This is a genomic window from Nocardioides sp., assembly GCF_030149505.1.
Classification (GTDB): Bacteria; Actinomycetota; Actinomycetes; order Propionibacteriales; family Nocardioidaceae; genus Nocardioides.
This window is the reverse complement of the sequence record NZ_JASBRN010000033.1, coordinates 1-53730: the sequence shown is the minus strand read 5'-3', so window position 1 is coordinate 53730 and position 53730 is coordinate 1. Positions and strand designations below refer to the sequence as shown.

Annotated in this window: 55 protein-coding genes; 20 read left to right on the top strand and 35 right to left on the bottom strand. The window is 72.0% G+C overall.

The genetic code is table 11. The features are described from left to right. The 3 genes from lepB to Q1V71_RS06270 form a co-directional block, all read right to left on the bottom strand. Positions 1–416 (bottom strand): signal peptidase I (gene lepB, locus Q1V71_RS06280; RefSeq protein ID WP_300641821.1); only part of this gene is annotated, 416 nt, incomplete at its 3' end. Between the two features lie 92 nt (positions 417–508). Then, entirely contained in the window at positions 509–856 is a 348-nt protein-coding gene (gene rplS / locus Q1V71_RS06275) for a 50S ribosomal protein L19 (protein WP_189084790.1), read from the bottom strand. A 197-nt stretch (positions 857–1053) separates the two neighbouring features. Then, a complete protein-coding gene (locus Q1V71_RS06270) occupies positions 1054–1554 on the bottom strand; it encodes a hypothetical protein (RefSeq protein ID WP_300641814.1) in 501 nt (166 codons plus the stop codon). A 122-nt stretch (positions 1555–1676) separates the two neighbouring features. On the opposite strand from Q1V71_RS06270, the gene map reads away from it, so the two are divergent. Further along, on the top strand, positions 1677–2444 hold the full coding sequence (gene map / locus Q1V71_RS06265) for a type I methionyl aminopeptidase (protein ID WP_300641811.1): 768 nt from the start codon (positions 1677–1679) through the stop codon (positions 2442–2444). A 7-nt stretch (positions 2445–2451) separates the two neighbouring features. Here map and Q1V71_RS06260 read toward each other — a convergent pair whose 3' ends face one another. The 3 genes from Q1V71_RS06260 to Q1V71_RS06250 all read right to left on the bottom strand — a co-directional run bounded on the left by Q1V71_RS06260 (position 2452) and on the right by Q1V71_RS06250 (position 6271). Continuing rightward, on the bottom strand, positions 2452–3699 hold the full coding sequence (locus tag Q1V71_RS06260; RefSeq protein ID WP_300641808.1) for a SpoIID/LytB domain-containing protein: 1248 nt from the start codon (positions 3697–3699) through the stop codon (positions 2452–2454). A gap of 25 nt (positions 3700–3724) precedes the next feature. After that, positions 3725–4969: a cytochrome P450 gene (locus tag Q1V71_RS06255; protein ID WP_300641805.1), complete on the bottom strand. Its 1245-nt coding sequence runs from the start codon at positions 4967–4969 to the stop codon at positions 3725–3727. Between the two features lie 63 nt (positions 4970–5032). After that, positions 5033–6271 (bottom strand): cytochrome P450, encoded by a 1239-nt coding sequence (locus tag Q1V71_RS06250; protein WP_300641802.1) that lies wholly within the window; start codon positions 6269–6271, stop codon positions 5033–5035. A 176-nt stretch (positions 6272–6447) separates the two neighbouring features. Here Q1V71_RS06250 and Q1V71_RS06245 point away from each other — a divergent pair, with 176 nt between their 5' ends. Beyond that, positions 6448–7611 (top strand): steroid 3-ketoacyl-CoA thiolase, encoded by a 1164-nt coding sequence (locus tag Q1V71_RS06245; RefSeq protein ID WP_300641799.1) that lies wholly within the window; start codon positions 6448–6450, stop codon positions 7609–7611. 191 nt (positions 7612–7802) lie between these two features. Next, the gene (locus Q1V71_RS06240) at positions 7803–8738 is read left to right on the top strand and encodes a type IV toxin-antitoxin system AbiEi family antitoxin domain-containing protein (protein ID WP_300641796.1); all 936 of its coding nucleotides are present in this window, start codon (positions 7803–7805) and stop codon (positions 8736–8738) included. A 175-nt stretch (positions 8739–8913) separates the two neighbouring features. Here the strand turns inward: Q1V71_RS06240 and Q1V71_RS06235 are convergent, their stop codons facing one another. After that, positions 8914–9795: an SDR family oxidoreductase gene (locus Q1V71_RS06235; protein WP_300641793.1), complete on the bottom strand. Its 882-nt coding sequence runs from the start codon at positions 9793–9795 to the stop codon at positions 8914–8916. Between the two features lie 48 nt (positions 9796–9843). Then, on the bottom strand, positions 9844–10590 hold the full coding sequence (locus tag Q1V71_RS06230) for an SDR family oxidoreductase (protein ID WP_300641790.1): 747 nt from the start codon (positions 10588–10590) through the stop codon (positions 9844–9846). Positions 10591–10679: 89 nt separating this feature from the next. Here Q1V71_RS06230 and Q1V71_RS06225 point away from each other — a divergent pair, with 89 nt between their 5' ends. The 4 genes from Q1V71_RS06225 to Q1V71_RS06210 are packed head-to-tail and all read left to right on the top strand — an operon-like array spanning position 10680 to position 14216. Further along, positions 10680–11441, top strand: a complete 762-nt coding sequence (locus Q1V71_RS06225) for an enoyl-CoA hydratase family protein (RefSeq protein WP_300641787.1) — start codon at positions 10680–10682, stop codon at positions 11439–11441. After that, positions 11438–12346 (top strand): CoA transferase subunit A, encoded by a 909-nt coding sequence (locus Q1V71_RS06220; RefSeq protein WP_300641784.1) that lies wholly within the window; start codon positions 11438–11440, stop codon positions 12344–12346. Before Q1V71_RS06225 ends, Q1V71_RS06220 begins: the two co-directional genes overlap by 4 nt. Continuing rightward, positions 12343–13137: a CoA-transferase subunit beta gene (locus Q1V71_RS06215; RefSeq protein ID WP_300641781.1), complete on the top strand. Its 795-nt coding sequence runs from the start codon at positions 12343–12345 to the stop codon at positions 13135–13137. Before Q1V71_RS06220 ends, Q1V71_RS06215 begins: the two co-directional genes overlap by 4 nt. Further along, positions 13134–14216: a nitronate monooxygenase gene (locus Q1V71_RS06210; protein WP_300641778.1), complete on the top strand. Its 1083-nt coding sequence runs from the start codon at positions 13134–13136 to the stop codon at positions 14214–14216. Before Q1V71_RS06215 ends, Q1V71_RS06210 begins: the two co-directional genes overlap by 4 nt. 13 nt (positions 14217–14229) lie before the next feature. On the opposite strand, the gene Q1V71_RS06205 is transcribed toward Q1V71_RS06210, so the two are convergent. Further along, positions 14230–14883, bottom strand: a complete 654-nt coding sequence (locus tag Q1V71_RS06205; protein ID WP_300641775.1) for a hypothetical protein — start codon at positions 14881–14883, stop codon at positions 14230–14232. Between the two features lie 109 nt (positions 14884–14992). Here Q1V71_RS06205 and Q1V71_RS06200 point away from each other — a divergent pair, with 109 nt between their 5' ends. After that, positions 14993–16327, top strand: coding sequence for a CehA/McbA family metallohydrolase (locus tag Q1V71_RS06200; protein ID WP_300641772.1), 1335 nt, complete (start codon positions 14993–14995; stop codon positions 16325–16327). Between the two features lie 163 nt (positions 16328–16490). Beyond that, positions 16491–18092, top strand: a complete 1602-nt coding sequence (locus tag Q1V71_RS06195) for a right-handed parallel beta-helix repeat-containing protein (RefSeq protein WP_300641769.1) — start codon at positions 16491–16493, stop codon at positions 18090–18092. Positions 18093–18119: 27 nt separating this feature from the next. On the opposite strand, the gene Q1V71_RS06190 is transcribed toward Q1V71_RS06195, so the two are convergent. The 4 genes from Q1V71_RS06190 to Q1V71_RS06175 are packed head-to-tail and all read right to left on the bottom strand — an operon-like array spanning position 18120 to position 21901. Next, on the bottom strand, positions 18120–19283 hold the full coding sequence (locus Q1V71_RS06190; protein WP_300641766.1) for an acetyl-CoA C-acetyltransferase: 1164 nt from the start codon (positions 19281–19283) through the stop codon (positions 18120–18122). Continuing rightward, positions 19276–19893 carry a TetR/AcrR family transcriptional regulator gene (locus Q1V71_RS06185; RefSeq protein WP_300641764.1) on the bottom strand — a complete coding sequence of 206 codons (618 nt, stop codon included), beginning with the start codon at positions 19891–19893 and terminating at the stop codon, positions 19276–19278. Before Q1V71_RS06185 ends, Q1V71_RS06190 begins: the two co-directional genes overlap by 8 nt. Beyond that, positions 19886–20689 carry an SDR family oxidoreductase gene (locus Q1V71_RS06180; protein ID WP_300641761.1) on the bottom strand — a complete coding sequence of 268 codons (804 nt, stop codon included), beginning with the start codon at positions 20687–20689 and terminating at the stop codon, positions 19886–19888. Before Q1V71_RS06180 ends, Q1V71_RS06185 begins: the two co-directional genes overlap by 8 nt. Before the next feature lie 3 nt (positions 20690–20692). Continuing rightward, positions 20693–21901: an acyl-CoA dehydrogenase family protein gene (locus tag Q1V71_RS06175; protein ID WP_300641824.1), complete on the bottom strand. Its 1209-nt coding sequence runs from the start codon at positions 21899–21901 to the stop codon at positions 20693–20695. A gap of 61 nt (positions 21902–21962) precedes the next feature. On the opposite strand from Q1V71_RS06175, the gene Q1V71_RS06170 reads away from it, so the two are divergent. From Q1V71_RS06170 to Q1V71_RS06155, 4 genes are read left to right on the top strand one after another with little or no spacing between them, the layout of a single operon-like run. Beyond that, a complete protein-coding gene (locus tag Q1V71_RS06170) occupies positions 21963–23468 on the top strand; it encodes a FadD3 family acyl-CoA ligase (protein WP_300641759.1) in 1506 nt (501 codons plus the stop codon). Then, positions 23465–24646, top strand: a complete 1182-nt coding sequence (locus tag Q1V71_RS06165; RefSeq protein WP_300641757.1) for an acyl-CoA dehydrogenase family protein — start codon at positions 23465–23467, stop codon at positions 24644–24646. The genes Q1V71_RS06170 and Q1V71_RS06165 overlap by 4 nt, the downstream gene beginning before the upstream one ends. After that, positions 24643–25551, top strand: a complete 909-nt coding sequence (locus Q1V71_RS06160) for an acyl-CoA dehydrogenase family protein (RefSeq protein WP_300641754.1) — start codon at positions 24643–24645, stop codon at positions 25549–25551. Before Q1V71_RS06165 ends, Q1V71_RS06160 begins: the two co-directional genes overlap by 4 nt. Further along, positions 25551–26549 (top strand): acyl-CoA dehydrogenase family protein, encoded by a 999-nt coding sequence (locus tag Q1V71_RS06155; RefSeq protein ID WP_300641751.1) that lies wholly within the window; start codon positions 25551–25553, stop codon positions 26547–26549. The genes Q1V71_RS06160 and Q1V71_RS06155 overlap by 1 nt, the downstream gene beginning before the upstream one ends. A gap of 278 nt (positions 26550–26827) precedes the next feature. Here Q1V71_RS06155 and Q1V71_RS06150 read toward each other — a convergent pair whose 3' ends face one another. The 7 genes from Q1V71_RS06150 to Q1V71_RS06120 all read right to left on the bottom strand — a co-directional run bounded on the left by Q1V71_RS06150 (position 26828) and on the right by Q1V71_RS06120 (position 33470). After that, positions 26828–27469, bottom strand: a complete 642-nt coding sequence (locus Q1V71_RS06150) for a flavin reductase family protein (RefSeq protein WP_300641748.1) — start codon at positions 27467–27469, stop codon at positions 26828–26830. Positions 27470–27513: 44 nt separating this feature from the next. Next, entirely contained in the window at positions 27514–28410 is an 897-nt protein-coding gene (gene hsaC, locus Q1V71_RS06145) for an iron-dependent extradiol dioxygenase HsaC (RefSeq protein WP_300641746.1), read from the bottom strand. A gap of 31 nt (positions 28411–28441) precedes the next feature. After that, complete coding sequence (gene hsaD, locus Q1V71_RS06140; protein ID WP_300641744.1) at positions 28442–29347, bottom strand: 4,5:9,10-diseco-3-hydroxy-5,9,17-trioxoandrosta-1(10),2-diene-4-oate hydrolase; 906 nt, start codon at positions 29345–29347, stop codon at positions 28442–28444. Positions 29348–29351: 4 nt separating this feature from the next. Beyond that, entirely contained in the window at positions 29352–30518 is a 1167-nt protein-coding gene (gene hsaA / locus Q1V71_RS06135; RefSeq protein WP_300641742.1) for a 3-hydroxy-9,10-secoandrosta-1,3,5(10)-triene-9,17-dione monooxygenase oxygenase subunit, read from the bottom strand. 88 nt (positions 30519–30606) lie between these two features. Further along, a complete protein-coding gene (gene dmpG / locus Q1V71_RS06130) occupies positions 30607–31698 on the bottom strand; it encodes a 4-hydroxy-2-oxovalerate aldolase (protein WP_300641741.1) in 1092 nt (363 codons plus the stop codon). Then, a complete protein-coding gene (locus Q1V71_RS06125; protein ID WP_300641739.1) occupies positions 31695–32606 on the bottom strand; it encodes an acetaldehyde dehydrogenase (acetylating) in 912 nt (303 codons plus the stop codon). The genes dmpG and Q1V71_RS06125 overlap by 4 nt, the downstream gene beginning before the upstream one ends. Before the next feature lie 54 nt (positions 32607–32660). Beyond that, the gene (locus Q1V71_RS06120; RefSeq protein WP_300641737.1) at positions 32661–33470 is read right to left on the bottom strand and encodes a fumarylacetoacetate hydrolase family protein; all 810 of its coding nucleotides are present in this window, start codon (positions 33468–33470) and stop codon (positions 32661–32663) included. A gap of 34 nt (positions 33471–33504) precedes the next feature. Here Q1V71_RS06120 and kstD point away from each other — a divergent pair, with 34 nt between their 5' ends. Then, complete coding sequence (kstD, locus tag Q1V71_RS06115) at positions 33505–35220, top strand: 3-oxosteroid 1-dehydrogenase (RefSeq protein WP_300641735.1); 1716 nt, start codon at positions 33505–33507, stop codon at positions 35218–35220. Beyond that, positions 35220–36098, top strand: a complete 879-nt coding sequence (locus tag Q1V71_RS06110) for a MaoC/PaaZ C-terminal domain-containing protein (protein WP_300641733.1) — start codon at positions 35220–35222, stop codon at positions 36096–36098. Before kstD ends, Q1V71_RS06110 begins: the two co-directional genes overlap by 1 nt. Before the next feature lie 132 nt (positions 36099–36230). On the opposite strand, the gene Q1V71_RS06105 is transcribed toward Q1V71_RS06110, so the two are convergent. Beyond that, entirely contained in the window at positions 36231–37439 is a 1209-nt protein-coding gene (locus Q1V71_RS06105) for a DUF480 domain-containing protein (RefSeq protein WP_300641731.1), read from the bottom strand. Between the two features lie 44 nt (positions 37440–37483). Between Q1V71_RS06105 and Q1V71_RS06100 the strand changes: the two genes are divergently transcribed. Then, the gene (locus Q1V71_RS06100; RefSeq protein ID WP_300641729.1) at positions 37484–37915 is read left to right on the top strand and encodes a GNAT family N-acetyltransferase; all 432 of its coding nucleotides are present in this window, start codon (positions 37484–37486) and stop codon (positions 37913–37915) included. On the opposite strand, the gene Q1V71_RS06095 is transcribed toward Q1V71_RS06100, so the two are convergent. From Q1V71_RS06095 to Q1V71_RS06080, 4 genes are read right to left on the bottom strand one after another with little or no spacing between them, the layout of a single operon-like run. After that, positions 37912–38409 carry a 2'-5' RNA ligase family protein gene (locus Q1V71_RS06095; RefSeq protein WP_300641727.1) on the bottom strand — a complete coding sequence of 166 codons (498 nt, stop codon included), beginning with the start codon at positions 38407–38409 and terminating at the stop codon, positions 37912–37914. The genes Q1V71_RS06100 and Q1V71_RS06095 overlap by 4 nt on opposite strands. A gap of 29 nt (positions 38410–38438) precedes the next feature. After that, entirely contained in the window at positions 38439–38789 is a 351-nt protein-coding gene (locus tag Q1V71_RS06090; protein WP_300641726.1) for a hypothetical protein, read from the bottom strand. After that, the gene (locus Q1V71_RS06085) at positions 38782–40191 is read right to left on the bottom strand and encodes an AAA family ATPase (RefSeq protein ID WP_300641724.1); all 1410 of its coding nucleotides are present in this window, start codon (positions 40189–40191) and stop codon (positions 38782–38784) included. The genes Q1V71_RS06090 and Q1V71_RS06085 overlap by 8 nt, the downstream gene beginning before the upstream one ends. Before the next feature lie 29 nt (positions 40192–40220). Continuing rightward, entirely contained in the window at positions 40221–41708 is a 1488-nt protein-coding gene (locus Q1V71_RS06080; protein WP_300641722.1) for a cryptochrome/photolyase family protein, read from the bottom strand. A 69-nt stretch (positions 41709–41777) separates the two neighbouring features. Between Q1V71_RS06080 and Q1V71_RS06075 the strand changes: the two genes are divergently transcribed. Together Q1V71_RS06075 and Q1V71_RS06070 are read left to right on the top strand one after the other, a co-directional pair. Continuing rightward, positions 41778–42509, top strand: a complete 732-nt coding sequence (locus Q1V71_RS06075; RefSeq protein WP_300641720.1) for a dienelactone hydrolase family protein — start codon at positions 41778–41780, stop codon at positions 42507–42509. A 37-nt stretch (positions 42510–42546) separates the two neighbouring features. Continuing rightward, entirely contained in the window at positions 42547–42852 is a 306-nt protein-coding gene (locus Q1V71_RS06070; protein WP_300641718.1) for a hypothetical protein, read from the top strand. On the opposite strand, the gene Q1V71_RS06065 is transcribed toward Q1V71_RS06070, so the two are convergent. After that, the gene (locus tag Q1V71_RS06065) at positions 42846–43295 is read right to left on the bottom strand and encodes an MOSC domain-containing protein (protein ID WP_300641716.1); all 450 of its coding nucleotides are present in this window, start codon (positions 43293–43295) and stop codon (positions 42846–42848) included. The two genes, Q1V71_RS06070 and Q1V71_RS06065, sit on opposite strands and share 7 nt — an antisense overlap. A 34-nt stretch (positions 43296–43329) precedes the next feature. Then, entirely contained in the window at positions 43330–43773 is a 444-nt protein-coding gene (locus Q1V71_RS06060; RefSeq protein ID WP_300641714.1) for an HNH endonuclease, read from the bottom strand. A gap of 637 nt (positions 43774–44410) precedes the next feature. Here Q1V71_RS06060 and Q1V71_RS06055 point away from each other — a divergent pair. Next, a complete protein-coding gene (locus Q1V71_RS06055) occupies positions 44411–44536 on the top strand; it encodes a hypothetical protein (protein ID WP_300641712.1) in 126 nt (41 codons plus the stop codon). Between the two features lie 12 nt (positions 44537–44548). Here the strand turns inward: Q1V71_RS06055 and Q1V71_RS06050 are convergent, their stop codons facing one another. The 8 genes from Q1V71_RS06050 to Q1V71_RS06015 all read right to left on the bottom strand — a co-directional run bounded on the left by Q1V71_RS06050 (position 44549) and on the right by Q1V71_RS06015 (position 52186). Further along, positions 44549–44980 (bottom strand): VOC family protein, encoded by a 432-nt coding sequence (locus tag Q1V71_RS06050; RefSeq protein WP_300641710.1) that lies wholly within the window; start codon positions 44978–44980, stop codon positions 44549–44551. A 19-nt stretch (positions 44981–44999) separates the two neighbouring features. Then, positions 45000–45956, bottom strand: coding sequence for a haloalkane dehalogenase (locus Q1V71_RS06045; RefSeq protein ID WP_300641708.1), 957 nt, complete (start codon positions 45954–45956; stop codon positions 45000–45002). 34 nt (positions 45957–45990) lie between these two features. Then, positions 45991–47169 (bottom strand): lipid-transfer protein, encoded by a 1179-nt coding sequence (locus tag Q1V71_RS06040; RefSeq protein WP_300641706.1) that lies wholly within the window; start codon positions 47167–47169, stop codon positions 45991–45993. Further along, on the bottom strand, positions 47169–47573 hold the full coding sequence (locus tag Q1V71_RS06035; RefSeq protein WP_300641704.1) for a MaoC family dehydratase: 405 nt from the start codon (positions 47571–47573) through the stop codon (positions 47169–47171). The genes Q1V71_RS06040 and Q1V71_RS06035 overlap by 1 nt, the downstream gene beginning before the upstream one ends. Beyond that, a complete protein-coding gene (locus tag Q1V71_RS06030) occupies positions 47570–47971 on the bottom strand; it encodes a Zn-ribbon domain-containing OB-fold protein (RefSeq protein ID WP_300641703.1) in 402 nt (133 codons plus the stop codon). Before Q1V71_RS06030 ends, Q1V71_RS06035 begins: the two co-directional genes overlap by 4 nt. Then, the gene (locus Q1V71_RS06025; protein ID WP_300641701.1) at positions 47968–48501 is read right to left on the bottom strand and encodes a MaoC family dehydratase N-terminal domain-containing protein; all 534 of its coding nucleotides are present in this window, start codon (positions 48499–48501) and stop codon (positions 47968–47970) included. Before Q1V71_RS06025 ends, Q1V71_RS06030 begins: the two co-directional genes overlap by 4 nt. Then, positions 48498–50693: an acyl-CoA dehydrogenase gene (locus Q1V71_RS06020; protein WP_300641699.1), complete on the bottom strand. Its 2196-nt coding sequence runs from the start codon at positions 50691–50693 to the stop codon at positions 48498–48500. The genes Q1V71_RS06025 and Q1V71_RS06020 overlap by 4 nt, the downstream gene beginning before the upstream one ends. A gap of 83 nt (positions 50694–50776) precedes the next feature. Then, positions 50777–52186 carry a wax ester/triacylglycerol synthase family O-acyltransferase gene (locus Q1V71_RS06015; RefSeq protein WP_300641697.1) on the bottom strand — a complete coding sequence of 470 codons (1410 nt, stop codon included), beginning with the start codon at positions 52184–52186 and terminating at the stop codon, positions 50777–50779. A gap of 127 nt (positions 52187–52313) precedes the next feature. On the opposite strand from Q1V71_RS06015, the gene Q1V71_RS06010 reads away from it, so the two are divergent. After that, on the top strand, positions 52314–53537 hold the full coding sequence (locus Q1V71_RS06010) for an alpha/beta hydrolase (RefSeq protein WP_300641695.1): 1224 nt from the start codon (positions 52314–52316) through the stop codon (positions 53535–53537). Positions 53538–53730: the final 193 nt, after the last annotated feature.

Below are 53730 nucleotides of genomic sequence, written 5' to 3'. Positions count from 1 at the left end.
GGCAGCCCGATGATGCGCTTCACCAAGTGGTCGTTGGAGTCGGGCGCCGAGAGGCCCACGAAGGCGAGGACCCAGTCGACCGCCGCGACGAGCGGCGGCTGCTGCGGCTCTTCGCGCACGGGCAACCAGCCGCCCGGATCGCGGAACACCACGACGTCGCCGCGCTCGAGCGGGACGACGTCGGGGACGAGCTCGTTGACGATGATGCGGTCGTCGACCTCGAGCGTCTGCTCCATCGACTGCGACGGGATGAAGAACGAGCGGATCAGGAACGTCTTGATCAGGAAGGACACCAGCACCGCGACCACGAAGATGATCAGCAGATCGCGGAGGAACAGCAGCACTCCGCGCTTCCTGCCCTGCTTCTGCTGCCCGCGGTCGTCGGTGGTCGCGGTGGACTGCGTCTCGTCTGTCATGGAACCCCGTGTCATTCGCTCGGAAAAAACGCCGAGCTCCCCGTCCCAGTGTAGGGGCGGGGAGCTCGGACAGGCGCTTCGACGCGAGCGGTTCAGCTCTCGCGCTTCTCCTTGATCTTGGCCTTCTTGCCGCGGAGCTCGCGCAGGTAGTAGAGCTTCGCGCGACGCACGTCACCGCGGGTGACGACCTCGATCTTGTCGATGATCGGCGAGTGCACCGGGAACTTGCGCTCGACGCCGACCTGGAAGCTGATCTTGCGGACCGTGAAGGTCTCGCGGACGCCCTCGCCCGAGCGGCCGATGACGACGCCCTGGAAGACCTGGACGCGCGAGCGCGTGCCTTCGACGATGTTGACGTGCACCTTGACGGTGTCGCCCGGGCGGAAGTCAGGGATATCCGACTTCAGGCTCGCGGCGTCGACGTGGTCGAGGATGTGCATGATGGTTCGCTCTCTGCGCCCGCCACCGGTCGAACGCGGATCAGAATTGGAAAGAGTGCGGTGCCGCCTCGCGCGTGAGCGCGTCGCAGGCTCCCCGGAGGCAGGGCCGAGCAGCGGCACAAGCGTCTATTCTGCCAGATCGCGGCGCCACCCGCCAACACGGCGCGGCGGCGGATGATTCGGACGCGCGTCCGGTCTCAGTCGCGGACCTCGTGCACGATGATGACGTCGCCGTCGCCGTCGTCGGACGGCGGCTTCGGCGGGCCGGGCACCGGCTGCCCGCTCTGCGCGGCGGCCTGCCGCTCGAACTCCGCCATCGTGGCGCGCATCCGCCGGGAGCCGTCGGCGACGAGCTGCGACAGCGCGACCCAGAACGCGGCGACGGCGCCGACGATGGCGAGCACACTGAACAGCGTGGCCGTGGCGCCGTAGAACCCGGTGCCGACGATGGCGAGCTGCCAGGCGCCGAGGACGCCGACGTCGAGCCAGGATGCGGCCCGCTCGGAGCGGGCGGTCGGGCGGGCGTTCACGAGCAGCGCCACGACGAGCAGCGTGAGGAACGCGGCGGGCACCGTGATCACGAGCCCGAGCGTGCCCCAGCCGCCGGCGCCGAAGAACGCCCAGCCGATCACCAGCCAGAGCGGCAGGGCGATCACCGCGACGAACTGCCAGCGGTAGAAGAGGCGCCTGAGGAGCATGCCGACAGGCTAACCTCGGCGCGCTGTGAGCGCACCGGGTGTTCACTCAGGGCGGAGCCTGGAGACTGGACGGCGAGGCCGCGCCCGCGGCATCCGCCAGAATGGTCTCGGAGAGGATGATCGTGATCGAACTGAGGACCCCCGCCGAGATCGAGGAGATGCGGCCCGCCGGCCGCTTCGTGGCCAGCGTGCTGCAGGCCACCTCCGCCGCGGCGAAGCCGGGCATGAACCTGCTGGAGCTCGACGCCCTCGCGCACGAGATGATCCGCAAGGCCGGCGCCGAGAGCTGCTACATCGACTACCACCCCTCTTTCGGCGCGAGCCCCTTCGGCAAGGTCATCTGCACCTCCGTGAACGACGCGGTGCTGCACGGCCTCCCCCACGACTATGTGCTGCGCGACGGCGACCTGCTGAGCCTCGACTTCGCGGCCTCGGTGAACGGCTGGGTCTCCGACTCCGCGATCTCGGTGGTCGTCGGCACGCCCCGCGAAGCTGACCTCCGACTCATCTCCACCACTGAGGAGGCGCTCGCGGCGGGCATCGACGCGGCGCGCGTCGGCAACCGGATCGGCGACATCTCACGGGCGATCGGCGACGTCGCGAAGGCGTCGGGCTATCTCGTGAACACCGACTTCGGCGGCCACGGCGTCGGCCGCACCATGCACGGCGACCCGCACGTGCCGAACTCGGGGCGACCGGGACGGGGCATGCCACTGAAGGCGGGGCTCGTGCTCGCGATCGAGCCGTGGTGGCTCGAGACGACCGATCGGATCTTCACCGACCCCGACGGCTGGACGCTGCGCAGCGCCGACGGCAGCCGCGGCGCCCACATGGAGCACACGGTTGCGATCACCGAGGACGGTCCGCTGGTCCTCACGGCCCGGGACTGACGCGAACTCAGCGCCTGCGGGCGCCGACCAGGGTGAACCACCGCTCCTTGAGCCCGAGGCGGGCCTTGACCTCGTCGCCGGGCACGGTGGCGGTCCCGGTCGTCCCGACCAGTCGCAGGGTCGTGACGCGCCCGCCCCACTCACCGCCGCCCTCGCGCTCGAGGACCTCCACCGCCACGAGGTCGCCGATCGCGGGGCGCAGCTGCTCCAGGGTCGTGTCGGCCACCATCCGCCGCCAGGTGTGGTTCGGGTTCGGGGCCCAGTCGTCCCACGGGTCCCGCTGGTCGACCAGGTAGGGCAGTCCGGCACCCAGAGCACGTCCGCCGTTGCTCGAGGAGTACATCGTCAGGGCCGGCAGGCCGCCGTGGGTGAGGATCGTCCCGCTGGTCGCGACCACCGCGGCGTCGCCGGCCGCGGTCTCCCCCGCGACCCCGCCGTACACCTGGCACGAGGTGGTGTCGCAGACGTCCCAGGCCCGCGCTGCGTCCCGTGACCGCACCGCGTCGGTGCGGGCCGCGACCGCCTGAGCAGCCACCGCGTGCGCGGGCCACGACGCGGGCATCTCCCGGGTCACCACGCCGCGGACGTAGTCCTCGAGCGGCAGGGTGTTGACCGTGCCGACCCCGGCCACGGCGACGAGGCGCCCGCGGTACGACGCCTCTCCGCTCGGAGTCACGAGCACCAACGGTCCCCCACCGGCCGCGAAGCCGGCCCCGGCGGGCACCGGTCGGTCGGGACGCCACCGCAGGACACCCGCCTGCACGTCGCGACGCTGCAGCCGCGGCCCCCGCGGCGTGAGCGCCAGTCGCCACTGGTCGGTGACCCCGTCGGGGAGCACGTGCGCGGCGCCGCCCACGACGAGCTGGAGACCCGGCTGGTGCCGCACGACGAGGTTGGGCGTGGTGTCACCGGTGAGCAGCACGCGGATCTCGCCGGTGGCCGCGCCCCGGCGGGTGCCCGGGTAGTAGAAGTCGAGGATCTCCTGCCAGGTCAGGCCCGCAGCCGCGGCCCCGCCGGCGCCGTACTGGCTCATGCCGTGCCCGTGGCCCCACCCGTGGCCGCGCAGCACCACCCAGCTGTCGCCCGGGACCGCCAACAGCCCCGCCACGTGGCGCTCACGGGCCGGCACCGGGGCGGCGACGGACTCCTCGCCGCGCGGCACCGCGTGCACAGGCCCGGGCAGGACGGGCGTCCCGACGCAGGTGAGCGCGGTGGCTACGAGGGCAGCGAGGAGCGTCCGAGAGGGGCGGGTCACCCCGCTCCCATCGGCCGCCCGGTGCTCAGGTGTAGGAGACCTGGAGGTCCTTGATCCCGTTGACCCAGGAGTGCCGCAGCCGCGAGGGCTCCGAGAGGCGGGTGATGTCCGGGACCAGGTCCGCCAACGCGTGGAAGATGACCCGGATCTCCTGGCGGGCCAGGTTGGCGCCCAGGCAGTAGTGCGCGCCGTGACCGCCGAAGCCGAGCTGCGGGTTGGGGTCGCGGGTGATGTCGAACCGGAACGGGTCGGTGAAGACGTCCTCGTCGAAGTTCGCGCTGGCGTAGAACAGGCCCACGCGCTGCCCCTTGGCCACGGGCACCCCGCCGACCTCGGTGTCGCGCAGCGCGGTGCGCTGGAAGACGCTGATCGGGCTGGCCCAGCGCACGACCTCGTCGACCATCGTGTCGGGGCGCTCGGCCTTCCACAGCTCCCACTGCTCGGGGTTGTCGAAGAAGGCGTTCATGCCGTGGGTGATGGCGTTGCGGGTGGTCTCGTTGCCGGCGACGGCCAGCAGGATGACGAAGAAGCCGAACTCGTCGTCGGTCAGGCCGCGGTCGCCGCTGTGGGCGTTGACCAGCTTGGTGACGATGTCGTCGCGGGGGTTCGCCTTGCGGTCGGCGGCCATCATCATCGCGTAGGAGAGGATCTCCGCCGCCGCGACGTCGGGCTCCCCCTGGATGTCGGGATCGTCGGAGGCCAGCATCTGGTTCGACCAGTCGAACAGCTTGTGCCGGTCCTCCTGCGGGACGCCGATCAGGTCCGCGATCGCCTGGAGGGGCAGCTCGGCGGCGACCTGCTCCACGAAGTTGCCGCGGCCCGCGGCCAGGGCGTCGGTGACGATCTGGCGCGAGCGGCTCTCCATCGTCTCCTCAAGCTCCGCGATCGAGCGGGGCGTGAAGCCACGGCTGATGATCGCCCGGTGCTGCGTGTGGTGCGGCGGGTCCTGGTTGAGCAGGATGGTGCGCTGCAGCTCGACCTGCTCGCGCAGCATCCCCTCGGAGAAGCGGATGATCGCGCCGTTCTCCTCGGTCGACCAGTCCTTGGAGTTCTTCGAGACCGCCGAGACGTCCGCGTGCTTGGTCACGGCCCAGTAGCCGCTGCCGGACTCCTCCGACATCCCGTCGTACGTGCCCTTCTCCTGCTCCACCCACGTCACGGGGAACTGCTGGCGCGCCGCCCGGAACGACTCGTGCGGGATGCCCCGCTCGAGCAGGAACGGGTCGGTGAAGTCGGAGAATCCCTCCGGCAGGACGTCGGCGACGGACATGGCGCTCCTCGTGCGTGGGTGTCGAGCAGTGGCGGCGGTGCTGGGTGCGGTGCGGGCAGTGTGTCAGTGGTGGTAGGCGACCGGCATGGACTTCACGCCGTTGAGCCAGCCGCTGCGCAGGCGGGCCGGCTCGCCGAGCAGCTCCACCTTCACGCCGCTGTCGGCGATGGCGTTGAAGATCAGGTCGACCTCCATGCGCGCCAGGTTGGCCCCGATGCAGTAGTGCGCCCCGTGGCCGCCGAAGGCCTGGTGGGGGTTGTGGTCGCGCAGCACGTCGAAGGTGAAGGGGTCGGTGAAGACGTCCTCGTCGAAGTTCGCGCTGGCGTAGAGCAGGCCGACGCGCTCGCCGGCCGGCACCTGGATGCCGCCGATCTCGACGTCACGCACGGCGGTGCGCTGGAAGGCCGTCACCGGGGTGGCCCACCGGATGATCTCGTCGGTCGCTGTCGCAGGGCGCTGCGCGACGAAGGTCTGCCACTGCTCGGGGTGGGTGGCGAAGGCGTGCATGCCCCAGGTGATGGCGTTGCGCGTGGTCTCGTTGCCGGCCACGGCCAGCAGGATCATGAAGAACCCGAACTCGTCGTCGGTGAGGCCGCGGCCGTCGACGTCGGCGCTGACCAGCTTGGTGACGATGTCGTCCTGCGGGTTCTTGCGGCGCTCGTCGGCCAGGGCCATCGAGTAGCCCAGGATCTCGGCGAACGCGACCATCTGGTCGCCCTCGACGGTCGGGTCGTCGTACGACATGAGCTGGTTCGACCAGTCGAAGAGCTTGCCCCGGTCGGCCTGCGGCACGCCCAGGAGGTCGGCGATCGCCTGGAGCGGCAGCTCGGCTGCCACCTGCTCCACGAAGTCGCCGCTGCCGGACTCGACCGCCTCGGCCCAGATGGTCCGGGCGCGGGCCTGCAGGTCGTCGTGCAGGGCGGCGATCGCGCGCGGGGTGAAGGCGCGCGAGACGATCTGGCGCAGCTTGGTGTGCTCGGGCGCGTCGTGGTTGATGAGCAGGAAGTTCGACGCCTCGCGGTTCTCCTTGGTCATGTCGGGTGCGAACCGCATGATCACGCCGTTGGCATTGGTGGAGAAGTCGCTCTGGTTCTTGGAGACCGCCGCGACGTCGGCATGACGGCTGATGGCCCAGTAGCCCGCGTGGTCCGGGAAGCCCGCCCGGGCGACCTCGTCCTGGACGACGAAGGAGACCGGCGCGGTGCGACGCAGCGCGAGCAGCTCCTCGTGCGGCATCCGGGCCAGCATCAGGTCGGGGTCGGTCGGGTCGAACGGCGCCAGGGGGGTCTCGGCGATCGTCACGGGCTGCTCCCTCGTCAAAGGCTCGTGGTGGGCGTGCTCCGCGGCCGCCACGGGGGCGCGCCAGCGGTGGAACACGTTCTAGTGAGCAGCATTACATACCGTCGGTACGGCGGCAACGATCTCACCCGGACTGGCAGTGTCGTGACACGAACGAGAACGTGTTCTAGTTTGCTGCCATGGGAACCCCAGTGATCGTCGACGCCGTCCGCACCCCCCTCGGCAAGCGCAAGGGCTGGCTGGCGGGTGTCCACCCCGCCCAGCTCCTGGGCTTCGTCCAGGGAGAGGTCCTGCGCCGTGCGGGGGTCGACCCCGAGCTCGTGGAGCAGGTCGTCGGCGGCTGCGTGACCCAGGCCGGTGAGCAGTCCAACGACATGGTGCGCCGGGCCTGGCTGCACGCCGGTCTCCCCCAGCACACCGCCGGCACCGCCATCGACGCCCAGTGCGGCTCGGGCCAGCAGGCCGCGCACTTCGTCAACGACATGGTCGCCGCCGGCACCATCTCGGTCGGCATCGCGTGTGGTGTCGAGGCGATGTCGCGCATCCCGCTCGGCGCCAACGTGCCTCCTGGCATGGGCGACCCGCGGCCCGACGACTGGACCATCGATATGCCCAACCAGTTCGAGGCCGCCGACCGGATCGCGCGCCACCGGGGCATCACCCGCGCCGACCTCGAGGCCTTCGGCCTCGCCTCCCAGCAGAAGGCCCGCGTCGCGGTCGACGAAGGACGGTTCCAGCGCGAGATCGCGGCGTACGACGCCCCCGTGCTCGACACCGACGGCAAGCCGACCGGCGAGCGTCGTACCGTCGACGCCGACCAGGGCCTGCGCGAGACGACCCTCGAAGGTCTGGCCTCGTTGAAGACCGTGCTGCCCGACGGCCTGCACACCGCCGGCACCTCCTCGCAGATCTCCGACGGCGCCTCCGCGGTGCTGATCATGGACGAGGACCTCGCCCGTTCCCTCGGCCTGCGCCCGCGGGCCCGGATCGTCACCCACACGCTCGTCGGCTCAGACCCCTACTTCCACCTGGACGGCCCCGTCGCCGCCACCCAGAAGGTGCTCGACCGCACCGGCATGTCGATCTCGGACTTCGACCTGTTCGAGGTCAACGAGGCCTTCGCCTCGGTCGTCCTGTCCTGGGCCGGCGAGCACAAGGTCGACATGGACAAGGTCAACGTCAACGGCGGCGCCATCGCCCTGGGCCACCCCGTCGGCTCCACCGGCACCCGCCTCATCACCACCGCCCTCCACGAGCTCGAGCGTCGTGGCGCCTCCACGGCGCTTATCTCCATGTGCGCCGGTGGTGCCATGGCGACCGGGACGGTGCTGGAGCTGATCTGAGGGTCGGCTCGGCGCTGGCGGGGCCGGCGGGCGAAGGTTCAGCCGGTAACAGCTAGATCTTTCGCCGGACGGTCGAACCTTCAGCCGTACGGCGAAAGGTCTGACTCGCGGAGTGGCCCGGATGGGTCCTCGCAGGCAGACCCTGTGGAGAGGCCGACGCACCACTCGAGCTGATGGGTCACCCTCGATCCATGCTCGAGCACCTCGCCAGCGACCTGGGTGTACTCCTGCGGCGCGACCTCGTCGCGGCGGGTCTGGACGACCGAGCCATCCTGCGGCGCAAGCGCGCCGGGGAGCTGGTTCCCCTCCGTCACGGCGCCTACGCCCTCGCCCACCGGTGGCAGCAGGCCGACGCTCGTACGCGCCACCTCATGCTGTCCGAGGCGGTGCTCGACCTGTACCGCGACGACGTCGCGCTGTCCCACGTGAGTGCCGCCATCGAGTACGGCGCGCCGGACTGGCAGGTCCCCCTCGGTGAGGCTCACCTCACCTCGCTCCACCGCATGGGCGAACGCGACAAGGCCCGCGTCAAGCATCACCTCGGGGTGTGCGGCGTGCTCGACGTGACGCGACGCAACGGCCACTGGATCACGTCACCGACGCGGACAGCGCTCGACACCGCGTCGGTCGTGGGTCGCGATGCCGCTGTGTGCGTGCTCGACTGGTTCCTGGAGCAGCGCCTCACGTCCCTCGAGGAGCTCGCCGCGGTCCTTGCCGGCCGGGCACCGTGGGCCGATCACGTGGACCTGACGTACAAGCTCTCCTTGGCATCCGTCGGCTCCCAGAGCGTGGGAGAGACGCGCAGCCGTCTCGCCTTCGGCGACCGTGGGATGCCGGCACCGCTGCTGCAGCTCCACGTCTGCGAACCCGATGGGTCGCTCGTCGGCATCGTGGACTTCGCCTGGCCGGATCACGGGCTGATCGTGGAGTTCGACGGGATGGAGAAGTACCACCGCTACCGCAGACCCGGCGAGTCCATCGAGCAGATGGTGCTCCGGGAGAAGCGCCGCGAGGACCGCATCCGTGAGCTCACCGGCTGGACCGTCGTTCGCATCACCTGGGCAGACCTCGCACGCCCCGACCTGCTGGTGGCGCGACTGCAGCGGTTCGTGGCACGGAGCGCCTGAGCCGACCCTGGAGTCAGATCTTTCGGGGTGCGGGCGAACCTTCAGCCGTACACCGAAAGGTCCAGCTGGCACCGGCCAGATCTTCCACGCGCATCGAGTCGGACCTTTCGGCGTACGGCCGAACCTTCAGCCGTACACCGAAAGGTTCAGCCGGTACCAGCTGAACCTTCCCGCATCACGCCCCGTACACCGGCTCCGGGTCCGGCGCGGCGGCGATCATCTCCCGGAGCGCAGGCCCGACGTCGGAGGCAGACCAGCGGGTGCCGGCGTCGCGGGACTCCCCGTGGGACCAGCCGTTCTCGAGCGTGATGACCGAGCCGTCGATCTCGATCATCCGGCCGGTCACGTCGCCGGCCTCCTCGGAGACCAGCCAGGCGACGACCGGGCTGTTGTCCTCGGGCAGCGCCATCTGCGAGGTGTCGAAGGCGCCCTCGGTCATCCGGGTCTTGGCCACCGGCGCGATCGCGTTGACGGTGACGCCGTAGCGGCCCATCTCCTGCGCGGCCACGAGCGTGAGACCGGCGACGCCGGCCTTGGCCGCGGAGTACGCCGACTGGCCGACCGAGCCCTGGAGGCCCGCCCCGGAGGAGGTGTTGACGACCCGCGCGGCGCGCGTGCGGCCGGCCTTCGCCTCCTCGCGCCAGTAGGCGCCGGCGTGGCGCAGCGGCGCGAAGTGGCCCTTGAGCAGCACTCGGATGACGGCGTCCCACTCCTCCTCGGAGGTGTTCACGAGCATCCGGTCGCGGACGAACCCGGCGTTGTTGACCAGGATGTCGAGCCCGCCGTAGACCTCGATCGCCTGCCGCACCATCGCCGCGGACTGCTCCCAGTCGGCCACGTCGGCGGTGTTGACGACCGCCCGGCCGCCGGCGGCCTCGATCTCGGCGACGACCTGCTCGGCGGGCGTCTCGCCGGTGTCCTCGCCGGCGAGCGAGACGCCGTAGTCGTTGACGACCACGGCCGCACCGTGGCGGGCCAGCTCGAGGGCGTGGGCACGGCCGATGCCGCGGCCGGCACCGGTGACGATCGCGACGCGACCGGCGAGGAGGTCGGACATGGGGCTCCTTGGTGAGGTGTGGGGGGTGAGGTGTCGGGCGGGGATGGGTCAGATGTGGAGGAAGACCGGCGGCTCGCCGCCGCCGTCGCACGACACGCGCGCCCCCGAGACGTACGACGCCAGCGGGCTGGCCAGGAACACCGCGACGTGACCCACCTCGGTGGGCGTCGCCATCCGGCCCAGCGGGATCGTCGACTCGATCGCGGCGACCCGCGTGTCGTCGCCGTAGTGGTCGTCGGTCTGCTCGGTGCGGCACAGGCCGACGTCGATGGCGTTGACCCGCACGCGCGGGCCCCACTCCATCGCCAACGACCGGGTGAGGGAGTCCAGGCCGGCCTTCGCGGCGCCGTACGCGGCGATCGTGGGCGCAGGACGGTGCGCAGAGATCGAGGAGATGTTGACGATCGCGCCGCCGGTCGCCTGCGCCTGCATGACCCGGTTGGCGGCCTGGGCGAGCACCAGGGGTGCGCTGAGGTTGAGCGCGAGGATCTTGTCGTGGAAGCGCGGTGAGGCCGTGGCCGCGTCGGTGGCGGGCGCTCCCCCGGCGTTGTTGACCAGCACGTCCAGCCGCCCGTGCTCGGCGACGACCTCCTCGACCAGGGCGGTCACCGCCTCGGCGTCCCGGACGTCGCACACGCGGTGGCTGCTGCCGGGCACGGGCTCGACCTCCGAGCGGGAGCAGGTCACCACGGTGGCCCCGGCGTCGAGGAAGGCGGTGGTGATGCCGCGGCCGATGCCCCGGGTGCCACCGGTGACGAGGACGACCCGTCCTGCGAGGTCCAGCGAGAGCGCCATGCTGCTACCCTACCAAGCACTTGCTTGGTTGGCCTCCCGCGCTCGACCACCGGCGCGACAGCGGCCCGACCCACCGACCCAGGAGTCCCATGACCATCCACTCCGAGCTCCGTGACGACGGCATCCGTGTCATCACGATGGAGCACCCGCCCGTCAACGCCCTCACGGTCCAGGGCTGGTTCGACGTGGCCGCGGCCCTCGACGAGGCCGGCGCCGACATGAGCACCAAGGTCGTCGTCCTGCGGGCCGAGGGTCGCGGGTTCAACGCCGGCGTGGACATCAAGGAGATGCAGCACACCAGCGGCTTCGAGGCACTCCTCGGCGCCAACAGGGGTTGCTACGCCGCGTTCAAGGCGGTCTACGAGTGCGCGGTCCCGGTGGTCGCGGCGGTCAACGGCTTCTGCGTCGGCGGCGGCGTGGGGCTGGTCGGCAACGCCGACTGCATCGTGGCCAGCGACGACGCCTACTTTGGCGTGCCAGAGGTCAACCAGGGCGCCCTGGGGGCGGCCACGCACATGGCGCGGCTGGTCCCGCCGCACATGCTGCGCACCCTCTACTTCACCGCTCGCACGATCAAGGCGGTCGACCTCGTGCAGTTCGGCTCGGTCCTGGAGACCGTCCCGCGCGAGCAGCTCCTCGACGCCGCGCTGAAGGTCGCCGGCGAGATCGCCCAGAAGGACACCCGGGTCATCCGCGCCGCCAAGGAGGCGCTCAACGGGATCGACCCCGTGGACGTCAACAAGTCCTACCGCTTCGAGCAGGGGTTCACCTTCGAGCTGAACCTCGCCGGGGTGGCCGACGAGCTGCGCGACGACTTCGCCGGCACGAACAAGGCGGAGGCGAAGAAGTGAAGGGCCCACGCGACAAGCGGATGACCATCGACGAGGTGGTCGCCACGCTCGAGGACGGCATGACCATCGGGATCGGGGGCTGGGGCCCGCGACGCAAGCCGATGGCCCTGGTCCGCGCCCTCTACCGCTCCGACCTCAAGGACCTCACGCTGGTCAGCTGGGGCGGCGCGGACGTCGGCCTGCTCACCCGTGCGGGCAAGGTCCGCAAGCTCGTCTACGCCTTCGTGTCCCTGGACTCGGTGCCGCTGGAGCCCAACTTCCAGCGCGCCCGCCAGAACGGCACGATCCCCGAGGTCGTCGAGCTCGACGAGGGCATGTTCAACACCGGCCTGCAGGCCGCGGCGCAGCGCCTGCCGTTCCTGCCCCTGCGCGCCGGCCTCGGGTCCGACGTCCTGGTGCACAACCCCTGGATCCGGACCGTCACCAGCCCGTACGACGAGGGACACGGTCTCGAGGAGCTCGTCGCCGTCCCCGCGCTGCGGCTCGACGTCGCCCTGGTGCACATGAACCGCGCCGACGCCCACGGCAACGCGACGTACCTCGGCCCCGACCCCTACTTCGACGACCTGTTCTGCATGGCCGCCGACCGCGCGTACGTCTCCTGCGAGCAGGTGGTCGACACCGCCGGCCTCACCTACGAGACCCCGGTCCAGCGGTTGCTGCTCAACAGGATGATGGTCAGCGGCGTCGTGGAGACGCCGCACGGTGCGCACTTCACCACGTGCACCCCCGACTACGAGCGCGACGAGGCGTTCCAGCGGGCGTACGCCGCCGCGGCCGGCGGGTCCGACGAGGACTGGCAGGCCTTCCACGACCGGTTCCTGGCCGGTGACGAGGCGGCCTACCAGGCCGCTGTCGAGGCGTTCCGCGCCGAGAAGCAGGCCGAGAAGGAGGCCCGGGCATGAGCACCCCCACTGACACGGTGACCCGCGCGGACGTGTGCGCCGCCGCGATCGCCGACGCCTTCAAGGACGACGGCGAGATCTTCGCCAGCCCGATGGGGATGCTCCCGATGCTGGGCGTCCGCCTCGCCCGGCTGACCTCCAACCCCGACCTGGTGATCTCCGACGGGGAGTCGCTCTTCCTCGCCGGCACTCCCCCGCTGTTCGCGAGGGCCGACAAGGTCGAGGGCTGGATCCCGTTCCGGCGGGTCTTCGACGTGGTGGCCTACGGCAAGCGGCACGTCATGATGGGCGCGACCCAGATCGACCGGCTCGGCAACCAGAACATCTCCGCGATCGGCGACTTCGACCGCCCCACGCGCCAGCTGCTCGGCTCGCGCGGGGCCCCGGGCAACACGGTCAACAACCGCACGTCGTACTGGGTGCACAAGCACTCCCCGCGCGTGTTCGTCGAGGCCGTGGACGTCGTCTCCGGCGTGGGCCCGACCCGGGCGGCCGAGGCCGGTCCGGCCGCGGCCCGCTTCAACGACATCCACCGGATCGTCTCCGACCTCGCTGTGCTCGACGTCAACGGTCCCGGCCGCACGCTGAGGCTGCTGAGCGTCCACCCGGGCGTGAGCGTCGACCAGGTCCTCGAGGCGAGCGGGTGCGCCATCCACGTGGAGGGGTCCCACGACGACGTCCCCGAGACCCGCACCCCCACCACGGAGGAGCTGCTGGTCATCCGCGAGGTCCTGGACCCCCGGGGCCTGCGCTTCAAGGAGGTCCCCGTGCCGAAGGAGGACACGAAGTGATCGAGCAGCAGCTGCGCACCCCGTTCACCGACCTGGTCGGCGTGCGCCACCCGGTCGTGCAGACCGGGATGGGCTGGGTCTCCGGCCCGCGCCTGGTCAGTGGCACCGCCAACGCCGGCGGTCTCGGCATCCTCGCCAGCGCGACGATGTCCTACGAGGAGCTGGAGTCGGCGATCGTCGAGGTCAAGAGCCGCACCGACCAGCCTTTCGGCGTCAACCTCCGTGCCGACGCCGGCGACGCCCCGCAGCGCGTGGAGCTGCTGATCGAGCATGGCGTCAAGGTCGCCTCGTTCGCCCTCCAGCCCAAGCCCGAGCTCGTGAAGCGGCTCAAGGACCATGGCATCGTCGTCATGCCCTCGATCGGCGCTGCCAAGCACGCGGTCAAGGTCGCCGGCTGGGGCGCGGACGCGGTGATGGTGCAGGGCGGCGAGGGCGGCGGGCACACCGGCCCGGTCCCCACCACGCTGCTGCTCCCCTCGGTCCTCGACGCCCTCCAGGGCATCGGCAGCGACATGCCGGTCGTCGCCGCCGGCGGCTTCTTCGACGGACGCGGCCTCGCGGCCGCCCTGACGTACGGCGCCTCGGCGGTCGGCATGGGCACCCGGTTCCTCCTCACGGCCGACTCGGCCGTTCCCGACGCGGTCAAGCAGCTCTACCTGGAGCGGGGCCTCACCGACACCGTCGTCACCGCGAAGGTGGACGGGATGCCGCACCGGATGCTGCGCACGGACCTGGTCGAGCAGGTCGAGGAGTCCTCGCGCTGGAAGCGCCTGGGCCCCACCACCAAGCGCACCCTGGAGTTCAAGAAGGACTCCGGGATGTCGTGGGTGGAGATCGCCAAGGACGGCCGGGCGATGAAGAAGGCATCCGGTCGCACCCTGGGCCAGATGGCGCTCGCGGCCAACACCCCCACCATGCTCAAGGCCGGCCTGGTCGACGGCGACACCGACGCCGGTGTGCTCGCCTCGGGCCAGGTGGTCGGTCTGATCGACGACCTGCCGACCTGCGAGGAGCTCATCGACCGGGTCGTGACCGGCGCGGTCGCCGAGCTGCGGCGCGGGGCGTCGTACGTGGTCTGAGCCGGGCCGGGGCTCAGCGCCCCGGCACGTACCCCGCCGGCGGCGCCCACTCGCCCTCGTGGTCGAGCAGGTGCTGCCAGATGTCGTACTCCGCGCGGTAGTGCTCGGTCAGCCGGGCCCGCGTTCCCTCGGAGAGCTCGGGGAGCGCCTGGGAGGTCGACCAGTTCTTGGTGACGACCTCCACCTCTCGGCCGAGCTTGCGGTCGATGTAGCCCTGCCAGGCGTCCGGGCGCTCGAGGGCGAAGATCCGGTCGACCCCGATGGTGAGGTCGTCGTCGAGGGACACGAACCGTGCCTGCCGGCCGGAGATCGAGCCCGGCGCGCCCTCGATGTGGGCGACGACGAACTCCTCGAAGGAGGTCTCGCCCGTCCACTTCCCGTCGGCCTTCTCGGCCAGGGCGGGACGCTGCCGGTAGCGCCACCACGACTCCAGCCAGGAGACCGGCTCGCGGAAGAGCGTGACCAGCTCGTAGTCGCTGCGCGCGTAGCCGGCCCCCGCCAGCACGGGCACCATCCGCTTGGTGAACGTGCGGGTGTTCATGTGCTTGAGCTTGGGGTTGACCCGCATGAGGATCTCCGCGTGACCCTTGAGCGTGGTGACCAGCGTCGTCGACGCGCACTTGGGCATCGAGAGCATCACGAAGCCGTGGGCGGGCAGGGCGATCACGTGCGCGAACCTATCCCACCGACACCGCTGCGCCGCCCGGCGCCCGTTGGTCGACGAACGTTCACCCGGGCTTCCCTCACCTCCTCGCCACCAGGACGTTGACCAGGACATGTGCACCGACGGCCACCGCCACACCGCGCCCACCCGTCCGATGTCGCGCCGCAGCTTCGCCCAAGCGGGCGCGGGCCTGCTGATCGCCGGCGCCGGGACCGCGGCCGGCATCGGCGCGGCCACGGGTACGGCGCTGTCGGCCGAGGCCCGGCCGAGCACCGGCGCCAGCCGGAGCAGCCGGATCACCCGGGGCACCCACCTGCTGCACGCCGACCTGCACAACCACACCCTGCTCTCCGACGGGGACGGCGACCCGGCGCTGGCCTTCGACTCGATGCGCGCGGCGGGCCTGGACGTCGCGGCGCTGACCGACCACGCGACCATCGGCGACAACCTGCTCGGCGAGGTCCTCGCGGGGGCCCTGCCGCCGGAGTACAAGCAGTTCGCCGGCATCCACCAGGCCGACTGGGCCAGGACCAAGGTGCTTGCCGACGCTGCCGACACCGACGGCGCGTTCACGGCCATCCGTGGGTTCGAGTGGACCGAGCCCCTGATCGGGCACGTCAACGTGTGGTTCACCGAGCACTACGTCGACGTGCTCCAGGCCGGCCTCATGCAGCCGTTCCTCAGCTGGCTGGCCCGTGAGCCCGGTCTGCTCCTCGACGGCGGGGCGGACGGCCTGGCCGGCTTCAACCACCCGGGCCGCGAGCCGGGCCGCTTCCAGGAGTTCTACTACGACGAGCGGGTGCGCGACCGGGTCGTGAGCCTGGAGATGTTCAACCGCACCGACGACTACCTCTTCGAGGGGTACGCCGACGGTAGGTCCAGCCCGCTGGTGGCCTGCCTCAACGCCGGGTGGCGCACGGGGATCGCCGGTGTGACCGACGAGCACGGCACCGACTGGGGCTTCCCCGAGGGCAAGGGCCGCACGGGGCTGTGGGTCACCGACCACTCCCGCGCCGGGGTCAAGCGCGCGATGCGTCAGCGCCGGTTCTTCGCGACCCGCACCTCGGGGCTGCGCCTGGACGCCACGGCCACACCGCGCCGCGGCCGCCCGGTACGCATGGGCAGCACCATCCCCCTGCGCGGCGGGAGAGGGCAGCTGACCCTGCGGCTGGACCTGGCCCGCGACCGCTCCTGGCGGGGTCGGCGCCTCGCGGCCCAGGTGCTGCGACCGGGCACGGAGGTGCCGGAGGTGGCGGCGGTCGAGGAGTTCTCCGTCGGCCCCGTGCTGGAGCTGCGGACCCGGGTGGACGTGGCCGACGGCGACTGGCTGCTCGTGCGGATCTCCGACCCGGACCAGCCCAACGCCACACCGGGTCCCGAGGGGCACCCCTGCAACGACCTGGGGATCGCCTACACCAGTCCGTGGTGGGTGGAGCCCGCCGCCTGACGCTGCGCGGCATGGCCCGAACGGGCCATCTCGACCGGACGACCGAGCCGTTCACCCGGCTGGTCCTCAGGTCCGGCTCCTGAACGACCGATGGGACGGGTGAGCCCTCCGGCGACCCACCGGCGGGACCACCCCCCACGGTCTCGGAGCCCCCATGCCCCCCATGCCCGTCGCGTCCCTGTGGCGACTCCTGCTCTTCTCGGTCTCGGTCCTGGTGATCCTCGCCGGCATGGCCAGCACGCCCGTCTCGGCCCGCACCGCCGACGGGCCGGCCTCCCGCGGCGGGGACGACGTGCGCTCGCGCGTCGAAGCGGTGTCGACCGCCGCACGGCGGGCGGACTCGGGCGAGCGAGCCCAGCGCCGGGCCTGCGCCAAGCTCGACAGCGCCAAGCGCGAGCGCCGCTGCAAGCGACATCAGGACGACAAGAAGGGTGGCAAGGGAGGCGGCAAGGGCGGACAGGGCGGTACGGACGGCGGCACCACTCCCACGGTCGAGCCGACCCCGACGCCCACCGCGACCCCCACTCCCATCCCCACCGCGACTGCGACGCCGTCCCCGACTGCGACCCTCACCTCGACCCCGACCCCGACCCCCACCTCGACCCCGACCGCGGGCGCCACCAGCACGCCCACAGCGACCGCGACCCCTGTGCCGAGCAGCACCCCCACCCCCAGTCCGACGGCCACCCCGACTCCCTCGGCGACCCCGTCGGTGGACCCCACCGTGCCCCCCACGGTCGAGCCCACCATCCCAGCCCCTGACCCTGCACCCACCGCCTACTACGTCGACCCGCTCACGGGCTCCGACGACGCGAGCGGCACCACCGCCACCTCCGCGTGGCGCACCCTGGCCCGCGCGAGCGCGGCGACCCTCGCCCCCGGCGAGGTGCTGCGCCTGCGCGCCGGCACCAGCCACGTCGGCGCGCTCGTGGTGACCGAGAGCGGCACTGCTGCGGACCCGGTCCGGGTGGAGGCTTACGGCGACGGCGGCGCTCCCGTGGTCTCCGGCGGCCAGTGCGTGCTGCTGCAGGGCGACTGGCTCGAGGTGAGCGGCGTCCACGCCGCCGACTGCGGCCGCGCCGGCTTCCGGGTCGAGGGTGACGACGTGCTGCTCGAGGGCGTCGAGGCCTCCGGCAGCGTCGCCGGCGTCTGGATCCGTGAGGGCTCTCAGCGCGCGACCGTCGCGGCGTCGTACGTCCACGACAACACGCTCATGGCTCCCGACACCCACGGCCCCGACGACGACTACGGCGCCTTCGGCATCGAGGTCAACGGCGACCACGCCCGGGTCCTCGGCAACCGGATCTCCGGGCACCACGCCCCCTCGCCGGACTACCGGGTCGACGGCGCCGCGGTCGAGGTCTACCAGGCCGTCGGCACCCTCATCGAGGGCAACACCTCCACCGACGACCTGGCCTTCACCGAGCTCGGCGGCTCCCGCACCACGGGCACCCGCGTGCTGGGCAACACCGTGACCAGCAGCGCCGAGGAGGGCACGTTCCTCATGACCCGCGGCCCGGGCCAGGTCTGGGGCCCGGTCGTCGACACCGTCGCCACCGGCAACACCGTCCGGCTCACGGGCGCGAAGTCCTACGGGTTCGGCTGCTACGGCGCCTGCACGCCCGCCCACCTGGTGCTGAGCGACAACGACATCCGCGCGGGCTGGTACGTCGGGTGGGTGGACGGGACCTTCACCACGACGGGCAACACCTACCGCGGCGAGCTGTGGTTCCCGCTCGGCAGGGGCGACTCCTGGCTCCCCTGAGGTCCAGAGGAGCCGGGACCCGCAGCGTCAGAGACGCTCGATGATGGTGACGTTCGCCTGGCCGCCGCCCTCGCACATGGTCTGCAGGCCGTAGCGGCCGCCGGTGCGCTCGAGCTCGTTGAGCATCGTGGTCATGAGCCGGGTGCCGGTCGCGCCGATCGGGTGGCCGAGGGAGATGCCGCCGCCGTTGACGTTGACCTTCTCGTGCGGGGCGCCGGTCTCCTTCATCCAGGCCAGGACGACGGAGGCGAAGGCCTCGTTGCACTCGAACAGGTCGATGTCCTCGATCGAGAGACCGCTGCGCTCGAGCGCGTGCTTGGTCGCGGGGATGGGGCCGGTGAGCATCCAGACCGGGTCGTCGCCGCGCACGGACAGGTGGTGGACCCGCGCCCGCGGGGTCAGGCCGTGCTCCGCGACCGCCTGCTCCGAGGCGATGAGCATCGCGGTGGAGGCGTCGCAGATCTGCGAGGCGACCGCGGCGGTGATCCGGCCGCCGGGGGCCAGCGGCTGGAGGCCGGCCATCTTCTCCAGCGACGTCTCACGGGGGCACTGGTCGGTGTCGAAGACCGTGCCGTCGGGCAGCGTCACAGGGGCGATCTCCCCGGCGAAGCGGCCCTCGGCGATGGCGGCGAGCGCACGCTGGTGCGAGGCGAGCGCGAAGGCCTCCATGTCCTCCCGCGAGATGTCCCACTTCTCCGCGATCATCTCGGCGGAGTTGAACTGGGAGACCTCGGTGTCGCCGTAGCGGGCGTTCCAGCCCGGCGACTCCGCGAAGGGCGTGGTGAAGCCGTACTGCTGACCGACCAGCATCGCCGCGGAGATCGGGATGGCCGACATGTTCTGCAGGCCGCCGGCGACCACGAGGTCCTGGGTGCCGGACATGACGCCCTGCGCGGCGAAGTGGACCGCCTGCTGCGAGGAGCCGCACTGCCGGTCGATGGTCACGCCGGGCACGTGGTCGGGCAGCCCGGCGACCAGCCAGGCGGAGCGCGCCACGTCGCCGGCCTGGGACCCGATGGTGTCGCAGCACCCCATGATCACGTCGTCCACGGCGCCCGGGTCGACGCCCGTGCGGTTCATCAGGGCGGAGAGCACGTGCGCACCGAGGTCGGCGGAGTGCATGCCCGCGAGGGCGCCCCCGCGCTTGCCGACCGGCGTGCGGACGGCGTCGATGATGTAGGCCTCAGGCATGGGGGGTTCCCTTCGCGATTCCGTCGAGCAGGATGGTGAGGTACTGGTCGGCCACCTGGGTGGCCGTGTGCGGTCCGCCGGGGCGGTACCACCGGACCGCGACCCAGACGGTGTCGCGGATGAAGCGGTAGGTCAGGGTGATGTCGAGGTCCGGGCGCAACGCCCCGGACTCCACCCCCTCGGTCAGCAGGGTGACCCAGACGTCCCGGGACTGCCGGTTGCGCTCGGCGAGGTAGCCGAAGCGCTCGGAGGTGCCCAGCGTGGCCGCCTCGTTCTGGAAGATCGCCACCTCGGCGCCGCGGCGCTCGATGGTGTCGAAGGACAGCCGCACCGCCCGCTCCAGCTTGGTGCGGGCGTCGTCGGTGCTGGCCAGGATCTCGTCGTACGCCGCGAAGAGCTCCGTCTGGAAGGTGCGCATGAGCTCGTCGACCATCGACTCCTTGGAGTCGAAGTGGTGGTAGAGGCTGCCCGAGAGGATGCCGGCGGCGTCGGCGATGTCGCGCACCGTGGTGTTGCGGAAGCCCTTGCTCGCGAAGAGGTCGGCCGCGATCCGCAGCAGCTCCTCGCGCCGCGACTCCGTCGCCGTCGAGCCGTCGGCCTGGTCAGGCATGCTGGCTGCTCGCCGAGACGACCTCGCCGGTGAGGTACGACGCGTAGTCGCTGGCCAGGAAGACCATCACGTTGGCGATCTCCCACGGCTCGGCGGCGCGGCCGAAGGCCTCGCGCTGCTTGAGCTCGTGCAGCAGCTCCGGGGAGGTGACCTTCTCCAGGAACGGGTGCATCGCCAGCGACGGGCTGACCGCGTTGACCCGGATGCCGTGGGGGGCCAGGTCGAGCGCCGCGCAGCGGGTCAGAGCCATGACGCCGGCCTTCGCGGCGGCGTAGTGGGCCTGGCCCTCCTGGGCCCGCCAGCCGATGACCGAGGCGTTGTTGACGATCACCCCCCGTGTGCCGGCGGCGACCATCCGCTGCCCGGCGGCCCGGACGCACCGGAACGCGCCGTTGAGCGTGATGTCGAGGACCTTGAGCCACTGCTCGTCGGTCATCTCCAGCACCGAGGTGGTGCCCCCGAGGCCGGCGTTGTTGATCATCACGTCCACGCCTCCGAGGTCGTCGGCGACGTCGAGCATCGCCTGGACGTCCTCCTCCTTCGTGACGTCGCAGACCAGCTGGCGCACCCGCTCGGCCCCGAACTCGGCCGCCAGGGCCTCCTCGGCCTCGGCGAGCCGACGCTCGTGGGTGTCGGAGAAGACGACCGCCTTGGCGCCCTCCTCCAGCACCCGGCGCACGACCGCGGCGCCGATGCCCGCGCCGGCACCGGCGGTCACGGCGACCACCTTGCCGCGCAGCAGGTCGTGCGGGGGGACGTACGCCGGGGTCGGCTGCTCGGGGCGGGTGGCGGTCATGTCTCAGGCTCCCTTGGGTTCGCGCGGCAGGCCGAGCACGCGCTCGGCCAGGATGTTCTTCTGCACCTCGTCGCTGCCGCCGTAGATGGTGTCGGCGCGGGCGAAGAGGAAGATCCGCTGGAGCTCGTCCAGCTCGTAGGTGCCGGCGGCGGCCTCCGGAGACTGCAGCAGCCCCTCCGCCCCGAGGACGTCCATGGCGACCTCGCCGAGGCGCTGGTGCCAGTTGGCCCAAACGATCTTGAAGATCGACCCGGCTCCCCCGCCGGCGGCGGAGTCCTCACCGCCGCTGACCGCCGAGAGACCGCGGATGCCGTTGGAGCGCATGACGCTCAGCTCGGCCTGCAGCGAGGCGAGCCGGTCACGCAGGACCGGGTCGTCGATCGCGCCGTTGGCGCGGGCCCGCTCGCAGACCACGGCCAGCTCGCGCTGGAAGCCGACCACCTGGCCGAGCGTGGAGACGCCGCGCTCGAAGCCCAGCAGGCCCATCGCCACGCCCCAGCCGCGGCCTGGCTCCCCGACCACCAGGTCGGCGTCGGTGACGGCCCCGGTGAAGAAGACCTCGTTGAACTCCGAGCCGCCGGTCAGCTGCTCGATCGGGCGCACCTCGATGCCGGGCTGGTCCAGCGGCACGAGCAGGAAGGAGAGCCCGTGGTGGCGCTGCGAGCCGGGCTCGGTGCGGGCGACGACGAAGACCCACTGGGAGAAGTGTGCGTTGGAGGTCCAGACCTTCTGCCCGTCGACGACCCACTGGGAGCCGTCGTCAGAGAGCCGGGCGCGGGTCTGGACGTTGGCGAGGTCGGAGCCGGCGTTGGGCTCGGAGTAGCCCTGGGCCCACAGCTCCTCGACGCGCAGGATCGGACCCAGGAAGCGCTCGCGCTGCGCGTCGGTGCCGAAGGCCAGCAGGGTCGGCCCCACCAGCTGCTCGCCGAGGTGGTTCACGGTGGCGGGGGCGTTCGCCCGGGCGTACTCCTCGTGGAAGATCACCTGCTGCCACAGGCTCAGCCCGCGCCCGCCGTGCTCGGTCGGCCACCCCACGCAGGTCCAGCCCTCGCGGGCCAGGAAGCGGTTCCACTCCAGCCGCTCGTCGAGCGCCTCGTGGTCGCGGCCGGGTCCGCCGAGGCCGCGCAGGCCCTTCCACTCCCCGGCCAGGTGGTCCTCGAGGAAGGCGCGCAGATCGGCGCGGAACGCCTCGTCGGCTGCTGAGTAACCCATGTCCACGGGTGCTACCCTACCAAGCACTTGCTTGGTTGAGTGAGAGGCGACGTCGATCAGCGTGATCACAGAGCAGACCATCCCCGCGGTCCTCCGGGCCGCCGCGGCGCGCTTCGGCGACCACCCGGCGTACGTCGAGGGCGACCGCACCGTCACGTACACCGAGCTCTTGTCCCTCGTGGAGCGGACCTCCGAGGTCTTCGTCGAGGCAGGGGCGTGCTGCGGGGACCGGGTGGTCCTGTGGGGCCCCAACAGCATCGACTGGGCCGTCGCCGCCCTCGCGGTGACGTACGCCGGCGCCGTGCTCGTGCCGGTGAACTCCCGTTACGTCGGCGCGGAGGTCGCCGACGTCGTCGAGCGGACCCAGGCGCCGCTGGTGGTCGTCCACGACGGCTTCCTCGGCCGTGACCAGGTGGCCGAGCTGAGCGACGCGGGGGTCGAGCGAGGACGGATCCTCACGCTCGAGCGGCTGGGAGAGGGCGCCGCGAGAGCCGAGGGCATCGTGCACGAGGACCTCACCCCCGACGACGTCGCCGACATCCTCTTCACCTCCGGAACCACCGGCCGCTCCAAGGGCGCGATGTCCGCGCACCGCCAGTCGATCGGTGTCGCCCGCGCCTGGGCCGAGCTGGGCGGCGTGCGCCAGGACGACCGCTACCTCGTGGTGAACCCCTTCTTCCACTCGTTCGGCTACAAGATCGGCATCCTGGTCGGGCTGCTGACCGGCGCCACCCTCTACCCGGTGGCGACCTTCGACCTCGACGAGACCATGCGGCTGATCGAGACCGAGCGGATCACCGTGCTCCCCGGCGCGCCGACCATCTACCAGTCCCTGCTCGCCGCGCCCGGGCGCGAGGGCCGCGACCTGTCCAGCCTGCGGCTGGCCGTCACCGGAGCGGCTGTCGTCCCCGTCGTGCTCATCGAGCGGATGCGCGCCGCCGCCCCCGAGGGCCTGGGCATCGATCAGGTCGTGACGGCGTTCGGGATGACCGAGGCCGTCGTCGTCACGATGGCCCGAGACGGCGACCCGGCCGAGCTCGTGGCCACGACGTGCGGCCGTGCGATCCCGGGGATGGAGACGCGGATCGACTCCCCCGGCGAGGACGGCAGCGGCGAGCTCCTGGTGCGCGGCGACTTCGTGATGCTCGGCTACCTCGACGACCCCGAGGCCACGGCCGAGGCGGTCGACGAGGACGGCTGGCTGCACACCGGCGACGTGGGCGTCCTCGACGAGGCCGGCAACCTGCGGATCACCGACCGGCTCAAGGACATGTACATCTCGGGCGGCTTCAACGTCTACCCCGCCGAGGTCGAGCAGCAGCTGATGCGGCTCGACGGCGTGGCGGACGTCGCCGTGGTCGGGGTCCCGGACGAGCGGATGGGCGAGGTCGGCAAGGCCTTCGTCGTCCGTGCCGCGACCTCCGCCGGCGAGGACCTCACCGACGAGGTCGTCGTCTCGTTCGCCAGGGAGCACCTGGCGAACTTCAAGGTGCCGCGACAGGTGGAGTTCACGGGCGCACTCCCGCGCAACCTGTCCGGCAAGGTGCTGAAGAAGGATCTGCGATGAACCTGGACCTGTCCGAGTCCGAGCTGGCCTTCCAGGCCGAGGCCCGGGCCTGGCTCGCCGAGCACGTCCCGGCCGAGCCGCTGCCCTCCATGGACACCCCCGAGGGGTGGGTGCTGCACCAGGAGTGGGAGCGCAGGCTCGCCGAGGCCCGCTTCTCGGTGGTCTCGTGGCCGAGGGAGTTCGGCGGTCGCGAGGCCTCGCTGGTGGAGTGGGTGGTCTTCGAGGAGGAGTACTACCGCGCCGGGGCTCCCGGCCGGGTCTCCCAGAACGGCATCTTCCTGCTCGCCCCCATCCTCTTCGAGCACGGCACCCCCGAGCAGCAGCAGCGCTTCCTGCCCAGCATGGCCACCGGCGAGCAGGTCTGGGCGCAGTGCTGGTCCGAGCCCGAGGCGGGCTCCGACCTCGCCTCCCTGCGCTCGACCGCGCGGCGCGACGACGAGCGCGGCGGCTGGGTGCTCAACGGCCAGAAGACCTGGTCCTCGCGCGCGGCCCTCGCCCACTGGGGCTTCGGGCTCTTCCGCTCCGACCCCGAGGCGCAGAAGCACGCCGGGCTCACCTACTTCCTCTTCCCGCTCGACGCCCCCGGCATCACGGTGCGCCCGATCGCCCAGCTCGACGGCGAGGCCGGCTTCGCCGAGATCTTCTTCGAGGAGGTCTTCGTCCCCGACGCCGACGTGCTCGGCGGCGTGGGCGACGGCTGGCGGGTCGCGATGAGCACCGCCGGCAACGAGCGCGGGCTCTCCCTGCGCTCCCCCGGCCGGTTCTGCGCGGCCGCCGACCGGCTGCTCGAGCTGCACCGGCGTACGCCGGACGCGCCCGCCGCCGCCGGCGACCGGGTCGTCGACGCGTGGATCGCCGCGCAGGCCTACCGCCTCTACACCTGGGGCACCGTGACCAGGCTGCGCGACGGCGGCGACATGGGCGCAGCGGGCTCGGTGAACAAGGTCTTCTGGTCCGAGCTCGACGTGGCCCTCCACGAGACCGCGCTCGACCTGCTCGGCCCCGAGGGCGAGGTCGAGTCGACCTGGCTCGACGGCTACACCTTCTCGCTGTCCGGCCCCATCTACGCCGGCACCAACGAGGTCCAGCGCAACATTGTCGCGGAACGGATCCTCGGGCTCCCCCGCGAGCCGAAGCCGAACCAACCCAGGCCCGAGTCGAAGGGGGCAGTCTCGTGAGGTTCGAGCTCGACGAGGACCAGCGCGACTTCGCGTCCGCGCTGGAGTCCCTGCTGGCCGGCGCCGGCACCGTGGCGGCCGCCCGCGCCTGGGCCGAGGGCGACCACGCCCCCGGGCTGGGGCTGTGGAAGCGGCTCGCCGACCTCGGCGTGACCGCCCTGGCCACCGAGGCGTCTCCGGTCGAGGTGGCGATCGCCTTCGAAGCCATCGGCCGGCACGTCGTGCCCGGCCCGTGGATCGAGTCCGCGGCGTTCCTGCCCGTGGCTCTCGGGCACGAGGTGGAGGGCGTGGCCACGGTCGCGCTGCCCCCGCACGTGCCGCTCGCGCTGGACGCCGACGTCGCCGGCACGGTGTACGTCGGCGCCGCACCAGCCCCGGCCGGTACGTCGTTCGGCGACCCGCTGGGCTCCGTGGACCGCACCCGCCGGCTGTTCCGGCTCCAAGGCCCGGACGTCCCCGGCGCCCAAGGGCACGACGAGGCCTTCGACCTGGCCGTCCTGGCCTGCTCCGCCGAGCTCCTCGGCGCCGGGGAGCGGGTGCTCGCCGACTCGGTGACCTACGTGAAGCAGCGCACCCAGTTCGGCCGCCCCATCGGGTCCTACCAGGCGATCAAGCACGCACTGGCCGACGTGCGGATCGCGCTCGACTTCGCCCGATCCCTGGTGCTGGGTGCCGCCCTCGGCGACGTGCCGGTGTCGGCCGCCAAGGTCGCGGCCGGCGACGCGGCGTACCTCGCCTCGCGCACGGGCCTGCAGGTCCACGGCGCCATCGGCTACACCCAGGAGTTCGACCTGAGCCTGTGGCTGGGCCGGATCCGTGCGCTGGTCGGCGCCTGGGGCACCGCGTCCTTCCACCGCGAGCGACTGCTCCAGCAGCTGGCCGGCACCGGGGCGGAGGTGCGCTGATGGACCTCTCGCTCTCCGAGGAGCAGGCCGAGCTGGTCAGCACCGTGCGCGCGGTGCTGGACAAGCGGTGCGACAGCCGGGCCGTGCGCGCTGCGATCGCCTCGGAGGCCGGCTACGACGCCGACCTGTGGCGGTTCCTGTGCGAGCAGATCGGCGTCGCGGCGCTCGTCGTCCCCGAGGAGCACGACGGGGTCGGCGCCTCGCTGGTGGAGGCGGTGCTGGTGCTCGAGGAGCTCGGCCGCGCCCTGGCACCGGTGCCGATGCTCTCCTCGCTCGTCACCGCCGAGGCCCTCCTGGCCGGGGCCGACGACGACGCGAAGGCACGACTGCTCCCCCGCCTGGCCGCCGGCGAGGTCGGTGCCTTCGCGGTCCTCGACGACGGCCACGCACGGGCCGTGCTGGACGCGGACCACGCCGACGTCCTGGTCGTCACCGCGGGCGAGGACCTGCTCGAGGTCCCGGCCGCGGCGGCCACCTGGACCCCCTCCATGGACCAGACCCTGCGGCTGGGCAGCCTGGCCGTCGACACCGCCGACGCCACCCGGATCGGGTCCGCGGCCCCTGCCGTGGCGCGCGCCGAGCTCGTGGGCGCAGTGGGCGCCGTGGCGCTCGCCGTGGGCTGCGCCCAGCGCGGCCTGGACATGACCGTGTCCTACAGCAAGGACCGCGTGCAGTTCGGTCGCCCGATCGGCTCCTTCCAGGCGCTCAAGCACCGGATGGCCGAGATGCTGGTGCTGCTGGAGATGTCACGCTCGGCCTCGTGGGGAGCGGCGTACGCCGTCGCCTCCGGCGATCCCGACGCCGGCCAGGTCGTGCACGCCGCGAAGTCCTACGTCGGCGAGGCCGTCGCACGGGTCGCGGCCGAGACCGTGCAGATGCACGGCGGCATCGCCATCACCTGGGAGCACGACGCGCACCTCGTCTTCAAGCGTGCGCACGCGCTGGCCCGGCTCTTCGGCGCTCCCCACGAGCACCGCGCCGCGCTGGTGCTGCCCTAGACGGGCGGAGCCCCCTGGCTCGCCCCACTGCGTCGACCTCACCCCACGGCTCGGCAACAACGGCCCACCCGGCAGTTGTTGCCGAGCCGTGGTGCGTGCGAGAGGTCGAGGTGGCTGGGGCGTGGTGCAGGCGCGCCTAGATTCATCGTCATGGCCACCGGGCCCGCACACCGCGCGGGAGCGAACCGAGGCCATCGGCTGGGTCCTCCACCCACCCCCGGAGGGCGTCAGCCGGCTTGGGGGGCTCGGCGGTGCCTGGGAGTTGCGTGCTGGCTCTCTCAGGCCCCGTCGGTCACCCGCTCCGTGGTCGAGTAGCGACCACGGAAGAAGAGCAGGGGGTCCTCGACGTCGCCGGTCTCCAGCGCCTGCACCCGGCCCACCACGATGTAGTGGTCACCGGCCTCGTGGACCGCGTGGATCGTGCAGTCCAGGTGCGCGAGCGTCCCGCGGATCAGCGGCGATCCGGTGGCCGCCGTCGGCGCCCAGTCCACGCCGGCGAACTTGTCCGCGCCGCGGCTGGCCATCTGGTTCGAGAGCCAGTCCTGGTCGGCCGCGAGCACGTTGACGCAGAACTTGCCGGAGCGGTGGATCAGCGGCCACGCGCGAGAGGTCTTGGCCGGGATGAACGTGACCAGCGGCGGGTCCAGCGAGACGCTGGAGAAGGACTGGCAGGTCATGCCGACCGGCTCGCCGCCGCTCATCGAGGTCACGACCGTGACGCCGGAGGCGAACTGCGAGAGCACGTCGCGGAAGCGCCGGGCGGCCGCCACGGCCTCGCCGTCATCGGCCGGGACCTCGACCTCGTCGCCGGGGCGCAGCCCGAAGAGGGAGTCGCCCAGCCAGGAGTCGATCAGCTCGGGGCTCGGCCACGTGGCGCGTGCGTCCGGACGCATGCCCTCGGGGATCTCGTGCGACTCCATGCGGGCAAGCCTAGGGACCTCGATGCCTTCCAGCACGACGGGGCCTACCGACCGCCGCCGAAGTCGTGGCCCCAGTAGGAGACTGCGGTCGACTCGCGCGCGACCCACGACCGGTCCTCGACCCGCAGGCCGTCGGTGCCGAACTCGACGTCGAAGCCTGCGGGGCTCTTGACGTAGAAGGAGACCATCTCGTCGTTCATGTGCCGGCCCAGCGTCGCCGAGAGCGGGGCACCGTGCTTGCGCACCCGCTCGAGCGCGCGACCCACGTCGTCGAGCTCGTCGACCTCGAGCATGATGTGGACGCACTTGGCCGGGTTCGGCATCGGCAGGAAGGCCAGCGAGTGGTGGCGCGGGTTGACGCCCAGGAAGCGCAGCCACACCTTCGAGCCGGGCTCCTTGCCGACGAACTCGCCCGGCATGCTCATGGAGTCGCGCAGCCGGAAGCCCAGCACGTCGGTGTAGAAGCGCAGGGCCTCCACGTCGTCGGTGACCGGCAGCACGATGTGACCCATCCCCTGGTCGCCGGTGACGAACTTCGCGGCGTACGGCGTCACGACGGGACGGGCCTCGTAGGTGATGCCGTGGAACAGCTCGAAGACGTTGTCGAAGGGGTCGGTGAACCGGACCAGCTCCTGCACGCGGCGCTCGTCCAGCTCCTCCTTCGTGCCCTCGACGAAGTCCACGCCCGCCTTCTGCAGGTGCTCGCGGCACTCCTGGAGGGCCCGGTGGTCGGCCACCTCCCACCCGACGCAGTCGAGCTGGTCGACCTCGCCCGGCACGACCACGAGCCGCGCCGACACCTCGTCGATGCGGTAGTAGAGGTGGCCGGGCGTCGGGCCGCGACCCTCGGCGAGGCCGAGGACCTTGCCGGCGAAGGTGCGCCACTGGTCGAGGTCGGTGCTGGAGACCCGGACGTAGCCCATGGACTTGATGTCGATCATCGGTGCGCCCCTCCCGAGGCGGAGACTGCGGTCAGCGGGTGCGCTCGACGTGGCGCGCGAGGAAGGCGGTCGCCACCTCGCGGAACTCCTCGGCGGCCTCGATCTGCGCCCAGTGGCCGCAGTTGGGGAAGACGTGGAGCTGGGCGCGCGGGATGGTCTTGAGGGCCACCATCGCGCCGTCGAGCGGGTTGACGCGGTCCTCGCGCCCCCAGGTGAGCAGGGTGTGCTTGCGCAGGCGGTGCGCCTCGCGCCAGAGCATGCCGTCCTCAGCGGTCTCCGGGTTCCAGAAGGACATGCCCATGGAGCGCATGGCCTCCTGGGCACCCGGGGCCGTGGCGTCGGCGAAGCGGGCCTCGACCAGTTCGTCGGTGACCAGGGACTGGTCCACGACCATGCAGGAGATGAAGGCGCGCAGCTTCTCGCGGGTCGGCTCCGCGCCGAAGTCCATGAGTCGCTGGACGCCCTCGGTGGGGTCGGCGTGGAAGAGGTTGAGCGAGAGCCCGCCCGGTCCCATCAGCACCAGCCGGCCGACCCGCTCGGGGTGGGACAGCGCCAGTCGCATCGCCGTACCGCCGCCCAGGCTGTTGCCGAGCAGGTGCACCTTCTCGATGCCGAGCTGGTCGAGCAGCGCCACGACGGCGTCGGCGGAGAAGCGGTAGTAGTTGCCCACCACCGGCGGCTTGTCGGAGGCGCCGAACCCGGGCTGGTCGACCAGCAGGGTGCGGAACTCCTCGGCGAAGCCCGGCAGCGCCGGCCCGAAGTTGGACCAGGACGAGGCCCCGGGGCCGCCGCCGTGCAGCATCACGAGCGGCAGGCGCTCGGCCTTGCCGGCGTCGTCGCCCCGGGCGTCGGCCTCGTAGTAGGCCAGGGAGAGGTCACCCGCCGCCTCGGTCTTCACCGCGACGGTGCGGCGGGTGTCCTCCTTGGTGAAGGTCATGTGATCAGTACATCCCCGGGTCGATCTTGTGCCCGAACTCGTGGGCGCCGAACATCTGCAGGGCGCGCTCGGGGTCGTTGGCCGCGTGCACCCGACCGGCGTGGGCGTCGCGCCACGCACGCTGGAGGTAGGTGCCCTTGGTCAGGGCCCGGCCGCCGGAGGCCTCGAACAGCGAGTCGATGGCCTCGATGGCGCGCTGCGAGCCGATGACCTGGTCGCGGCGGACCTTGAGCCGGGTCTTGAGCGGGATCTTCTCGCCCTTGGCGACGTAGTCCTGCTCCTCGCGGATGTTGTTGACCAGCAGGGCCCAGGCGGCGTCGATCTCGCTCGAGGCACGGGCGATGCGCACGGCGGCGAACGGGTCGAGGCTGGCCTTCTCACCGAGGTAGGCGGCGCGGGTGCGCTTCTGCTGCATCTCGATGTGCTCCTCGTAGGCGCCCATCGCCATGCCGATGATCGGCGTGGTGATGGTGCCCGTGAAGATCGAGTGGAAGGGCAGCTTGTAGAGGTCGGAGGTGTTCTGCTCCTGGCCCGGGCCGCGGCACTGGCCGGTCTCGCCCATGGAGAGGGTGAAGGCCTCGGGGATGAAGACGTCCTCGACCAGGATGTCGTTGGAGCCGGTGCCGGCGAGGCCGACCATGTTCCAGACGTCGATGATCGTGTACTTGTCGCGCGGGACCATGAACGTCTTGAAGTCGACGATCTGGCCCTCCTCGGTGAAGACGAGCCCACCGAGCAGCACCCACTGGCAGTGGTCGGCACCGGAGGAGAAGCTCCACTTGCCGCTGAGGATGTAACCGCCCTCGGTCACCGTCGCCTTGCCCGTGGGGGCGTAGGAGGAGGAGAGGCGGGTCTTGGTGTCCTCGCCCCAGACGGCCTGCTGGGCCTCGTCGGCGAACAGGGCGACCTGCCACGGGTGCACGCCGACCACGCTGGAGACCCAGCCGGTCGAGCCGCAGGCGCTCGCGATGTCGCGGACCGCGGTGTAGAAGTCCACCGGGTCGGACTCGAAGCCGTCGAACCGCTTGGGCTGGAGCAGCTGGAAGAAGCCGGTCTCCTCCAGCTCCTTGATGTTGGACTCCGGCACAACACGGAGTGCCTCGGTCTCCTCGGCTCGCTCCCGGAAGGTCGGGAGCAGGTCGCGGACGCCGTCGAGGACTGCCTGGGACATCGCACAACTCCTGGGTCGGTGGAACCTGTTGCACCAAGACTAGAACACGTTCCAGTTTTGGCCAAGGACATCGGGGGTGAGAGGTGTCTCAGGCGTTGGCGGCCTGCTTGTCCTGCTCGGCCTTGAGCAGCAGGGCGATGTCGATGAGCTGGTCCTCCTGGCCGCCGATGAGCTTGCGGCGCCCGGCCTCGAGCAGGATCTTCGCGCCCGAGACGCCGTAGCGCTCGGCGGCGTTGCCGGCGTGCTTGAGGAAGGAGGAGTAGACCCCGGCGTAGCCCATCATCAGGGTCATCCGGTTGAGCTCGCACTCCTCCGGCATCGCGGGCTTGATGACGTCCTCACTCGCGTCGACGATCTGGAGGAAGTCCACGCCGGTGCGCCAACCGAGCTTGTCGCAGACGCCGATGAACGCCTCGAGGGGCGTGTTGCCGGCACCGGCGCCGAAGCGGCGGACCGACCCGTCGATCTGGGTCGCACCCGCGCGGGCGGCCGCGACGGTGTTGGCGACACCGAGGGCGAGGTTCTCGTGACCGTGGAACCCGACGTCGGCCTGGTCACCGATCTCCGCCACCACGGCAGCGACCCGGTCGGCGGTCTGCTCCATGATCAGCGCACCGGCGGAGTCCACGACGTAGACGCACTGGCAGCCGGCGTCGACCATGATCCGCGCCTGCTTGGCGAGCACCTCGGGGGCCTGGGTGTGGGACATCATGAGGAACCCGACGGTCTCCAGGCCCAGCTCGCGCGCGAGCCCGAAGTGCTGGATCGAGGTGTCGGCCTCGGTGCAGTGCGTGGCGATCCGGCAGATCTGGCCGCCGTTGTCCTGCGCAGCCCGGATGTCGTCCTTGGTGCCGACCCCGGGGAGCATGAGGAACGCGATCTTGGCGCGCTTCGCGGTCTCCGCGGCGATCCGGATGAGCTCCTGCTCGGGGGTGCGGGAGAAGCCGTAGTTGAACGAGGAGCCGCCCAGGCCGTCGCCGTGGGTCACCTCGATCACCGGGATGCCCGAGGAGTCGAGTGCCTCGACGATGTCGTGGACCTCGGTCGCGGTGAACTGGTGGCGCTTGTGGTGCGACCCGTCGCGCAGGCAGGTGTCGGTCAGCCGCAGGTCGATCTCGCCGAACGGCTCGGTGCCGTGGGTGCCGGACCAGGTGCGGGTGAGGGTGTTCAGGTCGTTCACTTCGTGCCTCCGGCCAGGATCGAGCGGGCGATGTTGTCGCCGACGCGGGCGGCCGCGGCGGTCATGATGTCGAGGTTGCCGGCGTACGGCGGCAGGAAGTCGCCCGCGCCCTCGACCTCCACGAAGATCGAGACCTTCAGCGCCCCGCGGGTGGCGGCCGACGGCTCGTCGAGCTGCGGCTCCTGCAGCAGGCGGTAGCCCGGCACGTACTCCTGCACGGCCTTCTCCATCGCGTGCACCGAGGCGATGATCGCGTCCCGGTCGGCGTCGGGGTCGGCGGCGCAGAAGATCGTGTCGCGCATGATCATCGGCGGCTCCGCCGGGTTGAGGATGATGATCGCCTTGCCCTCGGTCGCGCCGCCGATGTCGCGCACCCCGGCCGAGGTGGTGCGGGTGAACTCGTCGATGTTGGCGCGCGTGCCGGGCCCTGCGGACATCGAGGACACCGAGGCGACGATCTCGGCGTACGACACCGGCGCGACGCGGGAGACCGCCGCGACCATCGGGATCGTGGCCTGCCCGCCGCAGGTGATCATGTTGACGTTCATCGCGTCCACGTGGGTCTCGCCGTTGACCGGCGGGATCACTGCGGGGCCGATGGCGGCGGGCGTCAGGTCGACCGCCCGGATGCCGGCCTCCTCGTAGCGAGGGGCGTACTCACGGTGCACGTAGGCCGAGGTCGCCTCGAAGATCAGGTCCGGCAGCACGTCCTGCTTCAGCAGCCAGTCCACGCCCTCGTGGCTGGCCTCCAGGCCCTGGGCCGCAGCCAGCTTGAGCCCCTCGGAGGCCGGGTCGACGCCGATCATCCAGCGCGGCTCGACCACCTCCGAGCGCATGAGCTTGTACATCAGGTCCGTGCCGATGTTCCCCGGTCCGACGATCGCCGCCGTCAGCTTGTTCTCGGTCATGGGTCTCCCTGGTTCTTCGTGCGAGCGGTGGGTCAGCGGGTCTGGTCGGTGCGGTCAGTCGGCGAAGGTGACGGCCAGGGGCGCGAAGCCGCTGATCGTGGCGACCACCCGGTCGCCGGGGGCGAACGGCACGAACGGGCCGAGCGCGCCGGAGAGCACGAGGTGGCCCTTGCGCAGCGGGTCGCCGAAGCGGGCGGCCTGCACCGCGAGCCAGCGCAGCGCCTCGAGCGGGTCCCCGAGGCAGGCCGCGCCGTTGCCGCTCGAGCGGACCTCGTCGTCGATGGCGAGCGTCATGTCCACGTCGCGGGGCTCGAGCTCGGCCAGCGTGCGGGCGTCGCGGCCCACGACGTACAGACCGCTCGAGGCGCAGTCGGCGACGGTGTCGGTGAAGCCGATGTCCCAGCCGGAGATGCGGGAATCGACGATCTCCAACGAGGGCAGCGCCACCTCGACGGACTCGCGGACCGCCTCGAGGGTGATGTCGTCGGGGCTGCCCGGGTCGATGTCCTGGGAGAGCACGAAGGCGACCTCGGCCTCGACCCGGGGCTGGAGCAGCCCGGCCATCGAGATCGGGTCGTGCGCGCTGACGTCCATGTCGTCGAGGAGGTAGCCGAAGTCGGGCTGGTCCACCCCGAGCTGGTCCTGGACCGCCTTCGAGGTGGCCCCGATCTTGCGACCCACCACGACCGCGCCCGAGGCGAGGCGACGCTCGACCACGCCCCTCTGCACGGCGTACGCCGCGTCGAGGTCCTCGGTCCCGATCAGGTCCCGGACGGGGGCACAGGGGGTGCGGGTCTCCTGGGCCCGGACCAGGCGCTCACTGGCGGCGCGGATCCGGTCGGCAACAGCATCGCTGGACGTCACGCCTGGATACTAGAACCTGTTACAGTTTCGCGCCATGACGGGTACCCAGGAAACCCCCCTGCCGACCGAGGTCGACGTGGTCGTCGTGGGCGCCGGCGCGGCCGGGATGAGCGCGGCCCTGCGGGCCGCCGCCCACGGCCTCGACACCGTGCTGCTGGAGAAGAGCGACTACTTCGGCGGGTCCACCGCCCGCAGCGGCGGCGGCGTCTGGATCCCCGACAACTACGCCCTGCGTGCGGCCGGCGAGTCCGACGGCATCGAGGACGCCAAGACCTACCTCGACGCGATCGTCGGCGACGTGGTCCCCAAGCAGCGCCGCGACACCTACCTCGAGCGCGGGCCCGAGGTCATGGACTTCATCCGCGACCACTCCCCCGTGCGCTTCCGCTGGGTGCCGGAGTACGCCGACTACCAGCCCGAGCAGCCGGGCGGCCGGGCCCGCGGGCGCTCGGTCGAGCCGGACCCGATCGACGGGCGCATCATCGGCGCCGAGCTCGAGCGCCTGCACCCGCAGTACACCAAGGCCCCGGCCAACATGGTGGTGCTGCAGCGCGACTTCCGGAAGATCAGCCTGGGCCTGCGCACCCTCGGCGGCCCGATCACGATGCTGCGCGTCCTGCTGCGACGCACGCTGGCGGGCATCCGGCGCCAGCGGCTCTTCGGCATGGGCAACGCCATCGCCATCGGCCTGCGCAAGGGCCTCATGGACGCCGGCGTCCCGGTCGTCCACGGCGCCGAGCTCACCGAGCTGCTCCTCGAGGACGGCCGGGTGGCCGGTGTCGTCGTGACCCGCGACGGCGCCTCGCAGACGGTCCGCGCACGGCGCGGCGTGGTCATCGGCTCCGGCGGCTTCGAGCGCAACCTGGAGATGCGCGAGAAGTACCAGCCCAAGCCCACCTCGGTCGAGTGGACCACCGGCTCGCAGTTCAACACCGGCGGCGGCATCCTGGCCGGGATCGCGGCCGGTGCCGAGGTCGGTCTGATGGACGACTCCTGGTGGGGCCCGACGATCCCGCTGCCGAACGGCCCGTGGTTCTGCCTCGCGGAGCGCAACCTGCCCGGCTCGATCATCGTCAACCAGGCGGGCAAGCGCTACATGAACGAGGCGCTGCCCTACGTCGAGGCCACCCACAAGATCTACGAGGGCGAGGTCACCGGTGTGGGCCACGTGCCGAGCTGGATGATCATCGACACCCGCTACCGCAACCGCTACCTCTTCGCCGGCCTCTTCCCGCGCCAGCCCTTCCCCGGTCGCTGGTACAAGCACGGCACGATCAAGAAGGCCTCCACGATCGCCGGGCTGGCCGAGGAGATCGGCGTCCCCGCCGCCGAGCTCGAGGCCACCGTCGAGCGGTTCAACGGCTTCGCCCGCACCGGTGTCGACGCCGACTTCGGCCGCGGCGAGTCGGCCTACGACAAGTACTACTCCGACCCCAAGGTCAAGCCGAACCCCTCCCTCGGCGTGATCGACCAGGGCCCGTTCTACGCGGTCAAGATCGTCCCGGGCGACCTCGGCACCAAGGGCGGCCTGGTCACCGACGAGCACGCCCGCGTGCTGCGCGCCGACGGCTCCCCCATCCCCGGCCTGTACGCCGCCGGCAACGCCTCCTCCGCCGTCATGGGCCACACCTACCCCGGCCCCGGCGGCACGATCGGCCCCGCGCTGGTCTTCGGCTACCTGGCCGCGGACGACATCGCGGCGTCCGCGACCTCTCCGGCCGCCGTCCCGATCGAGAGCGAGACCGCCTGATGCCCATCGACCCGTCCGTCGCCGTCGGCTCCCCCGTCGGGGAGACGACCTTCTCCTGGACCGAGAGCGACGTCCTGCTCTACCACCTCGGGATCGGGGCCGGTTCGAAGCCGGGCGACAACCTCTCGCCCGACGCGCTGCGCTACACCCTCGACGGCCCCGCGCTGCAGGTGCTGCCGTCCTTCGGGGTCGTCGCGCCCACGTTCCACATGACCGACCCGCCGCCGCTGGACCTGCCGGGCTGCGACATCAACCTCGCGCAGGTCGTCCACGGCGCACAGTCGATCTCCCTGTCGGCGCCGCTGCCCACCTCGGGCACCGCCACGATCCGCACGACGCTCACCGACGTGTGGGACAAGGGCAAGGCCGCGGTCATCTGGCAGGAGGGCGTCGCGACGTCGCCGGCCGGTGAGGAGCTGTGGAGGGTCCGCTCCTCGATCTTCGTCAAGGGCGAGGGCGGCTGGGGCGGCGACCGCGGCACCAGCACCGCGGTCGAGGTGCCGGACCGCGCGCCGGACTGCGAGACGTCGTACGCCGTCACGCCGCAGCAGGCGCTGCTCTACCGCCTCTGTGGAGACCGCAACCCGCTGCACGCCGACCCCGACTTCGCCAAGGCCGCCGGCTTCCCGGCGCCGATCCTGCACGGGCTGTGCTCCTACGGGATCGTGCTGCGCGAGCTCACCGACGCGCTCCTGGGCGGGGACGCCACGCGGGTCTCGGGCTTCGGCGCGCGCTTCGCCGGCGTCGTGTTCCCGGGCGAGACGATCCGGGTGCAGGGCTGGCACGAGGACGGGCGGATCGTCGCCTTGGCCACCATCGCCGGTGGCGAGCGCGACGGCTCGCCGGTGCTGGCCGACTGCGCCGTCGACCTGGCCTGACGCGCACGGGATGTCATACGGGCGGGACGTGCACTCCCGCGGGCCGTATGACGTCCCCGACCGGGCTAACAGGACGTCATACGGTCGGGACGTCCGCCCCCACGGAACGTATGACGTCCGCTGGCGGACACGTCAGGGTCGGCGCGCCAGGACGTAGAGGCGGCGGGCCGTCTCACCGCGGCCGCTCAGCGGTCCGCGCACGAACCACTCGACGTCGGTGAGGCCGGCGGCCGCCACGAGCGCGAGGACCGCGTCCGGGTCGCGGTGGACCAGGTCGAGGCCCAGTCCCTCCACGCCGTGCCACTCGTTGATCCGACGTACGTCGTCACCGGCCTGCATCGCGAGCACCAGCAGGCCGCCCGGCACCAGCGGACGCACCAGGGCCTCCAGGGCGCCGGGCAGCTCGGAGTCGGCGAGGTGGATGAGGGAGTACCACGCGAGCACCGCGCCCCAGCCGGCCGCGGACTCGGGGCGCATGAGCCGGCGCAGGTCGCCGACGTCGTACCGCCCCTGCGGGTAGCGGCGCCGTGCCTGCTCGACCATCTCCGGGGTCAGGTCGAGCCCGCGGGCGTCGGCGCCCAGGGCGGCGAGGTGGGCCGTGACGTGGCCCGGCCCGCAGCCGACCTCGACGACCGGGCCGTCGGCCTCGGCGGCGACCCGCTCCAGCAGCCAGCGCTCGAACGGCAGGTGGTCGAGCTCGCCGGTGAGCGTCTCGGCGTAGACCTCGGCGACGGCGGCGTACGTCGCACGGACCCGCTCGTCGCGCGCCTCGGGCGAGTCGGCGATCGGCGCCTCGCGGTCGACCTGCGCGGCGGGCGTCGGGTCGGGCGTGCCGCTCGGGCCGAGGAGGTGGACCCAGCGGTGGTCACGGTCACCGGGGCGCCGGTCGAGCTGGCGCACGAGGCCGCGCTCGGCCATGCCGACGAGGCAGGACTCGGCGTCGTCGCGACCGTCGAAGGCGTGCAGCCGCTCGGTCCGCGTCCGCAGCTCGCCGGGGGCCTGCGGGCCGCGCAGCAGCAGCACGGTGAGCAGCGCCCGCTCGTCGTCCTCGAGGTCGAGCACGTCGGTGAGGACCTGGTGGTACTTCAGCGTGCGCCGGCCGGTGTCGGACCACACGATGCGCAGCACGCCCTTGTCCTTGAGCCCCTTGGCGGTCTGCTCGACCTCCTGCTCGGCCAGGTCCATGACCGGCTCGCGGCTGGAGGTCTGGTTGCACGCGGTGCGCAGCGCACTGAGCGTGAGCGGGTACGACGCCGGCACCGTCACCTGCTTCTCCAGCAGGCTGCCGAGGACGCGCTGCTCGGTCGGGGTCAGCTGGAGGTCGGGTGCGAGGTCGGCCACGGCCCGACCCTAGCCACCGGGGTGGACGATGAGAGGGTCCTCGGGTGAGCAACCAGAGCGACCAGATCCTCGTCGGCGACGGCGACCCCGACCTGGACCAGCGGCTCTCCGACGAGCTCGACGCGGTGAACGCCGCGGCCACGGCCGGCACCGACGCCGCCCGGGAGCTGACCGTCCAGCAGCACGACGCCGACGGCCTCGTGGGCGGCCTGAGCGGCTGGACGTGGGGCGTCGCCGCGGGCATCGGCATGACGTGGGTCCGCGCGGACCGGCGCGGCGACGGGACCGGATCGCGGCTGCTCGAGGCCTTCGAGGCCGAGGCCCGCGCGCGGGGCTGCACGCACGTCTTCACGACGTCGTTCACGTTCCAGGCGCCGGGGTTCTACGAGCGGCACGGGTACGTCGAGCTGTTCCGCTGGCAGGACCTGCCGGTCGTCGGCGCGGCCGACGTGCACCTGCGCAAGGAGCTCGTCTAGAGCGTGGTGACGTGGCCGCGGTCGGGGTCCCAGCGCCGCACCTCGGTGAGACGCAGCTCGATCTCGGGGCTGCCGACGACCTCGAGCGCGCGCGTCAGGTCCGCGCGCGGGACCCGGCGGGCCAGCGTCACGTGCGGCAGCCACCCGCGGTGCGCCCGGTCGGGCACCTGCACGCGCACGGCGAGCACGCGGCGCACGACGTCGTCGTCGAGGTCGACCCCCAGCGCGACGGTGACCTTCTCCCCGCCGAGCAGCAGGAGCCCGCGGGCGGTGGCCGTCACCGGCAGCATCCCGCGCAGCCGCGCCCGCGCCACGTCGATGGCTGCGTCCGGCAGGTCCTCGGCCTCGACCACCGTCACGTGCGGCTGGTTGCTCGCGCCGGTGTGGTCGGCCTGGCTCGGCAGGCCCGCCCCGCGCAGCGCGTCCCACAGCGCGCGGACCGCCGCCCGGCCGGCGTCGTCGGGGACCAGCTCGAGGGAGTGCAGCTTCGGCATCGGGCCAGCCTGCCAGGCGCGAGCCCGACTCAGGCGTAGAGGTAGCCCGGCAGCACCAGCCCGAGGAGCGCCATGACCCCGGACAGCAGGAGCAACCAGTACGGGCCGGTCTGCGCGGGGTCCGGCGAGTCGATCATGCGGAAGCCTCGCCACACGCCGACGACGGCCAGCGCCAGCGCCGGCAGACCGAGCGCCGGGCCGATCCAGAACAGCTCCTGGTCGGAGGTGGCGGCCAGCCGCCCGTAGAGCACGGTCGTGACCAGGCACAGGGGGAGGAGGCCCGCGGAGATCCTGACCAGCCGCCAGAACAGGAGGCGACGTTTCACCGGGCTCCAGTCCTCGACCGAGTCCGGATCCTCGAGCCACGATCGGTCAGTCATGGTGTGCTGCCCCGGAGCCGAGCAGCGAGCGCGTGAGCGCCTCGGTGTCGGACTGCAGCTCTGCGTTGGCCGCCACCAGGTCGTCATCGCCGGGCGCGTGACCGGCCAGCGCGGCGTTGAGCACCGTGCGGCGCACCAGCTCCTTGGCGTACGACGCGGTCGTGCCCGCCGACTCACGAGCGACCTGGGCGACGGCAGCGTCGCCGAGCTCGAGGGTCGGTCCGTACAGCCGGACGAGACGAGCCCGCGCCGTCTCGTCGGGCAGCGGGACCTCGACGGCAAGGTCGACGCGGCCGGGTCGCTGCGCCAGCGCCTTCTCGAGCGCCTCGGCCCGGTTGGTGGTGAGGAGGAAGACGATGTCGGCGTCCTCGTCCAGCCCGTCCATCGCGTCGAGCAGGGAGAAGAGCAGCGGCGAGGGTCCGCCGCCGTAGTGGTGGTCACGGTCCTCCGCGATGAGGTCGCAGTCCTCGATCACGACGATCGCCGGCTGGTGCGCCCGGGCGATCTGGGCGGCTGCGCCCACGTGCGCCATCTGCGTCCCGGTCAGCAGCACCACCGTCGCGTCGGCCGCGGCGCCCACCAGGTGCCGGACGGTGTGGGTCTTGCCGGTGCCGGGTGGCCCGTAGAGCAGGATGCCGCGCTTGAGGTGCTGCCCCTGCTCGCGCAGCCGGTCGCGGTGCTCGGCCAGGCCGATCACGTGGGCCCGCACCTGCTCCAGCGTCCCGGCGGGCAGGACCACCCGGTCGACGGGGACGTCGGGACGGTGGTGGAACGTCAGCTCGGCCATGGCCCGCTCGTAGGGATTGCCCCCGAAGCTGACCACCTGCCCGCGCAGGACGCTGCGACGCATCGCCTCCTCGCGGAGCTCGGCCAGGAACGCCGTGGCGGCCTCGGGCTGGGTGGCCAGCACCTCCAGGCGCGAGGACGAGCCGTACTGCGGGTTGCCGACCCGTTGCACGACCACCAGGGGTGCACCGTGGTGCCGGAAGAGGTGCAGACCGAAGCCGACCGTCGCCCGCTCGGAGTCCGGGCCGGTCGCGACGTTGAGGCGGTCGACCTGGCCGGAGCGGAACCGACCCCACTCGGCCTGGGCCATCAGGTCGCCCAGCGAGTTGTGGTGGCGTTGCTCTCCGCCGCCGACGCCCATCAGCCGGGCATCCGGGTCGCGGGAGGTCAGGGCCTCCATCGCCAGGTCGGTGTCTGCCCAGCGGTGGCTGGCGACGGGCTCAACGACGACGGGCAGCTGGTCGGCGTCGATCCCGAGGTGCGTGTCCAGGATCGGCATCAGGTCGTCCCCACGTCGACCCGCTTCCGGCTCCTCCTTGAGCAGTTGCTTGACCAGCCGCTGCAGCGCACGTCGCAGGCCGTCGTCGTCCAGGGCTCCCGAGCCGTCCGAGGTCATGACCCGAACCTAGCCCGAGCGGCTCCTGCTCAGCCCAGCCACGGCGCGGCGCGGCGGGTGAGGGTCGCCTTCTTGGCGGGGTCGAAGCCGTCGTACGTGCGGACGGCGAAGCCGCTGCGCGGGTTGCGCTCGAAGACCTCGCGGTGGTCGCGGACGAAGGTCCAGTAGAGCGCGTCCCAGTCGCCCTCCCAGTCCCCGCGCGGGAGGTCGCTCATCTTGCGCAGGTAGTTCGACCCCGAGACGTAGGGCTTGGTCGTGATCGACTCCCCCGCGGCGAACTGCGACATCGCGTAGACGTTGGGCACCATCACCCAGTCGTAGGCGTCGACGAAGAGCTCCATGAACCACTCGTACGCCGCGTCCGGGTCGGTCCGCAACAGGCACTGGGCGTTGCCGAGCACCATCAGCCGCTCGATGTGGTGGGCGTAGCCGTGCTCCAGCACCCGCTCCAGCACCAGGTCCACGGGCGCCAGGCCGGTCTTCGCCGTCCACCAGCCCTCGGCGAGCGGCCGGGTGTGCTGCAGGTGGTTGCGGGTGCGCATCTTCCGCCCCCACAGGACGTAAGTGGCGCGCATGTACTCCCGCCAGCCGATCACCTGGCGCACGAAGCCCTCGAGGCTGGCCAGCGGCACGTCGCCCTGCTCCCCCGCCTCCAGCGCGCCCTGCAGGACGTCGCGCGGGTCTAGCAGCCCGATGTTGAGACCGGGGGTCAGCAACGCGTGGAACAGGTGGGGGTGCTGGGCGGAGATGGCGTCCTCGTAGGGGCCGAACTCCTCGAACCGCTCGTCGAGGAACTGGCGGAGCATCGCGCGCGCCTCGGCGTGCGAGGTCGGCCAGGCGAAGGCGTCGGCGTCGCCGGGGTTGTCGGGGAAGGACCGCTTGACCCACGCGATCGCCTCCTCGACCTCGGGGTGCCGCTCGCCCTGGTCGGGGCGGTCGATGGTGGGGACCGGGTGGCCCTTGGGCAGCTTCTTGCGGTTGTCCTCGTCGAAGGACCACTTGCCACCGACGGGGTCACCGGAGGCCGTGACGAGCACGTCGAGGCGCTGGCGCTGCCAGGAGTAGAAGTGCTGCATCCGTGCCCGGCGGCCCCGCGGTCCGCTGACGCCGTCGAAGTGGGTGGCCAGGTCGTCGCGCGTGCAGAGGAAGTTGGGGGTCTCCAGCCACTCGTCGACGAAGGGCTCCAGGTCGCGCGAGAGCCAGTCGTCCACGACGTCGTACGCCGTCACGTGGACGTCCCCCCGGCCGCCGAGCCCGTCGATGACCCGCCGCAGCGCGGCCGCGGAGGTGGTGCGGCCGTCGGTGTCGACCCGCTCGACGGCGTACCCCGCCTCCTCCAGGCGCGTGGCGAAGCGACGCATCGAGGCCCGGTGCAGGACGAGCTTCTGGGTGTGGAAGCGGTACTGCCGGAAGAGCAGGTCGTGCTCGAGGAGCACGAAGACGGTGCCGTCGGCGGCGGAGAGGTGCTGCTCGAAGAGCTGGTGCGGGAGGACCAGTCGGACCCGGGAGGCTGCCACCTCGCGAGCGTAGGCACCCCGTCCGCGGAACCCGGCCACCCCTGGGGTGCGGGGCCCTAGGGTGCGGGCATGACGATCCTCGACAGCTGGACCCGGGGCGAGCACACCTGGGAGGGCACCAGCCACCCGACGTACCGCAAGGGCAGCGGCCCGGGCGTCGTGGTCATCCACGAGATCCCCGGACCGACGCCGTCGGTGATCGGGTTCGGCCAGGAGCTCGTGGACGCGGGCTACACCGTGGTCCTGCCGCACCTGTTCGGGAAGGCGGGCGGCGCCTGGAACGGCGTCAACGTCGCGCGCGCGATGGCGCAGGTCTGCATCAGCTCGGAGTTCACCAAGCTCGCCACCGGGGTCACGACGCCGATCGCCGGCTGGCTGCGCTCGCTCGCCCGCGACCTGCACGCCGAGCTCGGCGGGCCCGGCGTCGGCGCGCTCGGCATGTGCTTCACCGGTGGGTTCGCGCTCGCGATGATGGTCGACGACTCGGTCGCCGCCCCCGTGCTGTGCCAGCCGTCGGTGCCCTTCACGGTCGGCAAGGCGCGCTCGGCCGACGTGAACCTCTCCCCCGCCGACCTCGAGGTCGTACGCCGCCGGGCGGCGGGCGGCTGCGCCGTGCTGGGCATCCAGTACGCCTCGGACCCGCTCACCGGCACCCGCTTCGACACCCTGGACCGTGAGCTCGGGGACGGTTTCATCCGGGTCGACCTGCCCGGCAAGGGGCACTCGGTCGTGACCGAGCAGCGCTCCCAGGTGGCCGTCGACCGGGTACTGGATTTCTTCGGGGGGCGGCTGCGCGCCTGAGCGGTCGGCAGGCTGGACCTTGCCTATCTTGATCGCCATGGACACCAGCGCCGAGGCTCGGATCGTCGCCTCCTTCGTCTTCATCGCCGCTCTGCTCTTCGGGGGGTGGAGCGCCATCGAGTACCTCGTGGCCGGGCCGCCCTCGTTCCTCCCGTCCGAGGATGTCGGACGCGTCCTGGGCGTCCTGGTGCCCGTCGCCGCTACCGCCGTGGCCTTCCAGGCCGCGACCCAGGTGCAGGAGCGCTGGGCTCGGACCCTCGGCAGCGCGACCGTCATGCTGGGCGTGGCGGCCAGCACCGGGGCGGTCCTCTGGCTGCTGGGGACCCTGACCAACGGCTACTGAGCCCCGCCGCCGGCAAGCAGCTCCACCGGATCGTCCACGGCCAGCCGACCCCCCTCGAGCACCCGGCAGACGGACCCGCCCCGGCGACGCAGTGCCTCCTGGGCGCCGCGCCCGATGGTGTCGTCGAGGAGCTTGCACGGGGCGGCGACCCGGACCACCTCCATCAAGACCGGGCCGATGCGCAGGCGCGCGCCCGGCTCGCGCGGCACGGGTCCGCCGCTGATCGTGACGTTGCGCCGGGTCAGCTCCGCGCGCACCTCGGAACCGTGGATGCCGCTGGCGGTGTCCAGGTCGTCCTGGCTCTGCACCGTGACGTGGCGGTGCTTCGTGCCGTGGTAGCGGTCGCCGACGATGCCCTTGCCTGCTTCGACCTCGACGCTCTCGACGGCGCGCATGGGCAGTCGGGTCGCCTTCGCGACGTGCAGCGCGGTGACGGTAGGCACGAGGGCGAGCCTAGGACGGCGCGGGAAGGCGAGCTCAGGCGGCGAGGACGATGTCAGCGAGGTAGACCTCGAGCCGGTTGGGCTGCTGGCGCGGCGGTGGCAGTCCCGGGGCGCGCGACCGGTGGCGGTGGCCGGTGGGGGTCGTGGTCTCGACGGTGTGCGGGTCGGTGTCGGTGACCTGGGCGGACCAGCCGGTGGCTTCCTTGGTCTGGTTGCAGGCCTCGCACAACCCCTGGCCGTTGGTCGCGGTCGTCGGGACACCGTCGGCCCAGGTCCGGACGTGGTCGCGGTGGCGGACGGGGGCGTCGCAGTGCGGCGTGCGGCAGGACCTGTCGCGGAGCACCAGGAACTTGGCCAACCCGGCTGGAAAGGTGCGGGAGCGGGAGTCCATCGCGACCAGCTGCCCGTAGGGCTCGGCGTAGAGCCGCCGCAGGGAAGCCAGCCCGGCCTCCTCGGCGCGGGCGATGAGGTCACGCACGTCGTCGGCCGCCAGCGGGATCGGCGCGACACCGGGCTTCGGGACAGTCGCTGGACGCCACTGGCGGGCACTCTCATGCCGTGGAGAGCGCGGTCGCTGACGTAGCCAGACGGTCATACCGCGCGGCTGGCCACGCGCCCGCCGCCTGAGAACGCCTCGCCTCGGCGACGAGCGAGCCCTCATGACCGTTTGGCTACGACCGACGGCCTGAATCCGCCGATGCCGCCTCAGGTGCGCTGGCGCGCCCTTGTGCCGCAGTCTGGCCTCAGCACTTGCGGAACCGCGCCGTGAGCCGCCGGAAGAATCCTTCGATAACGACGGCTTCACCGATGTCGCTTGACGCCCCGGAGCCACCGGTCATTCCCGCGGTGACGACTCCAGCGGAAAACGCTGATTGGCAGGAGCCGCACAGCAGGCGTCCCATGGGGGTGTACGTGCATGAGCCCGTTGCTCCACATTGCTCGCAGCGAGACCGCTGACCGGTGTCGCCTGTAAGCGAGATGTTGACACTCATCACGCCTCCGAGCGTGCGCTGGATCCGAGATGCGGCCACCAGTGCCGCCCATCCAGCATGCCGCTCCACGGTGTCCGCGTCCAGGAACGTCCGCTTCTGCCGCCTCTGGGTACGGTCGGCTTCATGCAGCCGTTCGACGAGCAGCGCCGGGTTGACCCTCGACCATGCGAGGACTGCGGTTCCCAGGTCGTGTCGGGTCTCGAACGCTTCGACTACGACGAAGACCACCCTGACCGGGTGCGCGCCTGATGTCCCGACCGCCTAGTCCAGGCAGAACTCGTTGCCCTCGGGGTCCTGCATGACCAGGCAGGACTCGTTGAACCCGTCGGCGGGCAGCAGTCGCACCCGGGACGCGCCCAGGACCACGAGTCGCGACGCCTCGGCCTCCAGCGCCGCGACCCGCTCGTCGCCCGACAGACCCGTCCCGACCCGGACGTCGAGGTGCACCCGGTTCTTGACCGTCTTGTCCTCGGGGACGCGCTGGAAGAACAGCCGGGGCCCGACGCCCTCCGGGTCCTGGCAGGCCCAGGCGGAGCCCTGTCGTTCGGGTGGTAGCGAGGCGTCGAGGTCGTCCCAGCTGTCGAAGCCGGGCGGCACGGGCGGCGTGACGTAGCCCAGCGCCTCCTGCCAGAACTCCCCGACCCTGCGGGGGTCGGCGCAGTCGAAGGTCACCTGGACGGTCCGGACGGTCATGGGCCCATCCAGCCACAGCTCAACCGAGCAGGTCCAGCACGTTCCGGGCGAGCTCCGGGCCGGCGTCCTCCTGCAGGAAGTGCCCGGCTCCTTCCAGGACCCGGTGCGGCAGCCCGGCCGCTCCCGGGACGTGGTCGCGGAAGACCTGCTCCCAGCCGCGGGTCGCCGGGTCGCCGTCGGAGTAGCAGGTGAGGAACGGCCGATCCCACTCCCCCAGGAACGTCATCGTGCGACGACCGATCTCGGCGCCCACGTCGTTGCGGGTCAGCGGCAGCAGCGCCGTCATCTGCCGCAGCCCGGCCGAGTGGTCCTCGTCCGGGAAGGGAGCGTCGTACGCCGCCAGCACCTCCCTCGACGGTCGGACCGCCGTCCCGCCCGCGACGAAGTCGGAGGCGCGCAGGCGCGGGGCCCGCTGGGTGTGCAGGAGGTAGTCCAGCAGCCACTCCTCGACGACCACCCGCGACTCCCCCTCGCCGTGGACCGCCCAGGTGAGCCGACCGGCCAGGTCGGACGAGGCGGTGTGCAGGATCGTGTTGGCGGCCACCACGGCCCGGTAGCGCGAGGGATCGGCCGCCAGCGCGGACAGCCCGATCGGACCGCCCCAGTCCTGGCAGACCAGCGTCACGTCGCGCAGGTCGAGCCCGGCGACGAGCGAGCGGGTCCAGCCGACGTGCCGGGCCAGCGTGTAGTCGTAGGGCGAGACCGGCTTGTCGGAGCGACCGAACCCGATGTTGTCGGGCGCGACGACGCGCGCGCCGCCGGCGACCAGGACGTCGATCACGTGCCGGTAGAGGTAGGACCAGGTCGGCTGGCCGTGCAGCAGCAGGACGGTCGGCCCGTCGGACGGGCCGGCGTCGACGTACGCCATGCGGACCGGGCCGGAACCGTCGCCGGCCTCGACCTCGGCGTACGACGGTTCCCGGCTCCACCCCGGGAGGTCGGCGAACCGCTCGTCGGGCGTGCGGACGACGGACATCACGGGGTTTCGAGACGGTTGCAGAGCAACCTCCTCAACCGCCGTGACGCGACAGGATCAGCCCGGACGTCGGGACGCCGGTGCCGGCAGTGACGAGCACGTGCGGCTTCTCGTCCAGCGACACCGGGTTGACCGACGTGCCGCGCACCTGGCGCACCGCCTCGGCGATGCCGTTCATGCCGTGGAGGTAGGCCTCGCCGAGCTGGCCGCCGTGGGTGTTGAGCGGCAGCCGGCCGCCGACCTCGATCGCGCCGTCCTTGACGAAGTCCTTCGCCTCCCCGCGCCCGCAGAAGCCGAGTTCCTCCAGTTGCGTGAGCACGTAGGGCGTGAAGTGGTCGTAGAGGACCGCCATCGGCATGTCGTCGGGACGCAGCCCGCTCTGCCGCCACAGCTCCCGGCCCACGACGCCGATCTCGGGGATGCCGATGTCGTCGCGGTAGTAGGAGGTCATGACGAACTGGTCGGTGCCCGAGCCCTGGGCCGCGGCGGTGATGTACGTCGGCACCTGCGGCAGGTCCTTGGCACGCTCGGCCGAGACGATGACGAAGGCCTGCCCGCCGTCGGTCTCCTGGCAGCAGTCGAGCAGGTGCAGCGGGTCGACGATCATCCGCGAGGCCTGGTGGTCCTCGAGCGTGATCGGCTTGCAGTGGAAGAACGCCTGCGGGTTGGTGGCGGCGTGCCGGCGGTCGGCGACGGCGACCCGGCCGAAGTCCTCCGAGGTGGCGCCGTACTCGTGCATGTAGCGACGCGCCTGCATCGCGACCGTGCCCGCGGGCGTGGAGAGCCCCATCGGGTAGGACCAGGCGTTGTCGAGGCCGTTGGTGTTGACCTGGGCGTTGGCCCACGACGAGACCTGGCCGAAGCGCATGCCGGAGCGCTCGTTGAACGCGCGGTAGGCCACGACGACGTCGGCGACGCCCGTGGCGACGGCCATGGCCGCCTGCTGGATGGTGCCGCAGGCGGCGCCGCCGCCGTAGTTGATGCGGCTGAAGAAGCGCAGGTCGCCCATGCCGAGCTCGCGGGCGACCGCGATCTCGGAGTTGTTGTCCATCGTGAACGTCGTCAGGCCGTCCACCTCGGACGGCGCGATGCCGCAGTCGCGCAGCGCGTGCCCGACCGCCTCGACCGCGAGCTGGAGCTCAGAGCGGCCGGACTCCTTGGAGAACTCGGTGGCGCCGATGCCGACGATGGCCGCCTTGCCGGACAGGGACATCAGACGGCGACCTTCACGGTGCCGATCACGTGGTCGCCCAGCGACACCGACCCGGTCACCTTGAGCACCGCGACGCCGTCCTCGACCGACTCGACCGAGCCGGTGAAGGTGAGCGTGTCGTAGGGGTACGCCGGCGCGCCGAGCCGGATCGCGATGCCCTTGACCACGGCGCCCTCGCCGGTGGACGAGCGGACCCAGTCGTTGACGTACCGCTCGACGAACGCGGTCGAGGTCAGGATGTTCATGAACACGTCCTTCGACCCGGCCGCCTGCGCGATGTCGCGGTCGTGGTGGACGTCCTGGAAGTCGCGGGTCGCGATCGCCGTCGACACGATGATCGTCGGGGTGAGCGGCACGCTCCACTCCGGGAGGGTCGTGCCGGGCTCGAGAAGGGTCGTGGTCACGCCAGCCTCCACACGGGCAGGGTCAGCTCGTCGTCGACGCGCTGGAAGTCGATGCGCACGCGGGCGCCGATCAGGTCGTCCGTGGTGTCCGGGTCGACCCCGAGCAGCTCGCCCAGCACCCGCGGACCCTCGGCGAGGGTCACGAGCGCGATGACGAACGGGGTCTGCCGGCCCGGCACCTGCGGGTGGCGGTGGACGACCCACGAGAAGATCTCGCCGTCCCCGGAGGCCTGCACGTGGCCGCGGTCGAGCGCGCCGCACTCGGGACAGGCCGGACCGGGCGGGTGCCGCAGGGCGCCGCAGGCGTTGCACTTCTGCAGGCGCAGCTCGCCGGCCGCGGTCCCCTCCCAGAAGTACGCCGTGTCGCGGTTCTTCTGCGGGCGCAGGACGCCGCTCACGCGGTGGTCTCCTTCGAGCGCGGCACGAACTTGAGCACCCGGAACAGCATGGTCGCGACGACCTCGTCGCCGACGTACCAGGTGTTGCGCGAGGTCACGAAGTAGCCGACGCCCATGCCGGTGCGCTTGGGTCCGACGACGGACTCCAGGGCGGTGGTGACCCGCACCTGCTCCCCGACCCGCAGGGTGCGGACGTACTCCTGCTCGCAGTTGGTGCCCAGCACGGCGGTGAAGCCGGCGTCGGTGAGCACACGCATCATCCCGTGCAGCGGGTCGTCGGCCGGCGGCTTGCCGCCCAGGCCGTACATCGTCCACACCTGCGCCATCGAGGGCGGCGCCTCGCCCGCCTTCCAGCGAGGGTCGTCGTAGCCCATCGCCTCGAGCCAGTTGTTGATCGTCGGCTGGTTGACCGGGTCGCGGGCCTCGCGCTCCGCGGCCTCGCCCAGCGCCTTGATCCGCTCGGCCTCGGCCATGACCTCCGCGTGGACGGCCTCCTCGACGCCGAACAGCTCGTCGGTGCCGGCGCTCATCGGGGCACCCGGGGCATCCCGAGGCCGAACATGCCGATCAGCTCGCGCTGCACCTCCTGCACGCCACCACCGAAGGTCAGCACGAGGTTCCGCTTGGCCTGGGCGTCGAGATAGGTGAGGAGCTGACGCGTCGCGGGCTCCCCCGGGTCGCCGTGACGGTGCACCAGGGAGACCAGGTCGGCCAGCAGGTGCTGGACCTGGTCGGCGGCGAAGACCTTGGAGGACGAGGCGTCGGCGACGGACAGCTCACCGGTGGCCGCGGCCCGCGCGACCTCCCAGTTGAGCAGCTCGTTGACGCGGAAGGCCGCGGTCACGCGACCCAGGACGTCGGCCACGTCGGGACGGTCCAGCAGGTCCCGCTCGCCGAGCCACGCGGCGACCTTGTCGCGCAAGCCCTCGATCCGGCCGGCCGGGCCGAGCATGACGCGCTCGTGGTTGAGCTGGGTGGTGATGAGCTTCCAGCCCTGGTTCTCCTCGCCGACCAGCATGTCGACGGGCACGCGCACGTCGTTGTAGTAGGTGGCGTTGACGTGGTGCGAGCCGTCGGCGGTGATGATCGGGGTCCAGGAGTAGCCCGGGTCCGTGGTGTCGACGATGAGGATCGAGATGCCCTTGTGCTTGGGCGCCTCGAGGTCGGTGCGCACCGCGAGCCACACGTAGTCGGCCTGGTGGCCGCCGGTGGTCCACAGCTTCTGGCCGTTGACGACGTAGTGGTCGCCGTCGCGGCGCGCGGTGGTGCGCAGCGAGGCCAGGTCCGTGCCGGCATCGGGCTCGGAGTAGCCGATCGCGAAGTGCACATCGCCGGCCAGGATCCGCTCCAGGAACATCTCCTTCTGCACTGGCGTGCCGTAGCGGATCAGCGTCGGGCCTACGGTCTGCAGCGTCACTGCCGGGAGGTGCACGTCGGCCCACTGCGCCTCGTTGGCGAAGATCGTCTGCTCGACCTCGCCGAGCCCGCGACCGCCGTACTCCGTCGGCCAGCCGACGCCCATCCAGCCGTCGGCACCCATCTGCCGGATGACGCGCTGGTAGGTCTCGCCGTGCCGGTCCCGCGCGCCCTCGTCGGTGGAGTCGCGGTGCTCGTTCTCGGCCGCGAGGCCGGTGAAGTACGCACGCACCTCCTCCTTGAGCGCGCGCTGGTCGGCGGTGAGTTCGAGGTTCTTGGCCGCGGCGGTCTCGACCGGCACCTGGGCGGCGGCGACGTCGAGGTCGTGGACGAGGTCGGTGACGAGCGAGAAGCAGTGGTGCAGCGGGTAGGTCTCGTCGACGCCCATGCCGCCGTGCAGGTGGTGGCAGGTGCGCAGCGTGCGCGGCCCCTCCTGGCACAGCCAGTACGCCGCCACCGCGAGGTCGTCGCCGGCGTCGAGGCCCGAGGCGACCCGCCAGGCCGCGTTGTCGGCGGCCAGGTCGGTGGTGCGCGCGGCGATGTAGACATCGGCGACCTGCATGGCGACCGCCTGGAACTCCGCCAGGGTGCGGCCGAACTGGGTGCGGCCCTTCACGTAGGCCGCGGTCAGGTCGCGCGCACCGGCCAGGGCGCCCGCGCCCACCAGGCACAGGCCCGCGACGGCGTGGTCGAGCAGCGCCTGGGCGGCGTCGCCCTCGAGCAGGTCGGCGGGCGCGCCGTCGAGCACCACCGTGTGGCGGTCGATCCGGGCCGAGGACGGGGAGACGTGCAGCTCCACGCCCGGACCGTGGGGGTCGACGAGGGCGACGACCGGACGGTCGCCGTCCAAGGCGGTCACGAGCAGGCGGGTGGCGTCAGCTGCGTGGGTGACGGCGATCTTGCGGCCGGTCACCCGCCCCTCGGCGTACGTCGTGGAGGGGGTCGCGCCCAGGCCTCGACCGACCTCCCGCAGGGCCGGCGTGAGCAGGACCTCGCCGGAGGCGATGCCCGGGAGCAGCTCCTTGCGCTGGGCGTCGGTGCCGTGGGCGGTGAGCACGAGCCCGCCGCAGACCAGCGTCTCCCAGAGCGGCAGGTGACGGGCCCGGGAAGCGGCCTCGCGCAGCAGCACCCCGACCTCGAGCAGCCCGAGGCCGTCGCCGCCGTGCTCCTCGGGGATGCCGAGGCCGAGCAGGCCTGCCTGGGCCAGGGCGGCCCAGTCGGCGTCGCGGTCCAGCGCCTCGCGGACCACCGAGCGGACCGCCTCGGTCTGCTCGGCGTGCTCCTGCGGGTCGTAGCCGTTCGTCACGGGTGCCTCCTGCTGCTCTGGGGCGGGGTCGTCACCCGAAACTGTAACGTGTTCTACCTCGCCGCGGGAGGGCGCGCCGCGGGTCAGACGGGCTGGGCCTCCACGGCGGCCCGCAGCCGCGCGAGCTCGTTCGGGAAGTGGCCCACCAGGACGTCCGGGTCCGGCACCGACTCGCGGCAGGCGATGACGCCCACGTGCAGGCGACCTGCGTTGGACAGCACCGTGACGTTCAGCCCGGCGCCGTGGAAGACCGGGCCGAGCGGGTAGAGCGCCTGGATCCGGGCGCCGGCCAGGTACAGCGGGATCGGCGGCCCGGGGACGTTGGAGATCACCAGGTTGTGCGCGACCGGGAGTCGGTCGGCCAGCCCGAGGCCGGCGTAGGCCCGGACGGCGAGCCCGAAGGTCCGCGGGGCCGCGAACTCCGCCCAGTCCTGGAGGGCGTCGGCGCTGATCGCCTGCTGGTGCTCCTTGGCGTGCCGGTTGCGCTCCGCGAGGTCGGCCAGCCGCTCGAGCGGGTCGTCGAGGTGCGTGGCGAGCTTGGTGAAGAGCGCCGAGACCTTGTTGGCGCCGGTCGAGTGCCGCGTCGAGGCGTGCACCGAGACCGGGACGGTCGCCAGCAGCGACTCCTCCGGGAGGTCGTCGTGCTCGGCGAGGTAGGCCCGCAGGGCTCCCCCGGCGATGGCCAGCACCACGTCGTTGACCGTCGTCCCGGTGGCGTTCTTGACCGCACGCACCTCCTCCAGGTCCAGGTCAAGGAAGCCGATGCTGCGGTGCCCGGTGATGGTGCCGTTGAACGAGGTCCGCGGAGCGGTGAGCGGCGCGGCCATCGCGGTGCCGGCGCGGGCCCGTGCCACCGTCCGGGTGATCATCTGGGTCGTCGGCTGGACCAGGCGGGCGGCCGCGACCGGGCGCGTGAGGTTCGTCAGGACCGCGCGACCCAGCAGCTCGCGGCGCCCGGGCTCGCGCCCGTGGGTGCCGACCTCCTCCAGGCGCAGCGGCGGGTCGGTCGGCGAGAGGCTGCACAGGGCGCTGACGAGGTTGGAGCCGGAGACGCCGTCGACCGTCGCGTGGTGCATCTTGGAGAAGACCACGACCTTCTCGCCGTCCTCGTCGGCGTACCCCTCGATGACCCACATCTCCCACAGCGGCCGCGAGCGGTCCAGCGGCAGGCCGGCCAGGTGCGCGGTCAGGGCGGTCAGCTCCTCGTAGCCGCCGGGCGGCGGCACGGCGAGGCGGTGCACGTGCCGCTCGATGTCGAAGCGCGCGTCCCGCACCCAGATCGGGTGGTCGAGGCCGAGCGGCACGCGGCGCAGCTTGCGGGTGAAGGTCGGCACGTCACTGACGGCGTCCTCGATCTGCTGCTGGAGCCGGCGGAAGGAGTACGGCTCGGGCATCGTGCTCGGGTCCAGCACGAACAGCGCGCACACGTGCATCAGCTGCTCGGGGGTCTCGAGGTAGAGGAAGCTCGCGTCGAGCCCTGAGAGTCGGTCCACGTCATCTCCGCTGGTGCTGGTGCTGGTTCGTCCGGGGCGGTCCCTCACCCCAACGAGCGAGGCGGCCCGGAGGCACGCGGCCAGGGTGTGGCGCGTGCGACGCCGCCCGCCGCCTACCATCTGCGCCATGTCGTTCCTGCGCCGCCAGGTGATCACCGCGGCCCTCACCGCCAACGCCATCCGCCCGGTCCCCGGCTTCCGCGCCGGCATCCCGGCGTTCTTCGCCGGCTGGCTCGTCGGCGAGCTGGCCCCGCACGTCCTGGCGGCCACGACCGCCGACGCCCTCGTCAACGCGCGCAGCAAGAAGCGCGACCCGCGCGGCCTCACGCTCGCCGCCGCCAGCGCAGCGGGGCTCTCCTACCTCGTCGCCCAGGCGCGACAGGTCGGGACCGCCGCCGAGGACGCGCTGGTCGAGGGCCTCGGCGCCGACTACGTCGAGCAGCTCGACAGCGCACCCACCCCGGCCGACCTCGCCGTCCCGTGGCGCAAGCTGGTGTACCCGTTCCGGATGCGCGAGCCGCGCGTCACCGTCCACAAGGACATCGCCTACGACGACGAGACCGGCAGCCGCGGCCTCCTCGACGTCTACGTGCCCGCGGACACCCCCCTGGAGGGCGCCCCCGTCCTGCTCCAGGTGCACGGGGGCGGGTGGACCATCGGGAAGAAGGACCAGCAGGGCATCCCGCTGATGCAGCACCTGGCGGCCAAGGGTTGGGTGTGCGTGGCGATCAACTACCGCCTCGCCCCCCGCGACCCGTTCCCGGCCCACGTCATCGACGTGAAGAAGTCGATCGCCTGGATCCGCGAGCACATCGCGGCGTACGGCGGGAACCCCGACTACATCGCCATCACCGGCGGCTCCGCGGGCGGCCACCTCTGCGCCCTCGCGGCACTGACCCCCCACCGGCGCGAGTGGCAGCCCGGCTTTGAGGACGTCGACACCTCCGTCCAGGTCGCGGTCCCCCACTACGGCGTCTACGACTTCGCCGGCTCCACCGGACTGCGCTCGGCCGAGCTCATGCGCGACCGGTTCCTCGGCCCGCGGGTGCTCCAGCGGCGCTGGTCGGAGGACCCCGAGGCGTTCGAGGCCGCCTCCCCGATCCTCCAGGTCACCGAGGACGCCCCGGACTTCTTCGTGCTGCACGGCCAGCGCGACACGCTCGTCGCGGTGGAGCAGGGCCGGCTCTTCGTCGAGGAGCTGCGCCGCACCTCCAAGCGCTCGGTGGTCTACGCCGAGCTCCCCGGCGCCCAGCACGCCTTCGACGTCTTCCCCTCGATCCGCAGCGCCCACGTCGTCCGCGCGATCGACCGCTACCTGCACTGGCACTGGAACCAGTACCGCAAGCGGTGAGCGCTGACTCGGCACCGATTCAACGCTCACTCGGTACCGATTCAACGCTCACTCGGGCTCTTCTGCTGCATGTGTGGGTGCTGTAATCGCGCCTGAATGAGCGCACGCCGTTCTCTGTCTAGGTTTCTGAGCTGTCGAAGAACAGTCACCAGGAGCAGGAGAACGGCGTGCGTGAACGCAGCCTATGGCGTGC

What these genes read in the sequence shown, in the direction of transcription:
- rplS (WP_189084790.1), bottom strand. Translation starts at nt 856, where the DNA reads ATGCACATCCTCGACCACGTCGACGCCGCGAGCCTGAAGTCGGATATC.
- Q1V71_RS06270 (WP_300641814.1), bottom strand. Translation starts at nt 1,554, where the DNA reads ATGCTCCTCAGGCGCCTCTTCTACCGCTGGCAGTTCGTCGCGGTGATC.
- Q1V71_RS06255 (WP_300641805.1), bottom strand. Translation starts at nt 4,969, where the DNA reads ATGTCCGTCGCCGACGTCCTGCCGGAGGGATTCTCCGACTTCACCGAC.
- Q1V71_RS06245 (WP_300641799.1), top strand. Translation starts at nt 6,448, where the DNA reads ATGGGAACCCCAGTGATCGTCGACGCCGTCCGCACCCCCCTCGGCAAG.
- Q1V71_RS06240 (WP_300641796.1), top strand. Translation starts at nt 7,803, where the DNA reads ATGCTCGAGCACCTCGCCAGCGACCTGGGTGTACTCCTGCGGCGCGAC.
- Q1V71_RS06235 (WP_300641793.1), bottom strand. Translation starts at nt 9,795, where the DNA reads ATGTCCGACCTCCTCGCCGGTCGCGTCGCGATCGTCACCGGTGCCGGC.
- Q1V71_RS06230 (WP_300641790.1), bottom strand. Translation starts at nt 10,590, where the DNA reads ATGGCGCTCTCGCTGGACCTCGCAGGACGGGTCGTCCTCGTCACCGGT.
- Q1V71_RS06225 (WP_300641787.1), top strand. Translation starts at nt 10,680, where the DNA reads ATGACCATCCACTCCGAGCTCCGTGACGACGGCATCCGTGTCATCACG.
- Q1V71_RS06215 (WP_300641781.1), top strand. Translation starts at nt 12,343, where the DNA reads ATGAGCACCCCCACTGACACGGTGACCCGCGCGGACGTGTGCGCCGCC.
- Q1V71_RS06200 (WP_300641772.1), top strand. Translation starts at nt 14,993, where the DNA reads ATGTGCACCGACGGCCACCGCCACACCGCGCCCACCCGTCCGATGTCG.
- Q1V71_RS06195 (WP_300641769.1), top strand. Translation starts at nt 16,491, where the DNA reads ATGCCCGTCGCGTCCCTGTGGCGACTCCTGCTCTTCTCGGTCTCGGTC.
- Q1V71_RS06190 (WP_300641766.1), bottom strand. Translation starts at nt 19,283, where the DNA reads ATGCCTGAGGCCTACATCATCGACGCCGTCCGCACGCCGGTCGGCAAG.
- Q1V71_RS06185 (WP_300641764.1), bottom strand. Translation starts at nt 19,893, where the DNA reads ATGCCTGACCAGGCCGACGGCTCGACGGCGACGGAGTCGCGGCGCGAG.
- Q1V71_RS06180 (WP_300641761.1), bottom strand. Translation starts at nt 20,689, where the DNA reads ATGACCGCCACCCGCCCCGAGCAGCCGACCCCGGCGTACGTCCCCCCG.
- Q1V71_RS06175 (WP_300641824.1), bottom strand. Translation starts at nt 21,901, where the DNA reads ATGGGTTACTCAGCAGCCGACGAGGCGTTCCGCGCCGATCTGCGCGCC.
- Q1V71_RS06165 (WP_300641757.1), top strand. Translation starts at nt 23,465, where the DNA reads ATGAACCTGGACCTGTCCGAGTCCGAGCTGGCCTTCCAGGCCGAGGCC.
- Q1V71_RS06155 (WP_300641751.1), top strand. Translation starts at nt 25,551, where the DNA reads ATGGACCTCTCGCTCTCCGAGGAGCAGGCCGAGCTGGTCAGCACCGTG.
- Q1V71_RS06150 (WP_300641748.1), bottom strand. Translation starts at nt 27,469, where the DNA reads ATGGAGTCGCACGAGATCCCCGAGGGCATGCGTCCGGACGCACGCGCC.
- hsaC (WP_300641746.1), bottom strand. Translation starts at nt 28,410, where the DNA reads ATGATCGACATCAAGTCCATGGGCTACGTCCGGGTCTCCAGCACCGAC.
- hsaD (WP_300641744.1), bottom strand. Translation starts at nt 29,347, where the DNA reads ATGACCTTCACCAAGGAGGACACCCGCCGCACCGTCGCGGTGAAGACC.
- hsaA (WP_300641742.1), bottom strand. Translation starts at nt 30,518, where the DNA reads ATGTCCCAGGCAGTCCTCGACGGCGTCCGCGACCTGCTCCCGACCTTC.
- Q1V71_RS06125 (WP_300641739.1), bottom strand. Translation starts at nt 32,606, where the DNA reads ATGACCGAGAACAAGCTGACGGCGGCGATCGTCGGACCGGGGAACATC.
- kstD (WP_300641735.1), top strand. Translation starts at nt 33,505, where the DNA reads ATGACGGGTACCCAGGAAACCCCCCTGCCGACCGAGGTCGACGTGGTC.
- Q1V71_RS06110 (WP_300641733.1), top strand. Translation starts at nt 35,220, where the DNA reads ATGCCCATCGACCCGTCCGTCGCCGTCGGCTCCCCCGTCGGGGAGACG.
- Q1V71_RS06095 (WP_300641727.1), bottom strand. Translation starts at nt 38,409, where the DNA reads ATGCCGAAGCTGCACTCCCTCGAGCTGGTCCCCGACGACGCCGGCCGG.
- Q1V71_RS06090 (WP_300641726.1), bottom strand. Translation starts at nt 38,789, where the DNA reads ATGACTGACCGATCGTGGCTCGAGGATCCGGACTCGGTCGAGGACTGG.
- Q1V71_RS06085 (WP_300641724.1), bottom strand. Translation starts at nt 40,191, where the DNA reads ATGACCTCGGACGGCTCGGGAGCCCTGGACGACGACGGCCTGCGACGT.
- Q1V71_RS06075 (WP_300641720.1), top strand. Translation starts at nt 41,778, where the DNA reads ATGACGATCCTCGACAGCTGGACCCGGGGCGAGCACACCTGGGAGGGC.
- Q1V71_RS06070 (WP_300641718.1), top strand. Translation starts at nt 42,547, where the DNA reads ATGGACACCAGCGCCGAGGCTCGGATCGTCGCCTCCTTCGTCTTCATC.
- Q1V71_RS06055 (WP_300641712.1), top strand. Translation starts at nt 44,411, where the DNA reads ATGCAGCCGTTCGACGAGCAGCGCCGGGTTGACCCTCGACCATGCGAG.
- Q1V71_RS06050 (WP_300641710.1), bottom strand. Translation starts at nt 44,980, where the DNA reads ATGACCGTCCGGACCGTCCAGGTGACCTTCGACTGCGCCGACCCCCGC.
- Q1V71_RS06045 (WP_300641708.1), bottom strand. Translation starts at nt 45,956, where the DNA reads ATGTCCGTCGTCCGCACGCCCGACGAGCGGTTCGCCGACCTCCCGGGG.
- Q1V71_RS06040 (WP_300641706.1), bottom strand. Translation starts at nt 47,169, where the DNA reads ATGTCCCTGTCCGGCAAGGCGGCCATCGTCGGCATCGGCGCCACCGAG.
- Q1V71_RS06025 (WP_300641701.1), bottom strand. Translation starts at nt 48,501, where the DNA reads ATGAGCGCCGGCACCGACGAGCTGTTCGGCGTCGAGGAGGCCGTCCAC.
- Q1V71_RS06010 (WP_300641695.1), top strand. Translation starts at nt 52,314, where the DNA reads ATGTCGTTCCTGCGCCGCCAGGTGATCACCGCGGCCCTCACCGCCAAC.